Genomic DNA, 56,023 nt, shown 5'->3' with positions numbered 1-56,023 from the left:
ACCGGATCCAGACCTGGTCCACCGACCCCCGGTCCGGCACGCCGGGGCTGCCGGACCTGTCGCCGGGCGCACCGCTGCCGGTCTGCCTGCGCACCTCCGTCCGTGGTCGCGTCGTGCACGACACCGGAGCCCTCGCACCCTCGACCGCGGGCTGATCCCCGTGCGGGTGGGGGTCGTCGGCGCGGGAGGCATCGCGGTGCCGCACGTGCGGGCCTGGCACGAGCTCGGCGCCGAGGTGGTGGTGCACTCCCGACGCCCCCCGACCGAGTTCGCCGAGCGTCATCGCACCGCGGTCGCCGCCGACCTCACCGAGCTGCTCGCGACCAGCGACCTCGTGGACGTCTGCTCGCCGACCGACACCCACGACGAGGTCGTGCAGGCCGCCCTGGCGGCCGGCAGGCCCGTCGTCTGCGAGAAGCCGCTCGCCCGCACCTCACGTCGCGCCCAGTCCCTCGTGGACGCGGCCCGGCAGGCGGGGGTGCCGCTCCTGCCCGCCCACGTCGTGCGCTGGTTCCCCGCCCACGAGGCGCTGCACGCCCGGCTCGTGGCCGGCTCGCTGGGGGTCGTCGACCGGGCCCGATTCACGCGGCAGGTGCAGGCACCACCGGAGGGCAGCTGGTTCCACGACGTCGAGCGGTCCGGGGGAGTGGTGCTCGACCTGATGCTGCACGACCTCGACCAGGCCCTGTGGCACTTCGGGCCCGTCCGCGACGTGACGGCGAGGGCCCTCGGAACGGCGGGGCAGGCCGTGCGCGCCGTCCTGGCGCACGACTCCGGCACCACGTCCACCGTGGAGGCCACGTGGGGGCCGGCCGGGACGCCGTTCGCGACGACGTTCGAGGTCACCGGCTCCCGGGGCACCGCCCGCCACGACTCGATGGCCGGCCCAGCAGGCGGCGACGCAGCGGGTGGCGGCGAGGACCCCTACCTGCGCCAGGCCCGCGAGCTGCTCGACACCGTGCTGACCGGCGCGCCCGCCAGGGTCACCGCGGCCGACGGGGTCGCAGCCGTGGCCCTCGCCGAACGGGTCCTGCAGGCGCTCGGGACCTAGTCCTCCCGGGCCTGCGCGCTGGCCCGGTCGTTGGCCTTCTGCAGCGCGTCGACGAGCTCGGCCTTGGTCATCCGGGAGCGGCCCCGGACGTCGAGCCGGCGGGCGAGCTCGAGCAGGTGCTCCTTCGTCGCGTTGGCGTCGACGCCACCCGCCGTCGAGGCGGACGAGCCGTACCCCTGCTCCGCGTGGGCGTCGGACGGCCCGTACTCCTCCTTGGGCTCCCAGTGGTCGCCGACCTTCTCGTGCGTGTGCTTCAGGGCCGCGAACGCCGTGCGCTGGGCCCGCTCCTCGCTGTCGTACTGCTCTGCCGCAGAGTCGTACGTCTGCGCGTAGGTGTCCTTGGCCTTCTGGTCCGAGCGCTGCAGGGTGCTCGGCAGTTCGCTCTCCTTCGCCCGCCCGGACCTCGTCGTCTTCGGCACGACCGCCTCCCGTCCCGCCGCGCGATGCGGCGTCACGCCCAGCATCGCCGGGCTCGCCGGAACTGGCGACCCGGCGACCAGCACGACCAGAGGATTTGCGGCCTGCACCGCTGGTGACCGGAAATCCTGTGCTCCGCTGCTAGATTCGGCGTGTGTCCTCCCGCGTGAAGCCCCTCCTCGACCTCGACCCCGCCACAGTCCGGAAGGCCCGCGCGCTGGCCCGGAAGGCCGGCCGCCCCGTCGTCCGCATGGCCCAGGAGCACACCACCGTGTCGGTGGAGCGCGCCACCCTTCGCCTGGCGGGGCTCGCCGGCGCCGACCACGAGCGCGTGCCGTGGGTCAACCACCTCGTCGACCGCGTGCGCGCGGACGTCGGCCTCGAGCACGGCGTCACGACCCCCGTCTTCGACGCCCTCCGGCGCGGCGAGGCCGAGGACCTGCTGACGCTGGCCCAGAAGTCGGCCAGCGGCTCGGTCACGTTCCGCCTGCCCGAGGGGCGCGATGCCACCCGCGCGCAGAAGGCCGCCCGCTCGACCGTCGCACGCGGCATACGGACGATAGACCGGCAGCGGGCCGCGCGCGACCGGCTCATCAAACGGCACGGCGACCCCGCACAGCGGCCGTGGATCTACCTCATCGTCGCCACCGGCGACATCTACGAGGACATCCCGCAGGCGCAGGCGGCCGCCCGCGAGGGTGCCGACATCATCGCGGTGATCCGCTCCACCGGGCAGTCGCTGCTCGACTACGTGCCCGAGGGCGCGACCCGCGAGGGGTATGCCGGCACGTACGCCACGCAGGAGAACTTCCGCCTCATGCGGGCGGCCCTGGACGAGACGTCCAAGGAGCTCGGCCGCTACATCCGGCTGACCAACTACGCCTCCGGGCTGTGCATGCCGGAGATCGCGACGCTGGCTGGGCTCGAGCGGCTCGACATGATGCTCAACGACTCGATGTACGGGATCCTCTTCCGCGACATCAACCCGGTCCGCACGTTCGTCGACCAGCGGTTCAGCCGCCAGATCCACGCCCGGGCCGGGATCATCATCAACACCGGCGAGGACAACTACCTCACCACCGCCGACGCGGTCGAGGCCGCGCACACCGTCACGGTCAGCCAGCTGCTCAACGAGTACTTCGCCAAGGAGGCGGGGCTGCAGGACTGGCAGCTCGGCCTCGGGCACGCGTTCGAGATCAACCCGGACCTGCCCGACAGCTTCCGCATGGAGCTCGCGCACGCGCTGCTCGCCCGCCAGCTGTTCCCGGACGCCCCGCTGAAGTGGATGCCGCCGACCAAGCACATGACCGGCGACGTGTTCCGCGGCTACCTGCTCGACGGCTTCTTCAACCTCGTCGGCGCCATGACCGGGCAGGGCATCCTGCTCGTGGGGATGATGACGGAGGCCGTCGTGACGCCGTTCCTGTCCGACCGCGACCTGGCGCTGCAGAACGTGCGGTACGTGCTCAACGCCGCCGGCGGGCTCACAGAGGACTTCCACCCGCCCCGGGACGGCTTCATCCAGACACGCGCCCGCCAGGTGCTGGGGGAGGCCGTCGAGCTGCTCGACCAGATCGTCTCCGACAGCGACACGGCCGGTGACCCCCCGCTGCTGGCCGCGATCGCCGACGGCACGTTCGGGCTGATGAAGCGGCCCGCCACCGCGGGCAAGGGCCTCGACGGCGTGGTGCGCCGAGCGGACGGCTACGACAACCCGGCCGTCACCCTGCTCGAGACGGGGGAGACCAAGTGAGCGCCTCGACCACCGACAGCGCCATGCCGCTCGACCCGACCCCGGCCCGGCGCTCGCGGGCGGCGGACGAGGGGCAGGCCGGGGGAGCGGGCGCGGGGCGGCGGACGCCCGACATCGTCCGGCCCTACGGCGACACCACCGGTGACGGCATGGTGCAGGTGTCGTTCACCCTCCCCGTGCCGCACGACAAGCGGGCCGAGGGCGCCGCGCTGCAGCTCGCCGCGAAGATGGGCCTGGAGCCGGCGCTGCTCGTGCACGCCAAGTCCATGGGCCCGGACTTCACCTTCTTCGTCGTCTACGGATCCGTGAAGCACCTGGTCGACCTGCGCGAGGTCGAGGTGGTGGAGCGCGAGTTCCCCCTGCTGAGCCCCAAGGAGGTCAACGCGGCGATCAAGTCCCGGCTGCGGCGCAAGCTCGTCGTCGTCGGCGCCTGCATCGGCACCGACGCCCACACGGTCGGCATCGACGCCATCCTCAACATCAAGGGCTTCGCGGGGGAGAAGGGCCTGGAGTACTACCGCGAGATCAAGGTCGTGAACCTCGGCGCCCAGGTGCTCGTGCCCGAGCTCGTCGAGCGCGCCAGGGCCGAGAAGGCCGACGCCGTCATGGTGAGCCAGGTCGTCACCCAGAAGGACGCCCACATCCACAACACCACCGCCATGAGCGCCGCGTTCCGCGAGGCCTACCCGGCCGGGCAGGTGCCGCTGCTCGTGGTGGGCGGTCCCCGGTTCGAGGAGGGGTCGGCCCAGCGCCTCGGCGTGGACCGCATCTTCGGGCGCGGCACCACACCCGGCGAGGTGGCCAGCTACCTCGTCCACGCCCTCGCCCAGCCGAAGGAGAAGCGATGACCAGCCCCGAGGTCGGCACCACCGTCACGCACCGCCGCTACGTCCCCTACTCGCACGCGCACTACGCCGGCAACCTCGTCGACGGGGCGTACTCCCTGGCCGCGTTCGGGGACGTCGCCACCGAGATGTGCATCCGCACCGACGGCGACGAGGGCCTGTTCGCCAGCTACTCCGACGTCCAGTTCAAGGCGCCCGTCCGGGCGGGCGACGTCATCGAGATCGAGGCGCGTCTCGTCCGGGCCGGCACCCGCAGCCGCGAGATGGAGTTCGAGGTCCGGGTGGTGGGACGCGGGGCGCCCGAGCGGGGCGAGTCCGCGGCCGACGTGCTCGACCCGCCGGTCGTGGCCACGACCGCCCGCGGCGTCGTCGTGGTCCCTCCGCGGGCGGACTGACCACTCCTCGGACACCGCGGTCGGCGTGTCGCGAGTCGACACGCCGACCGTCCCACGAACCTCGCCAGAACCTCTGCAGCACAACGGATTCGGCGCGACGCCGTGGGCGGTCCCACGACGTGACGGGGTTCCGTCAGGCGGGTTGACAGCACACGTCGCGACGGTAAGTTGGCCCTCGGTTGTTTCACCGCAACGACCGCGACAGGGGGATCCAGCACCGGGCACGGGGACGTGATGCACGGTGACGAGCGCGCGCAGTCACCGCCCGCCAGCACCGCAGTCCCACCCGAGCTGACACCCCGCCTCGCCGCGGTGGTGGACGACGACACGGCCCGCGCGCTCAGTAGACAACAGCGTGGGGATGGCACCCAGCCAGCCCCCTGCTGGTCCCAACGGCGGCGCGGGTCGTGCCGTGTCCTACCGTGGTGGCGTGCCGTCGCCTGTCCGTCGCGCCCGCGCCCTGGCCCGGGTCCTCGCCGCCGTCCTCTCGGGCCTGCTCACGGCACAGGCGTTCCCGACCTCGAACCACTGGTGGCTCGCCCCCGTGGGGGTGGCCCTCCTGTCCGCTGCCGTGCTCGGGGCGCGCTGGCGCCTCGCCGCGCTCGTCGGCCTGGCCCACGGCCTCGGCTTCTTCCTGCCCACGCTGTCCTGGACCGGCGTCTACGTCGGCAACCTGCCCTGGGTCGCCCTGGCCGTCCTGGAGTCGCTCTACATCGCCGCGATGTGCCTGCTCGTCGCCGTCGTCCAGCGCCCGCTGCTGGGCACCCGCTGGCGACCGCTGGCATACGCCATGGTCCCCCTGGGGTGGGTCCTGCAGGAGTGGGCGCGCGGGACCACGCCGTTCGGCGGCTTCCCGTGGGCCAGGCTCGCGTTCAGCCAGGCGGACAGCCCGCTGGCTCCCTTCGCCCGGTATGCCGGGGCGCCCGGGCTGACGTTCGCCGTCGCCTGCGCCGGCGTGCTCCTGCACGTGCTCGGCCGCGAGCTGACCCACCGGGTGGGACGCCCCCGCCCCCGCGGCCCCCGGCCCAGCCGCGCCCTGGCGGCGGTCCTGGTGCTGGCTGCCGCGGCGCCCGCCGTGGCAGCCGTGGCCACGACGCCGCCCACCGACGGCCGGCGCGTCTCGGTGCTGTTCGTGCAGGGCAACGTCCCCAAGCCCGGCCTGGACTTCAACGCCGAGCGGCGCAAGGTGCTCGACAACCACGTGCAGGCGACCGTCCGGGCCACGGCCCACGAGTCGACGCCGCCGACGCTGGTCGTCTGGCCCGAGAACTCCTCCGACATCGACCCGCTGCAGAACCTCGACGCCGCCGCGGACATCCGGCTGGCCGTCGAGACGGCCAAGGCCCCCGTGCTCGTCGGGGCGGTGCTCGACGGCCCCGGCCGCTACGTCTCCAACGCCTCCCTCTTCTACCGGCCGGGCGGTGGCGCGCCGCAGCGGTACGTCAAGCAGCACCCGGTCCCGTTCGCCGAGTACATCCCGTACCGGTCCTTCTTCCGGAACTTCAGCGACAAGGTCGACCTCGTCGCCCGCGACTTCACCAGGGGTGACCGCCCGGGTGCCTTCGAGGTGCCGGTCCCCGGCAGCCGGCCGTACTGGATCGTCCCGACCATCTGCTTCGAGGTCGCCTACGACGGCCTGATGCGGGACTCGACGCTGCAGCCGGGCAAGCAGGACAGCGTCCTGGCCGTGCAGACGAACAACGCGACGTTCGGCTTCACCGCGGAGTCCGAGCAGCAGTTCGCGATCAGCCGGATCCGCGCGATCGAGCACGGCCGGTCCATCGTGCACGTCTCCACCGTGGGCGTGAGCGGCTTCATCGCCCCCGACGGAACGTACGTCGACAAGACCTCGTTGTTCACGCAGGCGGCCCGGTACGGCTCGCCGGTCGTGCGTACGGAGGTCACCCCCTCGGACCGCATCGGACCGCTGCCGGAGTATGCCGCGGGGTTCGCCACGCTGCTGCTGCTGGGGTTGGGACTGTGGCTGGGTCGCCGGAACGCTAGGGTCGGGCGCACTGCCGCCGGCCCGTCCGAGCCGGCCGACCACGAGAGGGAACGCGTCGTTGTCTGACCGCACGATCGAGCGGGTGCTGGTGTGCATCCCCACCTACAACGAGCGCGAGAACCTGCCGGTCGTGGTCCGGCGCCTGCGCGCCGCCGTCCCCTCCGCCGAGATCCTCGTCCTGGACGACAACTCGCCCGACGGGACCGGCCAGGTGGCCGACGACCTCGCGGCGGCCGACCCGCTCGTGCACGTGCTGCACCGGGCCGGCAAGGAGGGCCTGGGACGGGCCTACCTGGCCGGCTTCGCCTGGGCGCTCGAGCACGGCTACGACGCCGTGGTGGAGATGGACGCCGACGGCTCGCACCAGCCCGAGCAGCTGCCGGCCCTCCTCGCCGCCGTCTCAGACGGCGCCGACCTCGTCATCGGGTCCCGGTGGGTGCGTGGTGGGTCCGTCGTGAACTGGCCGCTGCACCGCAAGGCGCTGTCCGTGGGCGGCAACCTCTACATCCGGGTCCTGCTCGGCATGCCCGTCAACGACGCGACGGCGGGCTACCGCGTGTACACGGCCGACGCCCTGCGCCGGATCGGCCTGCACGACGTGGCGTCCCAGGGCTACTCGTTCCAGACCGACCTGACCCGCCGGGCCGTCGCCCTCGGGATGCGGGTCGTCGAGGTGCCGATCACCTTCGTCGAGCGCGAGGTGGGCGACTCCAAGATGAGCGGCGACATCATGCGCGAGTCGCTGCAGCGCATCACCGTGTGGGGCGTCCACCACCGGGCCGACCAGCTGCGCCGGCTGCGCCGCAGGGAGGCCACGTGGCACCAGCTGTAGGACCCGCCCCGCGCGCCCGCCGTCGCCGCCCGCGGTGGCTGGCCGTGGTGTTCGTCCTGCTGCTGGTCGTGCCCATCCTGGAGATCGCCACGATCATCGCGGTCGGCAAGGTCATCGGGGGATGGCAGACCCTCGTCCTGCTCCTGCTGGAGTCGGCGCTGGGCGCGTGGCTGGTCCGTCGCGAGGGCGCCCGCGCGTGGCGGGCCCTGGTCACCGCGCTGAACACCGGCCAGATGCCCAGCCGCCAGCTGTCCGACGCGGCCCTCGTGCTGGTCGGGGGCACGCTGCTGCTGTCGCCGGGGTTCCTCACCGACGTCGTCGGCTTCGTCCTGATCCTCCCGGTGACCCGCCCGCTCGCCCGGCGGGCGCTGGAGGCCGTCGTGGCGCGACGGCTGCTGCGCGGCTTCTTCGGTGGCCGTGGGCCCGGCGGAGGGCCGCCGGACGTCATCGAGGGCCAGGTGCTCTGAGGTCCGGCGCGACGAAGCCCACGCAGGCACGACGAAGGCCGCGCCCCGGTGGGAACGCGGCCTTCGTGGTTGTCGCAGGTCAGGCGGTGCGCTTGCGGCGCGGCTTCTCGCCGCGCGACTCACGCAGCAGGGTCAGCCGCTCCTCGAGGAGCTCCTCGAGCTCGGGGATGCTGCGGCGCTCCAGGAGCATGTCCCAGTGCGTGCGCTGGTGCTTGACCGGCTTGTGCTCGGGCTCCGGGCCGTCGACCAGCCGGGCCTCCTCGCCGCACCGGCACTCCCAGGTGGGCGGGATCTCGGCCTCGATCGAGAAGGGGAGCTCGGTGCGGTGCCCCTGGGGGCACACGTACGCGGTGATCTGCCGTTCGCTCGGCACGACGTGCTCGTCGGTCTCCAGGCTGTGCGAGACCATCCGGCTGCCGCGGAGGGTGCGTTCTGCCATGAGGGGTTCTCCCAACGTATGGTGTCCCTGCCCGCTCGGATTCGGTCGGGGCTCCCGGGATTCGTTGTCGTCAACGCCGCGGATCGGCCGAATGTTCCGGCGTCGTCTACCCCTGGGGACGGTCCGGGACGCCTGCACGTTGGCTGTTGTGACGCAGATCACACCACCTGCGGCACCTCGTTGCCCGCGTCGAGGATGCCCTGGCGCACGTCGACCCGGCGCAGCAGCACGAAGCCCGCCACGAAGAAGACGATGAGCGCCACGATCGCCGGCCGGTAGGAGCCGGTGACCTGGTGGACGAGGCCGAACAGCAGCGTCCCGAACCACGACGTCCCGCGCTCCATCGCCTGGTAGAAGGCGAAGAACTCGGCCTCGCGCGCCTTGGGCACCAGCTGGCTGAACAGGGAGCGGCTCAGCGCCTGGCTGCCGCCCAGGACGATGCCGATGAGCACGCCGAGGGCGATGAAGGGGACGAACGCCTTGGCGGGGAGGAAGAACGCGGCCACCACGATGACCGACCAGGCGACGAGCGACCCCAGGACGGTCCGCCACGCGCCGTAGCGGCGCGCCAGCCGCCCGAAGAGCAGGGCCCCGCCGAACGCGACGAACTGCACGAGCAGGATGAGGGCGATCAGCTGGCTCTGCTCGAACTTGAGCTGCTCGGCGCCGTACAGGCTGCTCGAGGTGATGACGGTCTGGATCCCGTCGTTGAAGAAGAGGTAGGCCGCCAGGAACAGCAGCGTCTGCGGGAAGGCCCGCATGTCGCGGAACGTGTGGCCGAGCTGCACCCAGCTGCCGCGGACGATGCCCGCCGCCGGCGCGTCGTTCCCGCGGATCCCGGCACCGCGCAGGTCCCACAGGCCCTTGACCGGGATGATCGTGAACAGGCCCCACCACAGGCCCGCGGACAGCAGGCTGATCCGCACGGCGGTGCCCTTGTCCACGCCGATGAGACCGGGTGCGGAGACGATGAGCAGGTTCAGGGCGAGCAGCAGGCCGCCGCCGAGGTAGCCCAAGGCCCACCCCTTGGAGGAGACCGTGTCACGGTCGTCCGGGCTCGCGATGCGGCACAGGATCGCGTCGTAGACGACGAGCGAGGACCCGAGGGCGATCGTCGCCAGGATCATCATGCCGGCGCCGAAGCGCCAGTTCTGGCCGTTGAGGAAGAACAGCAGCGAGGCGGCCAGCGCGCCGGTCCAGGCGAACCCGCCGAGGAGCCGCGCGGGGCGGGGCGTCCGGTCGGCGATGGCGCCGACGAGGACCAGCAGGACGGCGGACAGGATGGTCGACAGGGTCACGGTGTAGGAGGCCACCGAGCCCGGGTCGAGCGGTGCGGTGAGCACCAGGAGCACCGCTCCGAGCCCGGCAGCCCCGAGGGGGACGCCGAACGGCAGGGGAGCGGGGCGGTCCCGGACGAGCTGCACGACACCGGCGACCAGGAGTAGCAGGCCCAGGACCGTCAGGACCAGCGCCCCGCGCCAGACCCAGCCCGGCAGGCCGGCGGCGCCGGGGACCACGTGGAGGTCGACCGCGCACCGCAGGTCGGTGTCCTGGTCGGGGCACGCGGCCTTCTTCGCGACGGTGGTCAGGTAGGGCCCGAACAGCACCGTGCCGACGGTCGTGACGAACGCGGAGTTGGCCCAGTCGTACCAGTACCACGGGCGCTTGTACCGGTCGGTGTCCGCGTAGAGCGCGTCCGGGGCGGACGCCTGTGTCGTCATGCGTGAAGGGTGGCACAGCGGGTCGGCGCCACCATGCGTATTGGTACCCAGACCCCGCGGGCGCGTCGCCCCGGGTCGGTCAGCCGGCGAACTCCCAGTGCCACGGCTCGGGCAGAGCGCCCTGCGGCTCGGCCCAGTCGGGGTGGAACCAGCCGTACAGGGGGGCGTTCTGCACCATCCACAGGTGGGCCGGGTTGCCGAAGTCCTCGACCCCGCCGCACAGGTCCACGGCGTGGCCCAGACCGTGCTCGCTCGTGCCCGGCTCGGCCGCCCACTTCCCACGGCTCGCCTTGACCGCCACCTGCTCGGCGTACGAGCGGTAGGAGTCGGTGATGCACAGCGGCTTCCCCGTGTCCTTCTGGTACGCCAGGCTCATCTCGTTGAACGCGGCGGCCGCGCTCGGGCGCAGGCTCTGGCTGGGATCGCCCACGAGCGGGCACAGCCCGGCGGCGGGGATCTGGCCGTTGGGGTAGTCGTTCTCGTTGGTGCTGCACGGCTTGACCGACCCGTCCGCCGACACCCCGGGGACGACGAGGGCCTTGCGCAGCCGCTTGAACGCGTCGACCGCGGCGGGGTCGCCGCTGCCGAGCAGCAGCCCGGCGACGGGGCCCGCCTTGGACACCTGCGCGGCGTGCAGGGCGCGGGTCGTCTCGAGCTGGGACTTCTGCTCGGCGATGACGACGTCGAGCTGGTCCTTGGCGGCCTTGGCTGCCGCAGCGGCCTCCGTGGCCCGCGTGCTGGCCTCGACCGCGCGGACGGCGACCGAGCGTTGCAGCTCGGTCTGATTCTGCACGCGCGCGAACGCGCCCGCCCTGAGGTCGCTCAGGTAGGACAGCTGGGCCGCGCTGTCGCTGGCCTCGGCCGCCGGCTTGCCCAGGGTGTCGAGCAGTGCGCCCACGTCCGTGATGGTGCCGCCGGTACCGGCATACGCGAGGTAGGCCCACTGCGCGAGTGCCCGGCGGTCCTGTCCCATCTGGCTGCTCAGCCGCTGGTACAGCGCGACGTCGCGGGCGGCCTCGTCGCGCGCAGCGCGCTCCTGCGTGCTGGCCTCGGAGTACTGCTGGAGCAGGGCGTTGGCCTGCACGGCCAGGCGTGACAGCTTCTCGGCCGCGGCCGCGATCCCGGCGTTGGTGCGGCCGAGGTCCGCGGTGAGCGCGTCGGCCTTGGCGATCTGGGCGGCGACGTCCGCCGGGCTCAGGGTCCGCTCACCGCCGGCACCGGGTGTGGCGGTCGCCTTGCCGGTGACGTCGCCCGTGCCCGACGTCGCACCCGAGCCCGGCGACGCGGCCGTGCCGGTCGGGCCGGGCGTCGGGCCGGTCGCGCTGGTGGGAGGTGTGACGGGTGTGACGGAGGGGGCGGATGGGGAGGCTGTCGCGGCGTGTGCGGGTGCTGCCCCTGCCAGCGCCACGGCCGCGAGTACTGCTGCCGCGAGGCCGGCGCGTCCACCCAACCGCGCCACGTCTCGTCCTGTCTCCACCCCTGCCGCCGGACCCGCCGGCGGACGAACTGCCATCCTGCACGACCCTAACCCGACCCGCACGGATGGCGTCTCCTGCGTTTGGTCGAGACCGGGTCGACCGGTCGGCCACCCATCGGCCGGCCATGTCACCGGCGCGGTGGGGGGACCGGGCTCAGCCCCGGTCGAGCTCCTTGACCATCAGCGCGACCTGGTGCCCCTGTGGCCCGAGCGTGCCGACCTCCACGAAGCCGCGCGCCCGGTGGAACGCCAGGGACGGCTCGTTCGGAGGATCGACGTTGACCTCCAAGGCCAGCCGTCCCGCCCCGGCGGCGCGCGCCTCGACGAGCTCGTAGACGTGCGAGGCCAGGCCGCGACGGCGGAACCGGTCGTCGACGACGATGCGGTCGAGGTAGAGGAAGCCGGTGCCGTACCGCTGAGCGAACCAGCGGTAGTTCTCCGAGTCGTAGTCGCTGCCCGGGCCGAAGGTGAGGACGAAGCCGGCCACCTGCTCGTCGGCGGTGATGACGTCGGCTCGCTCGCTCCACGCGACCAGCCGCTGCAGCCGCTCCTCGTCGAGCGGTGACAACAGCTCGACGTGGGTGGCGTTGAGGTGCAGCACGGCCGGGACGTCGGCCTCCGTGAGGGGGCGCAGGATGCCGTCGACGGGGGAGGGGAGCGGGGGAGCGGGTGCCATGGGAGCGAGTGTGCCACCCATGACAAATGTCACTTCCGCCCACGTCAGCGGGTTGCGTAGCCTCCGCCGGTCACCCCTACCGCGCGACCGTCAGGAGCTCGTCACATGAGTCGACCCACCCAGCACGAAGGGGTCGGCTCGACCGCCCCCCGCACCCGGCGAGCGGCGGTGGTCGCCGGGTTGGCGACCCTGTCCCTGGCCGCAGCCGCCGTCTCGGTCGCGGCCCCCGCGAGCGCCCACGGCACCGACGACCACCATGGTCGGCAGGACCGGCGCGACCAGCGGCTCGCGCCCCGCACCCACTTCACGATGAAGGACGACGGGTCCAGCGGCTACACGGCCAGCGGCGAGGGCATCCCCAACATCGACTCGGTCAAGAAGACCATCTACGCCTACTACGGAGACCCCAAGGGCACGGGCGCCGCCAACCCGACCGACTCGCCGTACGTCCGCGAGATGGCCGGGATCCTGGCCCGGGAGCGCCAGCAGCTGCCGCGCCTGCTCGCCGACGCCAGGCGCCACCACGAGAAGCCGGCCATCGTCTTCGACGCCGACGACACGACGCTGTGGACCTACCAGATGGAGGTGGGGGACATGAAGTTCGTGTTCACCCCCCAGGCGCAGGCGCCGTGGATCGACGGGGAGAAGATGCCCGCCGTGCCCGGAATGGTCGACTTCGTCAACGACGCCCAGGCCATGGGCTTCACCGTGTTCGGACTCACCGGCCGCAGCGACAGCCAGAAGGCGCACACGCTCGGCAACCTCGCGAAGGTCGGCTACACGGCATTCACCGCGGACCGCTACTTCACGAAGTTCAACTCCGGGACCACGCCGCCGGCATACCTCACCTGCGCGGCGGTCACGACGTGCACGACGGTCGAGTACAAGGCGGGCACGCGCAAGCACATCGAGCAGGACCTCGGCTACGACATCGCCCTCAACGTCGGCGACCAGTTCTCCGACCTCCAGGGCGGGTACGCCGACCACTGGCTCAAGCTGCCCAACCCGACGTACTACCTGCCGTCGCCGAACCTGCCCGGCGTGAAGGAGCCGTGGCTCGCGCCGCGGACGCACTTCACCATGGAGCCGGACGGCTCGAGCGGCCTGACCCAGGGTGGCGAGGGGATCCCTAACATCGACTCGGTGAAGAAGACCATCTACGCCTACTACGGCGACCCCAAGGGCACCGGCACCGCGGCCACGACCTCCTCGCGCTACATCTCCGAGATGGCCACGATCGAGAAGCAGCAGCGCACGCGGCTGCTGCAGACCTGCGCCACCGAGGCCCAGGAGGGCCGCAAGCCGGCGGTCGTGCTCGACGCCGACGACACCACCCTCTGGGGCTACAACATGGAGGTCGGTGACATGAAGTTCGTCTTCACCCCGGCCGCGCAGGCGCCCTGGGTGAACGAGGGCAAGTTCCCGGCGACGCCCGGCATGGTCGACCTCGTCAACGCGGCCGCGCAGGCCGGCTGCACCCTCGTCGGCCTCACCGGACGCAACGACACCCAGAAGGACGCGACGCTGGCCAACCTCGCCAAGGTCGGGTACCAGGGCTTCACGCCGGAGACCTACTTCACGAAGTGGGTCAGCGGCTCGACCCCGCCGTCGTACGTGACGGCGTCGGACTGCGTCGCGTACCCGAGCTGCACCACCATCGAGTACAAGTCGACCGTGCGCAAGCACGTCGAGGAGGACCTCGGCTACGACGTGGTGGCCAACTTCGGCGACCAGTTCAGCGACCTCATCGGCGGCCACGCCGACCGCGCGGTCAAGCTGCCGAACCCCATGTACTACCTGCCCTGACCGGCAGCCGACTGCCGTGAGGCAGTCGTCCACAGGCCCAGCCGCGGCCGGCACCCGTCCACAGGGGTACCGGCCGCGGCTGGTGTCGTCCCGGCCCCCGAAGCACCATCGAACACATGATCGAGACAGGGGAGTGGGCCAACGAGGTGCGCCTCGTGGGCAGGGTGAGCGGCAGCGGCCAGGAGCGCGAGCTGCCCAGCGGGGACGAGGTGGTGTCGCTGCGCATCGTCGTCCCGAGGACGGGCCGGCGGGCGCGGAAGTCGGCGGCCAGCGTCGACACGATCGACGTCGCGTGCTGGACGACGCGGGTGCGCCGGACCGCGCTGAGCCTGGCCGACGGCGACGTGGTGCAGGTCGAGGGCGCGCTGCGGCGCCGGTTCTTCCGTGCCAGGTCGGGCGCCGCCAGCCGGTACGAGGTGGAGGCGACCACGGTGCGACGGGTGCGCACCTGACTATTGCGCCGATAATCGACATTATGTCATTACTGCGTTTCGGAGAGCGGGTTGCCCGGCGACGCACGGGACCGCCGCTACCCTGCTCCGGTGCAGTGCGACTACTTCGATGCCGGCGTGTGCCGCTCGTGCACGTTCATGGGAGTGCCGTATGCCGTGCAGCTCGCCGACAAGGACACATCGGTCCGGTCCGCACTCGCCGCGCACGTCGACGAAGCCGTCTGGCTCGCGCCGTTCTCCGGCCCGGAGTCCGGGTTCCGCAACAAGGCCAAGCTGGTGGTCGGCGGACGCCGCGGCGCCACCGTCCTGGGCATCCTCGACGGTGGTGGTGGCGTCGCGGACCTGACGGGGTGCGGCCTCTACGAGCCGGCCCTGGCCGACGCGGTGCGGGCCTTGCCGGGCCTGGTCTCACGGAGCGGCCTGACGCCCTACGACGTCGGACAGCGCTCGGGCGAGCTCAAGAACATCCTGGTGACCGCCTCCCCCGACGGCGAGCTCATGCTCCGGTTCGTGCTGCGCTCACCCGGCCAGCTGCCCCGTCTGCGCGAGGCGCTCGACGACCTCCGGACGACGCTCCCTGCCGCCACGGTCGTCACGGCGAACCTGCTGCCGGAGCACAAGGCCGTGCTCGAGGGTGCCGAGGAGGTCGTCCTCACCGAGGCCGACTCCCTGACGATGCGCGTGGACGACGTGGCGCTGCACCTGCGTCCGCAGAGCTTCTTCCAGACGAACACAGCGGTCGCCACCGGCCTCTACCGACAGGCGACCGAGTGGATGTCCACCCTGGACCCGAGGGTCCTGCTGGACCTCTACTGCGGGGTGGGTGGCTTCGCCCTGCACGCCCTGCGCGCCGGCGCCGTGCGGGCCGTCCGGGGTGTCGAGGTCTCCCCCGCCGCCGTCGACAGCGCCAACCGCACGGCCACCGAGATGGGCGCCACGCCCGGGACCGCCGTCTTCGAAGCGGGTGATGCCACCCAGGGCCTCGGGCCGGCCCGGGACGCGGACGCGTCCAGCGAGCCGGCGGGAACCACACCGGGCTCCCCCGAGGTCCTCGTCGTCAACCCCCCACGCCGTGGCATCGGGGCCGACCTCGCGTGGCGCATCGAGCACTCGCCCGAGCTGCGCCACGTCATCTACTCCAGCTGCAACGTCACGTCACTCTCGCGCGACCTTGCCGCCATGCCGTCGCTGCGCGTGCGCTCGGCACGGCTCTTCGACATGTTCCCGCAGAGCGCCCACCACGAGGTGGCGGTCCTGCTCGAGCGGGTGTGAACCGTGGCCGGACCCTCAGACAGCAGCCTGGCGACGGACCATGACCTCGCGCTCCTCCGGCGTGGTCCCGCCCCAGACGCCGTACGGCTCGCGCACCTTGAGCGCGTGTGCCAGGCAGGCCTGCACGACCGGGCACGTGGCGCACAGCGCCTTGGCCGCAGCCTCGCGCGCCATCCGGCGCTTGCCGCGCTCGGCCTCACCGAAGAAGAACTGGTCCGGGCTGCTGCTCCGGCACGCCCCCTCCAGCTGCCAGTCGTAGTTGTCCATGAGGGGCTTCGGCAGCCGCTTGATGTTGCCCACGTCCATTGGGTGTCCCGTCCTGTTCGCTGGTGGAGAACTTCGTCGGTGCAAAAAAATCTTGGCACAACCTGTTCAGGTGTGTGTCAGCAACTTATGCAAAACCGCTTCACTATGCAAGACCCTCGAATAAGTTCTAGAGTGGGAGGTGCCCGGACGACCGTGGTGGCGGTGACAGGAACCCGTCGACAAGGACCCCGGGCGCTAACTGTGAGGAGTGGTACCGCGTGACCTCCGGAACCGACCGCAACCCGGACGCTGCCGTGCGCCCGGTGTCGGAACCGACCCCCAGCACCGCGGACCCTGCCGACCTCGACTGGTCGGTGGGCCGCGTCGCAGACCGTCTGGGCATACCGACGGCGACGCTGCGCACGTGGGACCGGCGCTACGGCGTGGGTCCTTCCCAGCGCACCGCCGGCGGGCACCGGCGCTACTCCGAGGAGGACATCCGCCGGGTCCGGGTCATGTCCCGCTTCATCGACAAGGGCGTCCCCGCCCAGTCTGCTGCGCGGGTCGCGTCCGCGATGGACACCACCCGCCTGCAGATCGAGACGGCCGAGGACCACCCGGTCAACATCGCGGGCGACCGTGGGCGGGTCGCCGCCATCACGAGCGCAGCGCTGGCGCTCGACCCCGAGTCCCTGGCGCGCCTGTACCAGACCACCCTGCGCGAGCGGGACCTGGTGAGTGCGTGGACCGACGTCTTCGCGCCGGCCATGCGCGAGATCGGCGAGCAGTGGGGCACCGGCACGCTCGGCGTGGAGTCCGAGCACCTCGCCAGCGAGATGCTCGTGACCGAGCTGCGCGCCGTGGTCTCCGCCAGCCGACCGCAACGGGTCCACTCGGACGTCATCCTGGCCAGCGCGGACGAGGAGCAGCACTACCTGCCGCTCCTGGCGCTCCAGGCGGAGCTGGCCCGACAGGGCCTGGGCGTGTCCTACCTCGGGCCGCGCATGCCCACCCACGCGCTGAGCACGGTCATGCGCACCCGGCGCCCCGACCGGGTGTTCCTGTGGGCCTCACTGTCGCGGGCCAGCAACGAGCCCATCTGGCAGACGCTCAACGTGATCGACCACCCGATGCTCCTCGTCATCGGCGGCCCGGGCTGGCCCGACACCACTCCCCCGGTCTCGCCGCACGTCACGGTCGCCCGCGCCCACGACCTCGCCACGGCGGCGAACCTGCTCATGCACCCTCCCGAGTCGCGCGCCTGAGCCGTCCTCGTACGGTGTGTCCATGGCGACCCAGGACCTCACCTACCGGCTCAACGACGGCACCTCGGTGCCCTTCATCGGCTTCGGCACGTACCCGCTGCGCGGCGAGGAGGGCATCGCGGCGATGACGAGCGCGCTCGAGGAGGGCTACCGCTACCTCGACACCGCGGTCAACTACGAGAACGAGCACGAGGTCGGCGAGGCCCTGCGCCGCAGCGGCATCCCACGTGGCGAGGTCAGGCTGGCCACCAAGGTCCCCGGGCGGTTCCACGAGAAGGACCTGGCGCGGCGCTCCCTCGCCGACTCCGCCGAGCGCCTGGGGATCGAGCAGATCGACGTCGCCCTGATCCACTGGCCCAACCCCAGCCGGGACCTCTACCCGCAGGCGTGGCAGGCGCTGGTCCAGGCGCAGCGGGACGGCCTGGTCCGCACCATCGGCGTCAGCAACTTCACCCGCGAGCACCTCGAGCGGATCATCGACGACACCGGCGTCACCCCGGCCCTGAACCAGGTCGAGCTGCACCCCTACTTCCCCCAGGAGCGGCTGCGGGAGACCCACGAGGAGCTGGGGATCCGCACGCAGGCGTGGAGCCCGCTGGGCAAGAACCCCACCCCGTTCCACGAGCCGGCCGTGGCCGACGCGGCGCAGGCGCACGGGGTCAGCCCGGCACAGGTGGTGCTGCGCTGGCACGTCCAGCTCGGGTCCATGCCGCTGCCGAAGTCCGGCACGCGGGCCCGCCAGGCGGAGAACCTCGACGTCCTCGGGTTCGAGCTCTCCGAGGCCGAGATGGGCGCGATCAGCGCCCTCGAGCGGGCCGACGGGCGGCGCTTCGGCGGCGACCCGGACACGCACGAGGAGATGTAGCGCCGGTGGACCGGCAGGGTCAGGCCTGGGTGGGGACGTCCGGGTGGCTGTACCCGCGGTGGCGCGGCGACTTCTACCCCAAGGGCCTGCGCCAGCGGGACGAGCTCGCGTACCTCGCCGGCCGCGTCACCTCGATCGAGGTGAACGCCTCGTTCTACTCGCTGCGCCGCCCCAGCACGTATGCCGGGTGGCGCAGCGCGGTGCCCGAGGGCTACCCCTTGGCGGTCAAGGGAGGCCGCTTCATCACCCACCTCAAGCGGCTGCGTGGGGTGGAGACGGGCCTGGCGAACTTCTTCGCCTCGGGGCCGCTGGCGCTCGGTCCGAGCCTCGGCCCGGTGCTGTGGCAGCTGCCGGAACGGGTCGAGTTCGACGCGGCGGTCGTGCGGGACTTCCTCGACCTGCTCCCCCGCACCACGACGGCCATGGCCGCCCTCGCCCGCCGGCATGACGACAAGCTGGCCGACGACCGGGTCCTGACCAAGCCGGGGACGCACCGTCCCGTGCGGCACGCACTCGAGCCACGGCACGCCTCCTTCGACACCGATGAGGCCCGGGCCCTGCTGCGGGAAAAGGACGTGGCCATGGTGCACGCCGACACCGCCGGCCGGTTCCCGACGATGGGCGACGGCACGGCCTCGTTCCACTACGTGCGGCTCCACGGCGAGCAACGGCTCTACGGCGGCGGCTACTCGGACGCGACCCTCTCGTCCTGGGCCGAGCAGCTCCAGCGGTGGACGGCCGCGGGCGAGGACGCGTACATCTACTTCGACAACGACGCCGACGGCCGCGCGCCGTACGACGCCGTGCGCCTCATCGGCCTGCTGGGCGTGGGGGACGCGGACGCCCCGGGCACCTAGAGAGCCGGCGGCCCGGGCACCTAGGGAGCCGGCGGCCCGGCCGCGCCGGCGGCCTGACGCAGCAGGTCGACCACCTCCTCGTCCACCTCGCCGGGCCCCGCCAGCTCCAGGTGGTGCATCCAGGTCCCGGGCGAGGGGTGGGCCACCTCCTTCACGCGGGGGCTGCGGACCTCGCGGGGCAGCGCGACGGAGAGCACCGCGGGAACGGTGCCCCCGACGTACTGCCCGGGCCGCCACACGTACGCGAAGCCGCGGTGCCGCGACCACGCCACCTGGCTGCGTGTGACCCGCTCGCGCGCGCCGCCGAGGTCGTCGACCACGCGGCGCACGGCCCGGTACACCTCGAGCGACTCCGGGTGTCCCGCGAACAGCTCCTCCGCCCCTCCGGGAAGCTCCTGCCCGCGCGCCGCCACGACCGCCTCACTCGAACGGGGTGGGGTCCCCTGCGCCGACCCGGGTGACGACCGGCGTCCCGTCGGAGTAGTCGACGACGGTCGTCGGCTCGGTGCCGCACTCCCCCGAGTCGATGACCGCGTCGACGAGGTGGTCCAGCTCGTCCTTGACGACCCAGCCCTCGGTCATCGGCTCCTCGTGCCCGGGCAGGATCAGGGTGCTGGACAGCAGCGGCTCCCCCAGCTCGTCGAGGAGCGCCTGCACGACGCGCGAGTCGGGGATGCGCACGCCGACCGTCTTCTTCTTCGGGTGCAGCAGCCTGCGGGGCACCTCCTTGGTGCCGGGCAGGATGAACGTGTACGGCCCCGGTGTCGCGGCCTTGACCGCCCGGAACACCGCGTTGTCGATGTGCGCGAGCTGTCCCAGCTGGGCGAAGTCACGGCACACGAGCGTGAAGTGGTGCCGGTCGTCGAGGTGCCGGATGCGCAGGATCCGCTCCTTGCCCTCCTGGTTGCCCAGGGCGCAGCCGAGCGCGTAGCCGGAGTCCGTCGGGTAGGCAACGAGGCCACCCTCGCGGATGAGGGCGACCGCCTGGCCGATGGCCCGGGGCTGGGGGTCGACCGGGTGGACGTCGAGGTAGCGGGCCATGGCCGAACTGTATGCCGCGGTGCCGGGCACCGCGGCATACAGGAGCTCCCGCGGGGGTCACTAGGGTGGGCGCGTGCGCGCACTCGTGAAGACCCATGCGGGTCCTGGTCTGGAGCTGTTGGACGTCCCTGAGCCGGTGGTGGGGCCGATGGACGTGAAGATCAGGGTGTTGCGGGCGGGGTTGTGCGGGACGGACCTGCACCTGGAGGCGTGGGATGACTGGGCGGCCTCCACGGTGAAGGCGCCGATGACGATCGGGCACGAGTTCTACGGCGAGGTCGTGGAGGTCGGTGAGGACGTCACGTCGGTGCGGGTGGGTCAGCGCGCCTCCGGTGAGGGGCACATCGTGTGCGGCACGTGCCGCAACTGCCGGGCCGGGCGCCGGCACATGTGCATCCACACGCAGGGGGTGGGGGTGAACCGGGACGGCGCGTTCGCGGACTTCGTGGTGATCCCGGCCTCGAACGTGTGGGTGCAGCCTGATGACCTGGACCCGGACCTGGGGGCGGTGTTCGACCCGTTCGGCAACGCGGTGCACACGGCGCTGCAGTTCCCGATGGCCGGTGAGGACGTGGTGATCACCGGGGCGGGCCCGATCGGGGTCATGGCGGCGGCGCTGGCCCGGCACGTGGGGGCCCGGCACGTGGTCGTGACCGATGTGAGCGACTACCGGCTGGGGCTGGCCCGGGACGCCGGCGCCGACCTGGTCGTCAACGCCGCCAGCAGCAATCTGCGCGAGGCGATGGGCGAGCTCGGTATGCGCGAGGGGTTCGACGTGGGCCTGGAGATGTCCGGGGTGCCCAGCGCGGTGGAGGACATGCTGGCGAACATGAACCACGGCGGGCGGGTGGCGATGCTGGGGCTGCCGAAGGACCCGTTCGCGATCGACTGGGGCCGGGTGATCACGCACATGATCACGATCAAGGGCATCTACGGCCGGGAGATGTACGACACCTGGTACGCGATGAGCTCGATGCTGGGCAGCAGCCAGGTCCTGCGCGAGCGGGTGGCGTCGGTCATCACGCACCGCTTCCCCGCCGAGGCGTGGGCGGACGCGTTCGCCGCAGCCCGATCCGGGCAGTGCGGCAAGGTCATCATGGACTGGAGCTGAAAGGAACCCCCGTGTACGGCACCGTCAAGGAGCAGCTGGCCGCAACCCTGGCCGAGATCGAGCAGGCCGGCCTGTACAAGCACGAGCGGCAGCTGGCCTCACCCCAGTCCGCCCACATCCGCACCCAGACCGGCACGACCGGCGCCGGGGAGGGCGCGCAGGCGGAGGCGTTGAACTTCTGCGCGAACAACTACCTCGGCCTGGCCGACAACCCCGACGTCGAGGACGCCGCCGCCGCTGCGCTGCGCGAGTGGGGGTTCGGGATGGCCAGCGTCCGGTTCATCTGCGGCACCCAGGTGCTGCACAAGCAGCTCGAGGCGGCGCTGTCGGACTTCCTGGGCACCGACGACACGATCCTGTACTCCTCCTGCTTCGACGCCAACGGGGGCGTGTTCGAGGTGCTGTTCGGCCCCGAGGACGCGATCGTGTCCGACGAGCTCAACCACGCCTCGATCATCGACGGGATCCGGCTGTCCAAGGCCCGCCGGTACCGGTACAAGAACGCCGACATGGCCGACCTGCGCACCCAGCTGGAAGCCGCCCAAGAGGCCGGCGCCCGCCGCACCGTGGTCGTCACCGACGGGGTGTTCTCCATGGACGGGTACCTCGCCCCGCTGGACCGCATCTGCGACCTCGCCGAGGAGTTCGGCGCGATGGTCCTGGTCGATGACTCCCACGCCGTGGGGTTCATCGGCGACGGTGGACGCGGCACCCCCGAACGCTTCGGCGTCATGGACCGGGTCGACATCCTCACCGGCACCCTGGGCAAGGCCCTGGGCGGCGCCTCGGGCGGGTACGTCGCCGCGCACCAGGAGATCGTCGACCTGCTGCGCCAACGCTCCCGCCCCTACCTGTTCTCCAACGCCGTCGCCCCCTCCATCGCCGCCGGGTCCCTCAAGGCCCTGCAGCTCGCCGCCGCCTCCACCGACGCCCGCCAGCGCCTGCGCGACAACACCACGCTGTTCCGCGAGCTCATGACCGACGCCGGGTTCGACCTGCTGCCCGGCGAGCACCCCATCACCCCCGTCATGTTCCCCGGCGAGGACGGCGCCCGCCGCGCCGCCCGCATCGCCGACACCATGCTCGCCCACGGCGTCTACGTCACCGCCTTCTCCTACCCCGTCGTCCCCCAGGGCAAGGCCCGCATCCGCGTCCAGCTCTCCGCCGCCCACACCCAGGACGACATCCGCACCTGCTTCCACGCCTTCACCACCGCCCGCGACCAGGTCGACGGGAAGGGCTGAGGCAGCGCGCCATGGGCCGCCTGGTCTTCACCGCCATCTGCTCGCTCGACGGCTACGTCGTCGACGCCGACGGCAGCTTCGACTGGGCGGCGCCGGACGCCGAGGTGCACGCGCACGTCAACGACGGGGCGGCGAGCATCGGCACGTACCTGCTGGGCCGGAGGATGTGGGAGGTCCTGCGGTACTGGGACGGCCACGACGAGGACGACCGCGAGCCGGTCACCCGGGACTACCGACGGCTGTGGCAGGGCGCGGACAAGGTGGTGTACTCCACGACGGTCGACGGTCAATCCCACACGGCGCCCCGCACGCGTTTCGAGGCGACCTTCGACGTCGGGGCGGTACGCCGGCTCCTGGACGAGTCACCGGCAGACGTGAGCGTGGGCGGACCGACCCTCGCGGCCCGCGCGTTCGCCGCGGGGCTGGTCGACGAGGTGGGGCTGTACCGCCACCCGGTCTGCGTGGGTGGTGGCACAGCCGCCCTGCCCGCCGGGCAGCGGCTCGACCTCGAGCTCGCGGAGGTGCGCACCTTCTCCAGCGGCGTCGTCTTCACCCGCCACTGGGTGCGGCACTGACCAGCGCACCGGCCGGCCCCCGGCCAGCCGGATACCGACCAGCTAGGAGTCTGCCAGACCGGCGTCGATGGGCGTGCCGTGCGCGACGGTGCGGCTGACCGTGCACAACCGCTCCTCGGACATCTGGATCGCCTTGGGCAGCATCTCGCGGGCCCGGTCTCCGTCCGGCCCCTCGGGGAACGTCACGGAGAAGCGGACCGTCAGGCCCTCCATCCGGTTGGTCCCCTGCTCGTCGCGGATCTTGTCTCCCTCGGACGTCACGGTGAAGGTGACGGGCTCGGCCCGCTTGGCCGTGATGAAGTCGACGTCGACGGCCGAGCAGCCGGCGATCGCGGTCAGGAGCAGCTCGACCGGTGTGAAGTCCGCGGTGTCGCCACCACCGATCCGCATCGTGCCGCCGCGCACGTTGGTCACGTCGAACACGCCCTTGGACACGCGCTCCATGCTCACGCTGCGGTGGCCCAGACCGGTGCCGCCGGTCTTCTCACTCGTCTCCTGCGCCATCAGGCACCCCATTTCTCAGCGATCGCCCGCACCACGGTCATGTTGCGGGCCGTTCCGTCCACTCCAGCGATCTTCTCCAGCAGGGCATTCCCGAGCCTGGCCTCGTGGAAGGGGCCACCGATCTCGAGCAGCACCTCCTTGCCGAGGACGAACGCACGCTCCTTGCTCTCGTCCCACTCCTCCAGCCGCCTGCGCGCCGCAGCGGCAGGGGCGTCGGCGAGGAAGGAGACATAGCGCGACGACCCCTCCCACACCGCCGGTATGCCGTCGACCTCCTCGACGAGGGCGCGGACCTGCGTGCGGGTGCGCGCCATCGACACGATGTCAAAGCCGGCGTGGGCGCTGAGGCACGTGCTGACCGCGGCCTCCACCTTGGCCGCGCTGCGCATGTTCGTCCCGAGCAGGAAGTTGCCGGTCTGGATGTGCGACTCGACGTCCGCGAACCCGCTGTCGGACAACGCGTCCCGGGCCTCCGCCATGGTGAGCTTGCGCTTGCCGACGTTGACGGCGCGCAGGAAGACGACGAACTCGGGCATCAGAGGACCACCTCTCCCCCGCCGACCTCGTGCACCAGCCCTCCGACACGCACCGTGCCGACCTCGTCGACGCCCAGCCGCAGAGTGGAGGGACGGGACACCTGCTCGCCCTGGCTGACCTCCCACGACCCCGTGGTGCCCTGGGCGGCGAACCAGGCCCCGAGGTTGGAGCACGCCGACCCCGTCGCGGGATCCTCCGCCAGCGAGGAGCCGTCGCTGAGCAGCGCCCGGGCGAGGATCGTCCCCGGGCCGGTCCGCGCCCACACGTAGACGAGGGCCTCCCCGCTGCGGCCCATCCCGGCATACCTGGGGAACGCGGTGGGGACCACCCGCGCACGCCGCACGGCGTCCGCGTCGGCGACGGGGGCGATGACCTGGGTCGTGCCCACCGACACCTGCTGCGCCGGCGCGACCAGGTCCCCGGGTTCGAGCGACAGCGCAGCGGCGAGGTCGGCGAGGTCGAGGTCGGCCTCGACCCGGCCGGGGTTGGCCGTCAGCGTCCAGGTGTCGCCGGACGCCTGGACGGGGATGACGCCGGCCGGCATCGACAGACCGAGGCGGTCGCCGCCGAGGCCCAGCGCCCGGGCCACGTGCGCCGTGCCGAGCGTCGGGTGCCCGGCGAAGGGCATCTCGTAGGCCGTGGTGAAGATCCGCACCCCCGCGTCGGCACCGTCGGCAGGCGGCACGACGAAGGTCGTCTCCGAGAGGTTGAACTGGCGGGCCAGGGCGAGCATCTGGTCGTCCGACAGCCCGGATCCGTCCTCGAAGACGCACAGCGGGTTGCCCGAGAACGGGTCTCCCTCCCGGGCGAACACGTTGAGCAGGCGGTACCGCAGTCGCATGGGGCCACTGTGTCAGAGAGACTGCGCGGTGTGACCACGCGACCGTTGAACCCGCCGACTCCCGAGGGCCGGCTCGTCCTGCTGCGCCACGGGGAGACCGAGTGGTCGAGGTCCGGCCAGCACACCGGGCGCACCGACATCCCCCTGACGGGGCACGGTGAGGAGCTGGCGCAGGCCTCGGGGCGGCTGCTGACCGGCTACCGGTTCGTGCTCGCCCTGAGCTCGCCGCTGGAGCGGGCGCGCCGGACGGCGGAGCTCGCCGGCCTGAGCCCCGAGGTCGACGACGACCTGCTCGAGTGGGACTACGGGGCCTACGAGGGCCTCACCACGCCTCAGATCCGCGAGCAGCTCGGCTACGACTGGAGCATCTTCGAGGACGGCGTGGTGAGCGGGGACACCCCGGGCGAGACGGTCGAGGAGGTCGCCGCCCGCGCCTCGCGCGTCGTCCGGCGCGCCGTCGGAGCCCTGCACGAGGGCGACGTCGCGCTCGTCGGGCACGGCCACTGCCTGCGGGTCCTCGCCACGGTGTTCCTGCGGCGCGAGCCCCGGATGGGGGCCCAGCTGCTGCTCGACGCGGGGTCGGTCAGCGTCCTGGAGTACGAGCGCGAGCAGCCGGCGATCCGGGTCTGGAACCACGGACCGGCCGTCCGGGCTCAGCACCCGTCCTGACCGCGTTAGTCGTCAGCCTGGCCAAGCCGCGTCGTGCGGGTCCTGGGCGGCCGCACCACGGTGAGGTCCGCCAGCCGTGGCGGGGCCAGCGACACGGGCACCCCCTCGACCGCGACGGCCTGCACCGGCGCGGGGTCGACCGGCCGGTCGGCGGCGCCGGCCGGACCGAACAGCCCCACCGCGCTCGCCTCCCCGGGCGTGAACCTCGGCCCGTAGGCCACCCCGCCCAGGCCCGCGTCGTCGAACGCTCGCGCCCACGCCTGGGGCACGGCATACGGGACCATGCTCTCGAGCTCGCGGGTGACCCCGAAGTCGCCGGCCTCGCGGGACTGCACGTCGGCGACCTCGGTCGGCGCGGGGACGTGCAGGGTCGACACGAGCACCTCCTCGAGCAGCGACGCCGGCACCTCCCGCCGACCGCCGAGGACGGGGCCGAGCCGCTCGCGCACGGCGCTGCAGGGGTCGAGCGCGAGGTAGCAGGTGCCGCGCGGGGCGGTCAGGTCGAACCGCCCTCCCCCGTCGTTGCCGAACCACCACGGACCGCGGTCGGCCCGGTGGGCGCGGAAGAGGTCCGTCGCCCGCGTCAGGCGCCGGGTGGGGAAGCCGTCGAGCGATCCCGACGGGCGTCCCTGGGCCGATCGCTGCCGGTCCGCCACGTCAGGCGGCCCACCGGGCGGCGTCCGCGGCCGCCGCGGAGGCGACCCGCGCGACCGCTGCGGCGGACGACCGGTGGACCACCAGGTAGTCGACTGCGCTCTCGCCGTCGAACACCTCGCTCGGGGTGGTGAGCCACGTGCCGGTCACCCAGCCGTCGAGCCCCGCCCTGGTGAAGGCTCCGACCGCCTCCTGCACCCCCGGTCGCACCTGGCCGGTGCGGCCGAACTGCAACGAGGGGTAGACGAGGTGACCGTCGGCGGTGCGGCAGGCGAGCACGGTGCCGCGGCGCACGCGGTCGAAGAGCGCCTGCCGCGAGATGCCGAGCCACGAGACGAGCCCCGTCGTGTCGTAGAACGGCGCGAGCGGCTGGTCCAGGGGGTGCACCGTCGGCAGTGCCGCGACCATGCGGTCGGCGAGGTCCTCGACCTGGGCGAGGTCCAGGCGGCGTCCCTGCGCGACGAGGCCACGGGCCCGCTCCTCCACCCGGCGGCGCACCTCGGCGAGGAGCACGTCGACGGAGTCGGCGTCGACGGCCTCCCCCGCCGTCGCGGGCGTGGGCTGGTCCGTCGACGCCGTGGTCGGGGCCGCCGCCGGGCCCGAGGTCGATCGGGTGGTCGTCCTGGCCATGTGTGCCTCACCTCGTGCGTCAAGGGTGTCAAGGTATGAGGTCAAGCCTACCCCGCCGCTCCGACGTCGCTAGCATGGCGCCCGTGGGGATCGAGGGGGAACAGGACCCGGGTGCGCCCACGCGCCCGGACCGGTGGGGTGCGGCACGTCGGTGGCTGGCGACGGTGACGGTCCGGCAGTGGCTGCTCGGCGCCTTCCTCGTGGTCCTGCTCGCCTCCACCCCGTTCGGGGGGCTGCGGGCCCAGCGGGCCGAGGCCACCCCCGCGCTGGAGCTCGGGAAGGCGGCGGCCGTCGAGCCCTTCCGCTTCACGGTGACCAAGGTCCGCGAGGGGAACGACCTCGGCGTGGCCCAGGCCCCGAAGATCGACGGGCGCTACCTCGTCGTCTTCGCGACCGTCTCGAGCACCGACGGCGAGCGCTCGGTGCCCCAGTTCTCCGCCCTGCGCGAGCTGCTGCGGATCGAGGGTGTCCCGGGCGTGACGCGCGCCTACGGCTCCCGGCCCGAGGCCGTGAGCGACGACCTCGAGCCCGACACGATCCTCGTCGCCGACGACGCCCAGCCCATGGGCGACCTGGCCCCCGGCCTCACGTACCGGCTGGCGTTCGTGTGGCGCCAGGCCCCCGGGCAGCCGCTCCCCGCCACGCTGCGGGTCGCGGCCTACCGCCACACCTACCGCCAGGCCTCGATCGACGACACGGTCGACTGGCGCGACCCCACCCGTGCCGCCGTGGGCACCTTCCCGGTCCTGCCGTACCAGAAGGCGGCGTCATGAGGCTGCCCCGCCCGAGCAGGGCCCAGCTGGGCGCCGGCGCCCTCGTCCTCGCCGCGCTGTCCCTGGGACGCGTCGTCACCGAGTGGCTCCCGGAGGGCCCGTCCCCGGTGCGACCGTTCGAGCGCGCCACCACCGTGGGTCACCCCGCCCACCTGCGGTATGCCGACGTCGTCGTCTCGCGCGTCGACGGCGGTCGGCAGCTGTCCACCACGACCGAGGCGATGCTCTCCCCCGACCTCTGGGTGACGGTCGAGGCGGAGGTGACCCCGACCCTGGACAACACGGCGTTCGGCTGGGCCGAGCTGCGGGACGGCCGCGGCCGCGTCGTCAGCCTCGGCACCCGCAACGTGCTGCGCTGCGAGCTGACCAACCCCGGCATACCCGGCCACTGCATCACCGCGTTCGAGGTGGACCACGACGCGCTGCCCGGGTCACACCTGGTCCTCGGCCGCTCCGCGGACGACCAGCGCGGCGACGACCAGGCGGTGGTCGACCTCGGCATCACGCGTGCGGACGTGGCGCAGTGGCGGGCCCGCACCACCCCCGTCGAGCTCGCCCTGCCCGAGGAGGACGCCCGATGAGCCGCCTGGCGCCCCGCCGGCGCACGGTCCTCACCGTCGCAGCCATCCCGGTCGCCCTCGTGGCCGCCCTCGGCGCCACCAGCCAGCGGGCGGTGGACCGCTGGTGGCCGAGCTTCCCGCACGAGCGCCTCCCCGCGGCCGCCGACGGCTCGGTCCACCTGCGGGACACCCTGACCGACGCCAAGGGGGCGCACCCGCGTGAGGTGACCATGCGGCTGGTGTCGCTCGAACCGGTGACGGACTACCGCGAGGGCCCGGGCGCGAAGTCCCAGCCCGTCACCCTGCCGCCAGGTCAGCAGATGTGGCGCCTGTCGGTGCACTTCGCGGCCGACCCCGACACGGTCCTGGGCGCCTGCTTCGTCAGGGTCCGGGACGGCGCCGGACGCGAGTACGTCCCCGGCGTCGCACGCGCGGTCAAGGACGTGCTGGCGTACACCAGCTGCACGCCGCCGGGCGCCCCCGGGCCGATGCCGGCGCTGTCCAGGGACGAGCCCGCCACACCGGCGGACCCGGCCCGGCCGGCCGAGTACGACCGCTGGTACCCGGTGATCATGCCCTCGGGCGTGCGCCCCACCGCGGTGCGCGTGTGGTTCGACACGCCGCGCTACGCCGAGTTCCCCGTCACCGGCTCCTGAGCCACGCCGGCCGGCGCGGTCGTCGCCGGCGGCGCCGCTGGATCGACCTCCTGCTCGTCCTCGAGGTGGCCGAGGATGCGGTCCACGGCGGCACCGAGGAGCACGACGAGGACGACCGTGTACGCCCCCCGGCTCACCACCGAGAGGTATGGCGACAGGGTGAGGGCGTCCCGGAAGTCACGGGGTCCCACGACGAGGCGCAGCAGCTCGGCGACCCCGACCTCGACCTGGCGGCTCAGCAGGAAGACGAGGCAGAACAGCAGCATCGGCGCCAGGCCGGCCAGGGCCAGCAGCCGGATCCCGTTGGTGAGGGCGGAGAAACGTCCCCGGAAGTTCGCAGTCGCCTCGCGGCCGGCCCGCCGCACGGGCGCGGGGAGCCGCTGCACGCCGCGCTGCCACGGTCGGGGTGCACCTGGCGCGACCGGTGTCGCCGAGGAGCCCGCGGGGCCCGAGCCGGCCGCGGGCACGGTCGGCGCCGCGACCGGCTTCCTCCTGTCCAGGGACCGGCCGTAGACCACCGCGCCGACGGTGAGCCAGGCGATCGGCACGACGATGATGGCGTCGGCCTTGCCGAGGGCGCCCCAGAGCCACTGCGCCGTCGCGTCCACGGGGTGGCCCACCGGTCCCAGTGCCGCGACGAGGTCGGCCCACCGGTCGAGCAGCCAGCCGGTGAGGGCGCGCGTGCGCACCCACTCCTCGACGCCGCTGGTGAAGTTGCCCAGCCGCTTGGCGAGCAGCCAGACCCAGAGGACCTCGACGTAGGCGGCGAACAGTCCCCAGCCGACAGCCTTCTGCGGAAGGTCGAACCGGTCGAGCAGCCAGCGCACGAGCAGTGCCCCCGCCACGATCCCCGCCAGGGCCGCGCCGCTGGCGATGTTGGTGCGGTCGACGTTGAAGGCGGCCCCGCCCAGGCCTCCGGCCCGCTCGAGCAGCTCGTCGCTCGTCGCCGCGTTGAGGAAGGCGCGGGTGTCCTCCGCGAGGTACTGCTGGGACACGTAGACGGTGAGGAAGGGCACCAGGGTGCTCGCGAGCAGTGTCAGCCGACCCATCCGCGGCGGCTGGATGTGCGCCAGCGACGGGGTGAGCGAGCGCAGCATGAGGATGAGTGCGGTGAGGGTGGCCAGCGGGACCAGCGGCAGCACGAACGCGGCACTGGTCGAGTGCTTCTCGCTCAGCCAGACGCAGAACCACAGGATGCCGTTGTGCGCCGCCGCACCGAGCAGGTAGGTCAGGACGAGCACCGGCCAGTGCCGTGCGAGCAGCACCGCGGCGCGGACCAGGACGGCGCCGGTGTCCCCGAGCGCCCCTGCGAGTCTCCCCCTCACGGCGCACGATCCTAGGGGCACGAACCCCCGAGCGGGGACCGACGGGTCGGGGCAGCGGACACGCCACGAGGTGCCAGGGCGTCGGCCGCTGCCCTGAGGCCTCAAGGCAACGGCCGGCCCCGAGGTCTCAGGGCAGCGGCCAGGTGTGGACCGGGTCGTTGCTGTGCATGTGCCCGGCATACACCCGCAGCATCTCGGCGAGCGCGCTCTGGCGGTCCATCCCCCGCTCCTGCAGGCGCGCCACGGCGTCGGTCTGCCATGTGGCGCCGTTGGTCGAGGTCGTGCACCGGCCCTCGATGACCGACAGGTACCGGTCGCGGACCTTCTGCGAGACCCCCCACTCGGCGAGCCCCTCGTGGGCCATCGGCAGCAGGTGGCGCAGGACGAGCTCCTCGGCGCGGACCTCGCCGAACCCCGGCCAGTAGAGCCGGGACTCGATGCCGTCACGGGCGGCGCTGTGGAAGTTCTGCTCTGCAGCGGCGAAGCTCATCTTCGTCCACACCGGGCGGTCGTCCGAGGCGAGCTTGCGCATCACGCCGTAGTAGAAAGCCGCGTTCGCGAGGACGTCGACGAGGGTCGGACCGGCCGGCAGCACGCGGTTCTCGACCCGCAGGTGCGGCGTGCCGTCGACGATGTCGTAGATCGGGCGGTTCCAGCGGTAGACCGTGCCGTTGTGCAGCCGCAGCTCGGCCAGCGCGGGCGCCTCCCCCGCCTCGAGCTTGGCGACCGGGTCCTCGTCGGAGACCTCCGCCAGCAGCGCCGGGAAGTACCGCACGTTCTCCTCGAACAGGTCGAAGATCGAGGTGATCCAGCGCTCGCCGAAGAAGACCCGAGGCCGCACACCCTGGTTCTTCAGCTCGATGCTGCGCGTGTCGGTGGCCTGGCTGAACAGCTCGATGCGGGTCTCGGCGTGCAGCCGCTGCCCGAAGAAGAACGGGCTGTTCGCGGCGAGGGCGATCTGCGGGGCGACGAGCGCCTGCGCGGCGTTCCAGTGCGCGGCGAAGTCCTGCGGCGAGACCTGGAGGTGCAGCTGCACGCTGGTGCACGCGGACTCCGGCGCGATCGAGTCGCAGTAGGTCGCGACCCGCTCCCCCGTCGGCCCCTCGATGTCGAGGTAGATGTCCTCGCCCCGGGCGTAGAAGATCGAGTCGTTCAGCGCGGTGTAGCGGTTGTTGGCGCTGATCCACTCGCCCTCGAAGTGCTCGGGCATGATCGTCGGCAAGATGCCGACGGCGACGATGTGCGCCCCGCGCTTCTCCGCGGCCGCGCTGGCGGCGTTGAGCGAGGACCGCATCTCCTCCTCGAGCTCGATGGCCGAGTCGCCGGGCAGCGGGCGGGGCGGGACGTTGAGCTCGATGTTGTAGCGCGCGAGCTCGGTCTGGTAGCCCGGGTCGGCGATCTCCTCGAGGACCTCGGCGTTGGCGAACTTGGGCCGGTAGTCGCCGTCGACGAGGTTGAGCTCGATCTCCATGCCGGTCATCGGGCGCTCGAACTCGAAGACGCTCTGCGCGAGCATCCGCTCGAACACATCGAGGTTCTGGCGAACCTTCTCGCGGTAGCGCTGGCGCTGCTCGCGGCTGTAGCTCTGCGCCGTCACCTCTTCGCCCACTGCTGACCTCCTGTGCGGTGCGGCACGCGGTGCGTGCGGATGCGGCGTGTCGCCCTCTGCTGACACGACCCAACCACAGGCGGAGCGGCCCTGCCACCACCGCCTCACGATCCCCGGGCGAGGCACGCCGAGGCACCTCACCGACGGTGTCGGCGCGCCCTCCTACCCTGCTGGTGTGCGGTTCCTCCACACCTCCGACTGGCACCTGGGGCGCTCGTTCCACCAGGTGGGGCTGCTCGACGCCCAGGCGGGGTTCGTCGACTCCCTCGTCGAGGTCGTGCGCACCGAGTCCGTCGACGCGGTGCTCGTCTCGGGCGACGTGTACGACCGCGCCATGCCCTCCCCCGACACGGTGCGCCTGCTGTCCGAGGCAGTCACCCGCCTCGTCGACGCCGGCGCCCAGGTGGTGCTGTCGAGCGGCAACCACGACTCCGCGATCCGCCTCGGCTTCGCCAGCGACCTGCTCGCGCGCGCCGGGCTGCACATCGGCTCCTCGCTGGCGTCGGTCGGCACCCCCGTGGTCGTCGACGGCGTCGCGGTCTACCCGCTCCCCTACCTCGAGCCGTCCGTCGCGGCAGAGCCGCTGGGCGCGTCCGACCGCACCCACGCGGGGGTGCTCGGGTCGGCGATGGCCCGGGTCCGTGCCGACCTCGAGTCCCGTGGGCTGCCGGGTGTGGTGATGGCGCACGCGTTCGTCAGCGGCGGCGCGACCAGCGACTCCGAGCGCGACATCTCCGTGGGCGGCGTCAGCGCAGTGCCGCCGTCCGTCTTCGACGGTGCCGCGTATGCCGCGCTGGGTCACCTCCACGGACGCCAGCAGGTGGCCGAGACCGTCCGGTACAGCGGCTCGCCGGTGGCGCTGTCGTTCAGCGAGTGGCGGCACGCCAAGGGTTCGTGGCTCGTCGACCTCGACACGGCCACGGGTGCCGTCGAGGTCGAGCACGTGGAGGCACCCGTCCACCGCGAGCTGGCCGTGCTGCGCGGCGACCTCGACGAGCTGCTGCTCGACCCGCGCCTCACCCCCGCCGAGCGTGCCTGGTGCCAGGTGACGCTCACCGACCCGGTGCGGCCCCTCGGCGCGATGGAGCAGCTGCGCCGCCGGTTCCCGCACACCCTGGTCCTGCAGTTCGACCCGCAGGGCGCGGCGGTTCCGGTCCGCAGCTACACCGAGCGCACCGCCGCCGAGGACCCCGTCGACGTGTGCTGCGACTTCCTCGGCCACGTCCGTGCCGGGGCGGCCGCGAGCGAGGACGAGCGGGCGCTGCTGCTCGAGGCGGTCGAGGCCGTCCGCCTCGACCGGGGCCTGCGCGAGGACGAGGGCCGCGCCGACGTCGGTGCTGAGCGGTCGGCCGAGGGACCCGCCGGCCGCCGGGCGGGGGCGGCATGAGGCTGCACCGCCTGTCGGTCACGGCGTTCGGCCCCTTCGCGGGCACCGTCGAGGTCGACCTGGACGCCGTGTCCGAGGGCGGCCTGTTCCTGATCCGCGGGGCCACCGGTGCAGGCAAGACCAGCCTTCTCGACGCCATCGCCTTCGCGCTGTATGCCGACGTGCCGGGGGCCCGGACGAAGAAGGGGCTGCACAGCGACCACGCCGAGCGGGGCGCCGTGCCGCTCGTCTCGCTCGAGCTGACGGCGGGCGGCCGACGCCTGCGCATCGAGCGCTCGCCGGAGTTCCGCCGGCCGAAGGCCCGTGGCCGGGGTGAGGTCTCGGTGCCGGCCAAGGCGACCCTGCACGAGCTGCGCGACGGCTCCTGGGAGGCGCTCAGCTCCCGCCACGACGAGATCGCCGAGGTCGTGGCGGACGTGCTGGGCATGGGGCTGGAGCAGTTCAGCAAGGTCGTGCTGCTCCCCCAGGGCGACTTCGCCGCCTTCCTGCGCGCCTCCCCGGAGGAGCGTCGCGCGCTGCTGGAGCGGCTGTTCGACGTCACCGGGTACGTCGGCATCGAGGACTGGTTCGCCGACCAGCGCAAGGCTGCTGCCGGCACCGTCGAGACAGCACGGTCCGCCCTCTCGGCCGCGCTGACCGTGCTGGGCGAGCACCTCGTCGGCGCGCCGTCCGACATCACGGCCGACCTCCCGGACTGGGGTGCGCTGTCACCGCGCGAGCTGGAGGAGGCCCTGCAGGCGCTCGAGGCGGCGGTCGAGGGGTGGGTGGCCGCCTCGATGGCCGACCTCGACGCCGCACGCATCGCCGGCTCCCGAGCCGTGGCGGCGCACACCTCGGCCCAGGACCTGGCCAGGCTGCAGCAGCGTGGCGAGGCGGCGCGGTGCGAGCTCGCCGCCCTCGAGGACGAGGCAGGCGCCCACGACCGGGACACCGTTGCCCTCGACCGTGCCCTGCGTGCGCGGGCGGTGTCCGGCGACCTCACCGCCCTGGCCCGAGCGGCCGCGACAGTCGCCGACGCGCGTGCCGTGCTGGACACGACCGCGGTGCCGGTGGCAGCGCTCGGGCTTGCCGACCGGTCGGAGGACGCCCTGCGGCGCGCGCTGGAGCAGCTCGGGACCTGCGGCGACCACCTGGTCGACGCTATGCACCTCGCGGACGACCTTGAGCAGGCCCGGTCCGAGCGCGCCGAGGTCGACTCGCGGCTCCAGCGCAGTACGGCACGACTGGCCGAGCTGGCCGGGAAGCGCGCCCGCCTCGCCACGGGTGTGGCCACGGCGCGCGAACGCGTCACAGAGCTCGAGCAGGCGCGCGAGGACCTCGGCCCGGCGCGGGCGGTGCTCGACGCCGCCGGGGACGCCCTGCGCCGCCGCAGGGCGTGCGACGCCGCCACCACGCAGCTCACCGCCCTCCAAGACGACCTGCGCGCAGCACGCGACCACGAGCAGGCGCTGCGCGACACCTACCAGCAGCGGCGTGAGGCGCGGCTCGACGGCATGGCGGCCGAGCTCGCCGCCCGCCTCGCCGACGGGGCTCGCTGTCCGGTCTGCGGGTCCGTGGAGCACCCCGCCCCGGCCAGGTCGGCGGACCCGGTCAGTGCCGACGACGTCGAGACGGCCGAGTCCCGCTGGCGAGAGGCGCAGCAGGCGTCCACGGCCCTCCAGGTCCGGATCGCGTCGGTGGAGGCCGTCGTGGCCCAGCACACCGAGGCACTCGCGGGGCACCCCGGCACGGCCGAGGAGCTCGCTGCGGAGGCGGACCGCGCCGCGGAGGCGGTGTCCGTCCTGCAGGCCCGCGCGGCCGAGCTCGAGGGCGCCCGGCAGCAGGTCATGACGCTCGAGGAGGAGGGCACCGCGCTGGCCGACCAGGAGGGGTGGCTGCGCGAGACGGTGTCCGCGGCGAAGGCCTCCCTCACCGACCTCGACCGACGGCTGTCCGAGGGCCTCACCCGCTACCTCGAGGCTGTTGGCGGCCACGACCAGCTCTGCCCGTGCGCGACACCGGTCGGGAGCGACGGCTCGGCGACCCCGGGCCCGGACCGCGCGGCCCTCACCGCCACCGCGACGGCGCACCGTCGAGCGGTCGACGACCTCGTGGCCCACGTCGACGCGGCGGCACGGTTGCACGAGCGGGCCGCCGAGCACTCGGAGGTCACCGCGTCCACGGCGGCAGCGCTCTCGGAGCACGGCTTCGCCGATGCCGCCGAGGCAAGGGGCGCCCTGCTCGACGCGGGCACGGTGGCCGAGCTCACGCAGGCAACCCGCACCCACGAGCGCCGGCTCGCGGTCGCCACCGCCACGCTGGCCGAGCCCGAGGTCGCTGCCGCGCTGGAGCAGCCCGCACCCGACCTCGTGGCCCTCGAAGAGGCCCGGACGGCGGCCGCGGAGGCCCTGTCGGCGGCCACGTCGGCCGACACCCTGGCCCGTGCCATGCTGGCGAACGTGCGTCGGGCCCGAGCCACCGTGACCGCGCACAGCGAGCAGCTCGGTGAGGCCGTGGTCCGTCACGACGTGCTGCGCGACCTCGCCGACACCGTGGCCGGACTCGGGCCCAACAACGCCCTGCGGATGCGCCTGTCCGCCTTCGTCCTGGCCGCCCGCCTCGAGAAGGTCGCCGCGCTGGCCAACGAGCGACTGCGTTCCATGGGTGACGGCCGCTACCTCCTGCGGCACACCGACGGGCTGGCCGCCAGGGGTGCTCGCAGCGGCCTCGGCCTGGAGGTCCTCGACCAGTGGACCGGCCAGGCCCGGGCCACCACCTCGCTGTCGGGCGGCGAGTCCTTCATGGCCTCGCTCGCGCTGGCCCTGGGGCTCGCCGACGCCGTGCGCGAGGAGTCCGGCGGGTTCGAGCTCCAGACGCTGTTCGTCGACGAGGGTTTCGGGACGCTGGACGACGACAGCCTCGAGCAGGTCATGGACGTGCTCGACGGCCTGCGCGAGGGCGGCCGTGCGGTCGGGGTCGTGAGCCACGTGGCCGAGCTGCGCACCCGCATCGCCAGCCAGGTGGAGGTCGTCAAGACCGAGCGCGGGTCGACCGTGCGGCTGCGCGGCACGGCCGACTCCGCCGCCGTCGCCTGACAACGCTGTGCCGACGCCACAGCGTGGCGTCGGCACAGCAGGCGCGTCAGGCAGTCAGCCAGCCCGTCAGGCAGCCAGACCGTCAGCCCTCGAAGGCCTCCGGCGGCGGGCAGCTGCAGACCAGGTGGCGGTCGCCGTAGGCCCCGTCGATCCGGGCGACCGGCGGCCAGTACTTGTCCGCGGGCTCGACCCCGACCGGGAAGGCGGCGTCGGAGCGCTCGTACGGGTACTCCCACTTGCCCGCCAGGGCCTTCGCCGTGTGCGGGGCGTTGCGCAGCATGCTGTCGGCCACGGCCACCTCGCCGGACTCGACCGCGGCGATCTCGTGCCGGATGGCGATCATCGCGTCGCAGAAGCGGTCGATCTCGTACCGGTCCTCGCTCTCGGTCGGCTCCACCATGAGGGTGCCGGCCACCGGGAACGACATCGTCGGGGCGTGGAAGCCGTAGTCGATGAGGCGCTTGGCCACGTCATCGACGGTGACTCCGCTGCGCTTGGTCAGGTCGCGCAGGTCGAGGATGCACTCGTGCGCGACGATCCCGTCGTGCCCGGCATACAGCACCGGGTAGTGCTCGCGCAGCCGCGCCGCGATGTAGTTGGCGTTGAGCACGGCGACCTGGGTCGCGCGCGTCAGGCCGGCCCCACCCATGAGGCGGACGTACGCCCACGAGATCGGCAGGATGCTCGCCGAGCCGTACGGCGCGGCCGAGATCGGGCCGACGCCCGACTCCGGGCCCGCCTCGGGCGCGAGCGGGTGGTTGGGCAGGTGCGGCGCCAGGTGCGACCGCACCGCCACCGGCCCCACGCCCGGGCCGCCGCCGCCGTGCGGGATGCAGAAGGTCTTGTGCAGGTTGAGGTGCGACACGTCGGCCCCGAACTTGCCCGGCTTGGCCAGCCCGACGAGCGCGTTGAGGTTGGCGCCGTCGACGTACACCTGGCCGCCGGCGTCGTGGACCAGCCCGCACAGCTCGGTGATGGTGTCCTCGAACACCCCGTGCGTCGAGGGGTAGGTCACCATGATCGCCGCGAGGTCGTCACGGTGCTGGTCGACCTTGGCGCGCAGGTCGTCCATGTCGATGTCGCCACCCGCGGCGGTCTTGACCACGACCACCTTCATGCCGGCCATGACCGCGCTTGCCGCGTTGGTGCCGTGGGCGCTGGCCGGGATGAGGCAGATCCGGCGCTGCGACTGCCCGTTCGCCTCGTGGAAGGCGGAGATGGCCAGCAGCCCGGCGAACTCCCCCTGCGATCCGGCGTTCGGCTGCAGCGAGACCGCGTCGTACCCGGTGATCTCGCACAGCCAGGCCGACAGGTCGGAGATGAGCTCGCGGATGCCGGTCGTCTGGGCGGCCGGGGCGAACGGGTGCAGGTCGGAGAACTCGGGCCAGGTCACGGCCACCATCTCGGTGGTGGCGTTGAGCTTCATCGTGCAGGACCCCAGCGGGATCATGCCGCGGTCGAGCGCGAAGTCGCGGTCGGAGAGCCGGCGCAGGTAGCGCAGCATCGACGTCTCGCTGTGGTGGGTGTTGAAGACGGGGTGCTCCAGGTAGCCGCTCTCGCGGACCAGGGCCGCCGGCCACTGCGGCGCGGCCACCTCCACCGCCGACGACCCGGTCACGCCGAAGGCGCCCCACACGGCCTCGAGGTCGCGCAGGTCGGTCGTCTCGTCAACGCTCACGGACACGTGGTCGTCGTCGACGAGCCACAGGTTCACGCCACGCTGGGCGGCCTCCTGCACCACCTCGTCGGCACGACCGGGAACGGCCACCGTCACCGTGTCGAAGTACGCGCCGGTGACGACCTCGATCCCACCGGCCGCCAGGCCCTCGACGAGGGTGCGGGCGTGGGAGTGCACGCGGGTCGCGATCGCGGCCAGGCCCTGCGGGCCGTGGTACACGGCATACATCGAGGCCATCACGGCCAGCAGCACCTGGGCGGTGCAGATGTTCGAGGTCGCCTTCTCGCGGCGGATGTGCTGCTCGCGCGTCTGCAGCGCGAGCCGGTATGCCGGTGCCCCCTCGGTGTCGACGCTGACGCCGACGAGCCGGCCCGGCAGCGACCGCTCGAGCCCGGCGCGCACGGACATGTAGCCGGCATGCGGGCCACCGAAGCCCATGGGGACGCCGAACCGCTGGCTGGTGCCGACGGCGACGTCGGCGCCCCACTCCCCCGGCGCCGTGGCCAAGGTCAGGGCGAGCAGGTCCGCGGCGGCGGTGACGAGGGCACCGGCCTCGTGCGCGGCCCCGGCCAGGGCGGCCCAGTCGCGCAGCTCGCCGTCGGCGCCCGGGTACTGCACGAGCACGCCGAACACGTCGCGGTCACCAGCAGCGGCCCGCAGCGCCTCGACGGAGTCGACCCCGCCCAGGTCGGCCACGACGAGGTCGATGCCGAGCGGCGTCGCCCGGGTCTGCATCACGGCGATCGTCTGGGGGAAGGCGTGCCGGTCCACCAGCAGCACGGCGTCGGCGGCCGCCTTGCTGGAGCGGCGCATCAGCGTCATGGCCTCCGCCGCGGCGGTGCCCTCGTCGAGCAGCGACGCCCCCGACGTGGTGAGCCCGGTGAGGTCGCTCACCACCGTCTGGAAGTTGAGCAAAGCCTCGAGCCGGCCCTGGGAGATCTCCGGCTGGTAGGGGGTGTAGGCGGTGTACCAAGCGGGGTTCTCCAGCACGTTGCGCTGGATGACCGCGGGCGTGATGGTGCCGTAGTAGCCCAGGCCGATCATCGAGGTCAGCACGTGGTTGCGCCGGGCCAGGGCGCGCAGCTCCTCGACGACCGCGGCCTCGGACTCGGCGGCGTCGACGCGCAGCGCCCCCTGCGACCGGATGGCACCGGGGATGGCGGCGTCGACCAGCGAGTCGAGCGAGTCGTGGCCGACCGTCGCCAGCATGGCGGCGACGTCGTCGGACGAGGGACCGATGTGGCGGCCGGCGAAGGCGGGCAGGTCGGCGGCGGGCTGGGCGGACATGAGGCTCCTGAACGGGTGGGTGCTCGGATCGCCTCCCCTTCTGTCACGGCGATGCCGCTCCAGAGGTGCCTGTCCCGCGCGGTCCTGGCGCCTGAGAGGTTCCGGGGAGTTTGCCCCTTCGGCGCCCCGCCGCACACCGACCGGTGCACGCGGGGACTCTCCCACGCGGGATGTTCAGCAGCCCCAATCTAACACCGCGGCCCGCCTCCCCGAAGGGACGACGGGCCGGTGGACGGTGGAGCCGTGGTGGCGCGGCTCAGGCCAGGCGGGCAGCGCGACGGGCGCTCAGCTCGTCGTCCGGGTGGGCCGCGGGGGCCTCGTCCTCGGTGCGCTCGCTGGGCAGCTCGGCGAGGGTGCCCTCGACCTCGCGCCACACGCGCCCGACGGCGATGCCGAAGACGCCCTGGCCGCCCTGGACGAGGTCGATGACCTCGTCGGCGGAGGTGCACTCGTAGACGGAGGCGCCGTCGCTCATCAGCGTGATCTGGGCGAGGTCCTCGACCCCGCGCTCACGCAGGTGCTGGATGGCGACCCGGATCTGCTGCAGCGAGACACCGGTGTCGAGCAGTCGCTTGACCACCTTGAGCACGAGGATGTCGCGGAAGCCGTACAGCCGCTGCGTGCCCGAGCCGGTCGCACCACGGACCGAGGGCTCCACGAGCCCGGTGCGGGCCCAGTAGTCGAGCTGGCGGTAGGTGATGCCGGCGGCCTTGCAGGCCGTCGGGCCGCGGTAGCCGATGTCCTCGCTGAGCTCCGGGAGGTCGTCCGTGAACAGCAGCCCCTGGGCCACAGCGGGCACGCTCCTGTGGCCGTGCTGAGCCTCTTCGCTCGGGGTCACAGCGCTCACCTCCCGGGTGTAACTACATCGGTCGCATTACAGGTCTTGACCTGACGGTACGGCGGGGCGTAAGGGCAGGTCAACAACCACTGGACCTTCGCGCGTCGGCGTGTCGCGCCGCGAGGGCCATGTCTCGATGTGTAGTTGAGGGTCAGGGTCGGGCGCTAAGCCTCGGTGCCGCTCTCCCCCGGCTTGGTCTCGAAGTCCTCCGCGGACACGTGGTCGAGGAACTCCTTGAACCGCTCGACCTCGTCGTCCTTGTCCTCCTCGGCCGACATGGACACGCCGGCCTCCTCGAGCAGGGTCTCCCCGGTCACGATCGTGGTCCCCGTGCGCAGGGCCAGGGCGATCGCGTCGGAGGACCGGGAGGAGATCTCGACCGTGCCGTCGAAGACCAGCGCGGCGTGGAACACGCCGTCCTTGATCTCGACGATGCGGACCTCGGTGAGCCGGTGCCCGAGCCCCTCGATGACGTTCTTCATCAGGTCGTGGGTCAGCGGGCGCGGCGGCTCGATGCCCTGCTGGGCGTACGCGATCGCCGTCGCCTCCGCGGCACCGATCCAGATCGGCAGGTAGCGGTCGCCGTCGCGCTCACGCAGCAGCACGATCGGGTGGTTGGTGGGCATCTCCACCCGCACGCCCAGGACATCGAGGACCTTCACGATCCCACCGTACCCCCGCGCCCCACCGTGGGGTCAGGCCCGTCCCAGCCCGTCCTTCACGAGTGCCGTGTGCAGGGCGATGCACAGGCGCAGTACCTCGCCGGTGGAGTCGTCGGCGCGACCCGAGGCGACCGCCTGGACCAGGCCCACCTCACGGTCGGCGGCGGTCCGGAACGGCCGCAGGTGCCGGGCCTCGATGCCGTATGCCGCGAGCCCGGCGGCGGTCGTCGCCACCGACAGCGCTGCGTCGCCGTAGTGGCCCTCGCCGTCGGGACGCACCAGCCCGAAGGTCTCGAGGTCGCGGAGCAGGGGCTCGTCGGCGCCGCTGGCCGAGAGCAGCTCGGACCGGGTCAGGCGCAGCGTCGGGGCGGCGGTGAGCTCCTCGGCCGTCGGCACGTCCGGGTCGGCGCCGGCGGCCGGCACCACCGGCCGCGGCATACCCGGCTGGTCCCCGCGCGGCGGGGTCAGGCCCCGGTCGAGCGCGTCGAGCGCCTCACGGATCACCTTCAGCGGCCAGAAGTGGTCGCGCTGGGCGGTCAGCACGTAGTGCAGCCGCTGCACGTCGGTGTCCGAGTAGGTGCGGTAGCCCGAGGCCGTCCGGGCTGGCGTCACGAGTCCCTCGGCCTCGAGGAAGCGGATCTTGGAGATCGTGACGTCCGGGAAGTCCTGCTGGAGCGTCGCGAGCACGGCGCCGATCGTCATGGACCGGCGTGGCGGGCGGGCGGACACCGGGCCGGGTCAGGCCTTGCCGGCGTAGAAGACGAGCCGGAACTTGCCGATCTGCACCTCGTCGCCGGTGTGCAGCGCCACCTCGTCGATGCGCTCGCGGTTGACGTAGGTGCCGTTGAGGGAGCCGACGTCGCGCACCACGAAGGTGTCACCCTCGCGGCGGAACGTGGCGTGCTTGCGCGATACCGTGACGTCGTCCAGGAAGATGTCGCTGTCGGGGTGGCGCCCCGAGTGGACCTCGTCGTCGTCGAGCAGGAAGCGCGCCCCGGTGTTGGGGCCGCGCAGGACGACGAGCAGGGCCGTCCCCGGGCGCAGGGCGTCGACGGTGGCTTGGTCGGCTTTGCTGAGTGCGACCTCCGGCTCGGCCGTCGTGTCGACCTGCTCGAGGTCGTGAATGCCGGGCAGCCGCATGGTCGTCGGCTCCTGCGGCCGCGACGCCTGGTCGTCCCTCTCGCTGCCGTTCATGACTGCGCGCTCCCTCGTCGTGTTCGACTGTCCCGGCCCTAGCAAAGCACACACCCTAGGCGACGCCGCCGACACGGTGCAGCGGAATCGCCCGGAGGCGGTGGCGGGTCAGCCCAGCTGGTCCTTGTAGGCGGCCTGGTCCATCAGTGCGTCGAGGGCACCCTCGTCGGACGGCCGCAGCTCGTACATCCAGCCCTCGCCGTACGGGTCGGTGTTGACGAGCTCGGGGGTGGCGTCGAGCGCGGAGTTGACGGCCGTGACCTCACCGGCGAGCGGCGCGTACAGGTCGCTCACGGACTTGGTCGACTCGACCTCGCCGCACGCGTCGCCGGCCGCGACGGTGTCACCGACACCCGGGAGGCTCACGTACACGACGTCGCCGAGGGAGTCCTGGGCGAAGGAGGTGATGCCGATCCGGACGGTCCCGTCGTCCCCGGCGCGCACCCACTCGTGCTCAGCGGTGTAGCGCAGGTCCTCGGGGTACTCCAGCTCGCTCATGCTGCTCCTTGCTCGGGTGTGCGGAGGTCGACGGGGCGCCGCGGTGGCACGCGGGGTGTCACTTGGAGGGCGCCGGGACGGGCCGAGCGTAACGAGGCTCCGTCAGGCTGTGCAATGCGGTCACCTCGACCGTGTCGGCCTGGCGCACGGTCGACGTCGCGCCGTCGCGCCGGACCGACTCGGTGACGCCGCCGGGGATGTCCATCGCGGAGGCCATGGTGGCGCTGTCACCGATGGCCCGGATGGTGTACGGCGGCTGGATCTGGTGGCCGCTGACCTCCACGGCGCCGTCGCTGTCGGTGAACCAGGTGTCGGCCACGACGCGCACGTCGTTGATCTGCACCGCCTCCGCCCCGGCGTCCCGCAGCTCCTGCAGGGCGTCGAGGAGCCGGGCCGCGGTGACCTTGTGGTCGGGGTCGCTGATCGTGATGACGACACCGGGGCCGGTGGCCGGGGCCGTGCCGGTGAGGATGCCGAGGGTGTCCACCCGCTCCTGCGCCGACTTCAGGGCCTCCTCGCTGCCGTCGGCGCCGGAGAGCAGGCGGTCGCGGCGCAGCTCGAGCGTGCGGACGTCCGCGGAGAGGCGGTCCTGCTCCGAGCTGACGTCGTCGAGGATGCGGACCAGCTCGTCCTCGCGCAGCTGCTCCAGCCCGTTCTGGTTGGTCTGCTGCACCTGGGTGGCGATGGCGAAGCCGAGCCCGATCGCGAGGAGGGCCGCGAAGGCGTTGGCCCGGGTGGCGCGCGGCCGCGCCATGCGCAGCAGCCGGTGCCAGGCGCCGTCCTGCGGCGTGGACGGAGCCTGCGGCGACGTCGGAGCCTGCGGCGACGTCGGAGCCTGCGCCGGAGCCTGCGGCGTGGACGGGCTCGGACGGTCGGGACCGGTGGGCGGGGGCGTGCTGCTCATCGTCAGGCCTTGAACAGGTGCCGCCGGATCGAGGCGACGTTGGAGAAGATCCGCACGCCGAGGACGACGACGACACCGGTGGACAGCTGGGAGCCGACACCGAGCTGGTCGCCGAGGAAGACGATGAACGCGGCGACGACGACGTTGGCGAGGAACGAGACGACGAAGACCTTGTCGTTGAAGATCCCGTCGAGCACTGCCCGCACGGCCCCGAACACCGCGTCGAGGGCGGCGATGACGGCGATGGGCAGGTACGGCTGGAGGGCCACGGGCACGTCGGGGCCCCAGACGAGACCGATGACGACGCCGCCGATGAGGCCGAGCAGGGGGATCACGGTGAGGTCTCCGAGGGTGACGGGGTCGCGGTGGACGTGGCCTGGGTCGGGGCCGGGGAGTTCGTGCGCGAGCGGGTGGGGGTGGCCGTGGCGCCTGTCCTCGGTCGCGGGACGGTCGCCTCGGTGACCGTCAGCGACGCCGCGGCAGGCAGGGTCAGCGAGTCGGCGGTATCCATGGAAACACGGATGCCGTAGTTGTCGTGCAGGGCGCGCGCGTACGAGCCGCCGTCGTTCTCGGCGAAACCCGTCTGCAGCCCGCTGGGGTCGCCGATCGCGCTGATGCGGTACGGCCGGGTGAGCGGGCGGTAGTTGACGAGGATGGCCTCGCCCGCGAACCGGATGGCCGACCGGGACGTGAGCCGCTGCCCGTTGACCGCGATGGCCTCTGCCCCGGCCTCCCACAGACCGTTCACCACGATCTGCAGGTCCTTGGAGAAGACCTTCCCCTCGTCCGTGCCCGTGCCCGTCCGCGGGTTGCCGTCGGCGCTGTTGCTGTCGCTCCCGGCCGCGTTGTCGAGGGTGAGGACGACGCCCTTGCCCGTGACGGCCTCCGACCCGGACACCAGGCTCAGCGTGTCGAGCCGCGCCTGGAGCGCGGCCTGCTGGCCGCCCAGCGCCTCCTTCTGCAGCCGGTCGATGTCGGCCTGCCTCGAGCGCAGGGTGGCCTCCTGGCGGTCGGAGGCGGCCCGGCGCGTCTCGATCTGCGACACGAGGTCGGCCTTCGCCTTGGCCGCTGCGGTGGAGGGCGCGCGCAGCGCGAGGGCCCCGAACGTGAGCAGCAGTCCGACCACCGCTGACGCCACGACGACCACCGGGGTGCCGAACCCGGTGCTGGCGGGCAGCCCGGCCGCCACGCGACGTTCGGCCGCCGCGGCATACCCGGGGTCGAGCGGACGCTCCATCATCGAGGTGAGCAGCGTCATGGACTCGTCGACGCGCCGCCCCGTGGGGGTCGGCGGTGGCGCCTCCGAGCGGTGCGAGGTGGGGACCACGACGCCGCCCTACCGGGCCGGCACGGCGCGGTGCGCGACCGCCACCTGCCGCGCCTGGACGATGTACATGACGCCGGCCACCCAGTACAGGACGGTGCCCCACCAGGCGAACGCCCACCCGATCGGCTCGGCCCACCGGGCGAAGCCGCTCGTGCCCTGGCCGAGGAGCAGCAGCGGGAACGCGTAGAGCAGGTTGAACGTCGCGGCCTTGCCGACGAAGTGCACCGGCAGGCCGACCTGGCCGTAGCGGCGGATCCACCACAGGACCGCGGCGAGCAGCACCTCGCGGCCGACGAGCGCGCCGACCAGCCACCAGGGGATGATCTCGCGCCAGGCGAGCCCGAGCAGTGTCGTCGCGATGTAGAGGCGGTCGGCCAGCGGGTCGAGCAGCTCCCCCAGCCGGGAGACCAGCCCGAACCGCCGGGCGATCTTGCCGTCGAGGTAGTCGCTGACGCCGGACACCATCAGGGTGAGCAGGGCCACCGCGTCGTGCCGCGAGAGGATCGCCCAGAGGAACACCGGCACGCCCACGAGGCGCAGGGCCGACAGGGCGTTGGGGACGTTGAGCACCTGCCCGGAGGCGGCGACGGGTCGCGACGGCGCGTCGACAGCGCTCCCCCGCTCCGTTCGTCCGACCACGTCCGAAGCCTAACCGGCTGGTGCTGCGTAGAGTTCGCAGGCATGGACAACCCGCTGCTCGGACCGGGTCTGGAGCGGCTGCGCGAGCGGCGCAGCGTCAAGTGGCGGCTGTACGGGCCGGACGTGCTGCCGTTGTGGGTGGCCGAGATGGACGTCGTCCCGGCCGAGCCGGTGCGACGCGCCGTGCACGAGGCACTCGAGTCGGGCGACACCGGGTACCCGTGGCCCGAGGACTACGCCGAGGCGCTCGCGAGCTTTGCCGGCGAGCGGTGGGGGTGGCACCCGGACCCCGGTGACATGCAGATCGTCCCCGACGTGATGCTCGGGGTGGTGGAGGTGCTGAAGCTCCTCACCGGCGACGGCGACGCCGTCGTGGTCAACACCCCCGTCTACCCCCCGTTCTTCCAGTTCGTCGAGCACCTCGGGCGGCGGGTCGTCGAGGCACCGCTAGGCGACACCGGGCGGATCGACCTGGAGTCGCTCGAGCGCGCCCTCACTGAGGCCACGCGCGACGGCGGCCACGCGGCATACCTCCTGTGCAACCCGCAGAACCCGACCGGGACGGTGCACACGCCCGAGGAGCTGACCGCCGCGATCGAGCTCGCCGAGCAGCACGGCGCGCGGGTGGTCGCCGACGAGATCCACGCGCCCCTCGTGCCGCACGGCGCGACCTTCACGCCAGTGGCGTCGCTGCCGGCCGGGGCGCGGGCGGTCGCCCTGATGTCTGCGTCCAAGGCGTTCAACCTGGCCGGGCTCAAGGCCGCGCTCGCCGTGCCCGGACCCGAGGCCGCGGCCGAGCTCGCCCGCATCCCGGAGGAGGTCTCGCACGGCGCGAGCCACGTCGGGGTCATCGCCCACCGCGCCGCCTACCTGCACGGCGGGGCGTGGCTCGACGCCCTGCTCGCCGGCCTGGACGAGAACCGCCGGCTGCTCGCCGACCTCGTGGCCGAGCAGCTGCCGGGTGTCGGATACCGGGTGCCCGAGGGGACCTTCCTGGCATGGCTGGACTTCAGCGCCGTCGGGCTCGGCGACGACCCCAGCGCCGTGCTGCGCGAGCGCGCCAAGGTGGCCCTGCATCCCGGCCCCGGCTTCGGGACCGGCGGGAAGGGGCACGCACGGCTGAACTTCGGGACCTCGCCGGACATCCTGCGCGAGGCGGTCTCGCGGATCGCGGCTGCCCTCTAGGGCCGGGGCGCCGCAACGCGCCGGAGGCCTTCGCGGCGGCCGGCGCCGCCCGTTGCGTGGGAGCGGTCGGTGGGCGGTATGCCGGGGGCCCGGCCCGGGGGTCGCCGGGTGATGGGCCGAGGGGTCGCCGGGCGATGGGCGAGGGGTCAGTGACCCTTGCCGTGGCCCTTGCCGTGCTTGCCGCCCTTGCCCGTGGAGGAGTGGTCCGAGCCCCCGGACTTGCCGTGGCCCGTCGCGGAGCCCGAGGCGGTGGCGCTGGGCGTGCTGCCCTGGTCCTCGGTCGCCGAGGGCTGGGGCTGCGTGGCCGTCCCCAGGACAGTCGCGCAGTACGCGCCGACCTGGTCCTGGCCGCCCGCGGCGGTCGCGAGGGCGCGGAACGCGGTCGAGTCGGCGGACTTGCCGGTGGTGCGGCCCTGGTGGTGGATCCACGCGGTGCACAGGCCGCGGGCGGCCGGACCGGTGGCGTCGGGGCCCTTGGCGCCGGTCGCGGTGGGGTCGGCCGTCTCCGTCTCCGTCGGGTCCGCGGTCTCGGTCGGGTCGGCCGTCTCGGTCTCCGTGGGGTCCGCGGTCTCGGTCTCGGTCGGGTCGGCCGTCTCGGTCTCCGTGGGGTCGGCCGTCTCCGTCGCGGTGGGGTCGCTCGACGCGGTCGCGGACGACGTGGTGGTGTCGACCGGCGAGGACGTCAGCGCGTAGGCGACCGTGCCTCCTCCGGCGATCCCGAGGGCGATGACGAGGGCAGCGCCGAGCTTGACGCCGATGACCGTGGGACGCATGGGGGGTTCTCCTGCCGAAGCCGTGACCGACGGCCGAACTGTAGCGCTGCAGCAGACCACGTGGAGGGCGTTTGCGGGAATCCACCCCCCGCAGCGCGTCGCGGGGTCCGCCTTCGTCGGTTTGTGACCGTTTGCGGGACGGTGCGTTGCCGCCTGGTGGGTCCGGACCCGGGGGCGCCTCGGGTGGGCCATTGACGAGCGCTCGCAGGCGGCGGACGCTCGGGTCCGTGGGATTCGAGGTGACCGCGCAGGCGTACGGGCAGTTCATGGGCCGCTTCTCCGAGCCCCTCGGGGCGGTGTTCGCCGACGCGGCGGGCGTGGTGCCGGGCGGCGACCAGGCGGTGCTGGACGTGGGTTGCGGTCCGGGGGCGTTGACCTCGGTCCTGGTCGAACGGCTCGGGTCCGGGCAGGTGCACGCCTGCGACCCCTCGCAGTCGTTCGTGGAGGCGGCGCGAGGCCGGCTGCCCGGGGTCGACGTGGTCGCCGCGGCTGCGGAGGACCTGCCGTACGACGACGACCGCTTCGACGCGGCCCTGGCGCAGCTGGTCGTGCACTTCATGCGCGACCCGGTGGCCGGCCTGCGTGAGATGGCGCGGGTGACCCGGCCCGGTGGCGTCGTGGCGGCGTGCGTGTGGGACCACGCCGGACGGCAGGGGCCGGTGTCGGCGTTCTGGGACGTGGTCCGCGAGTTCGACCCCGGCGAGGAGGGTGAGGGCCTGCTCGCGGGGACGGAGCGGGGACAGCTCGGTGAGCTCCTCCGGGAGGCCGGGCTGGCCGACGTGCGAGAGTCATCCCTCGCGGTCACCACCCGCTTCGACTCCTTCGAGGACTGGTGGGAGCCGTACACCTTCGGGGTTGGCCCGGCCGGCGCCTACGTCACTGCGCTCGACGACGGGCGCCGGGAGGCCCTGCGCGCGCTGGCGCAGCAGCGCCTCCCGGCGGCCCCCTTCGAGGTCCACGCCGAGGCGTGGTGTGCCGTGGGCACCGCCTGACCCGTCAGTCCACCACGCCCGGGACGCGGCGCCCGTGCGGGCACTCGTGGACGGTGCTCCCCCGAACGGGTCAGGCGGGGACGCGCTCCGGCTCGCGCGAGCGTGCCTGTTCGGCCGCCGCCCTCCCGGCCTTGGCACCCGATCGCTGCTGGCCGACGACGATGCCGCCGAGGACCAGGACGATCCCGAGCACCTGCCACGCGGTCAGGTGCTCCCCCGCCACGAGCGCGCCGAGCAGCACGCCGGTCACCGGGTTCAGCAGGCCGATGACGCCGACCGTGCCGGCCGACAGGCGCCGCAGGCCGTCGTACCAGACGACGAAGGCCAGGGCAGTCCCGATGAGGCTGACGAAGGCCGCACCGGCAACCCCCTTGGCGTCGAGCGCGGGCGGGGCGCCCTCGGCCACAGCGGCCACCACGGTGAGGAGCACGCCGCCGAAGAGCATCTGCCACGCGGTCGTGGCGACGACGGGGGTGTCGTCCGACCAGCGCTTGGCCAGCACGAAACCGAACGAGGACATCGCCATCGCCGTGGCCGAGGCGGCGACGCCCCAGCCGGACACGGCGCCCGACCCGGCCGCCACGACGAGCAGGACGCCGAGGATGCCGACGACGGCGCCGGCCAGGACCCGGGCGGTGGGCCGTTCGGAGGCGAGCAGCCAGGCGAAGCCGGCCAGGACGAGCGGTGAGGCCGCCATGATCGAGGCCGCCACGCTGCTCGGCAGCATCTGGGCAGCGAGGTAGACGAGGAGGAAGAAGCCGCCGACTGTGAGCGTGCCGAGAACGGCCGAACGCCACCACCAGGCGCCGCGCGGCAGCCGGCGGGCGACCAGCAGCAGGACGAGCGCCGCCGGCAGGGCGCGCAGCGACGAGCCCCACAACGGGCTGTCGGCGGGCAGCGTGTGCCGGATGACGTAGTAGTTGGCGCCCCAGGCGATCGGGGCGAGGGCGGTCGTGAGGACCACGCGCAGGTTCGACTCCACGAGTCCCTCAATGCCTTCCGAGGAAGGTATATTCCGCGGATGGGCCAGCAGCAGTCCGGGGAGGGCACCGCAACCGACCGGGTCGCGCACATCCAGGAGCAGTGGCGGCGCGAGCGACCGGACCTCGACACCTCGCCCGTCGGCGTCATCGGTCGCCTGCACCGGCTCGCGGCCCACCTCACCGGCGAGCTCGTCCCCGTCTACCGGCGGTTCGGCCTGGGCGAGGGCGACTTCGACGTCCTGGCTTCCCTCCGGCGGGCGGGCCAGCCGTACGAGCTGGCCCCCGGCGATCTCGCCCGGCACACGATGGTGACGACCGGCGGCATGACCAAGCGGCTCGACCGCCTCGAGGAAGCCGGACTCGTGACGCGGCGCGCAGCGACCGGCGACCGCCGGGGCCGCGTCGTCGCCCTCACCGAACGCGGCCGCGCGCTCGTGGACGACGCGATCGCCGCGCACCTTGCCAACGAGCGGCGCATCCTGGAGGCGCTCTCCCCCGCCGACCGGGACGACCTCGAGCGCATCCTCACCGCCTGGCTCGCCCGCTACGAGGGCTGAGGGCCGGTATGCCGCGACATATGGCGCGGCGGCACCAGCGGAAGCGTCAACTGGCGTACGAATTCGGTCCGGCGGACCCCCGTTGCGGCGCCGGCCCGTGCTGTCGAGCGCGGTCGGCGCTACGGACGGGCTGTCGGAAGCGGCCCGAGCGGTACCTGGTGCCCGGTGGTCAGGTCGATGAGGACACGAGATCCGATGGGCTGAGCAAGCCGCAGGGTTATCCCGTCGCTGCATGACGGTGCCGCTGCCTGCCCCTGTGGCTGGGTCGTCGTGATCCTCACCTTGACGGCCACGGCGCTCTCGGTCGCGTGGACCTCGTAGGGCTGGCTGTTGCACGCCGCAACGTCGATCCTGAGGAGCCGGTGATCGGCACGGGTGACGGTCGCGCTCTGTAGGTGAACGTCGGTAGGCGACCCTGCGCCACAGCTCACCGCAGACACCGCAAGGAGGCCGAGCAAGGCCCCACGCGCTGCCGTGCCGTGGACTGGACGATCATGCGTGCTCGGACCGTCCGTCGGAGGGCGCAGGAGCCTGCTCGCGTCAGGGGGCATCCGCCCTGCCCTGCGTCGCTTCGAACCATCCCCCGGGGGGCGGAGGTGGTGGATCGGGCGGCTGGTACTCGCCGTACGGTTCCCACGGCCACAACTCGCGCGCACGACTGGATGCCACGCGGATTGCATCGGCATCCAACAAGGTCGCCGCCTCTTGCACGTTCCTACGCGGAGACGCGCAGAAGAGCTTCAGCTCCCCCGGCGAAGGTAGTGGCGTGAGGAACAGGCGCATCGAAGCGGACCGTTGCCCGCCTCCACCTCCACCCATGGCCAGGACGGCGTCATCGCTCGATGGTGGGGTCCGGCCGTGCACCATCGGGAGGTTGGTGGCGCGTCGTCCGTCGGAGAACTCGACACCGACAAGGACATCTTCACCGATGAACCCGTTGCTGCCGATGTTCTCGCGAGCTCGGATGTCGATCTCCAGGTCGACGCCGTTCCGGTAGACCTGCGCGGTGGCCAACGAGATGACCACGACCGGCGTCTCGGCCAGCACCACGTCGAGTACCAGGGATGCGGGCAACTCGTTGTGAGGTTTCATTCGACGACGCCACTCCTCCTGCGCGTCATCGTCACCGCCCCCCATGGCCCACATGCCCGAACTATGGCCCCGGTGGCGCGCCTCGGTAAAGGCTGTGGCACCACCTGGTGGCCCGGCACCCCGAAACCCAGGCCGTACTCGACGCCGGGACCGCGTTCTCGGCCTGGTGGTCCGGAACTGGTCCGGAGAAGCCTCGGCTGGGTGTCGTCAACGGCGGCCGGGGTGGGGCATGAAAACGGGGCCTGACCTGTGGTGACAGGTCAGGCCCCGGTTGGTCGGGCTGACAGGATTTGAACCTGCGACCCCTTGACCCCCAGTCAAGTGCGCTACCAAGCTGCGCCACAGCCCGTGGCATTCGCCCCTTGCGGAGCGAACGAAACCTTAGCGCACGGCATACCGCCGCTTGAAATCGGTGTGCCGCACGCGAGCCCGATGTCGCGGACCGCCCGCGCTACCGGCGCTTGCGCTTCTCGCGGACGCGCACGGACACCTCGATCGGCGTGCCCTCGAAGCCGAACTCCTCACGCAGCCGGCGCTCGACGAAGCGCCGGTAGCCGGCCTCGATGAACCCGGACGCGAACAGCACGAACCGCGGCGGGCGGGTCGAGGCCTGCGTCGCGAACAGGATGCGCGGCTGCTTGCCACCCCGCACCGGGTGCGGGTGGGCGGCCACGACCTCGCCGAGGAAGGCGTTGAGCCGTCCGGTGGGGACGCGGGTGTCCCAGGAGTCCAGCGCCTTCTCGATCGCCGGGACGAGCCGCTCGACGGCGCGGCCGGTCTTGGCGGAGATGTTGACCCGCGGTGCCCACGGGATCTGCACGAGCTCGCGCTCGATCTCGCGCTCGAGGTAGTAGCGGCGCTCCTCGTCGAGCAGGTCCCACTTGTTGTAGGCGACGACGAGGGCACGACCGGCGTCGATGACCTGCTGCACGACACGGATGTCCTGCTCGGCGATGCTCTGCTCGGCGTCGATGAGGACGACGGCGACCTCGGCCTTCTCCAGCGCCGTCTGGGTGCGCAGCGAGGCGTAGAAGTCGGCGCCGCGGGTCTGGTGCACGCGGCGGCGGATGCCGGCGGTGTCGACGAAGCGCCAGGTCTTGCCGCCGAGCTCGATCAGCTCGTCGACCGGGTCGCGGGTGGTGCCGGCGACGTTGTCGACGACGACCCGCTCGGACCCGGCCAGCTTGTTGAGCAGCGAGGACTTGCCCACGTTCGGGCGGCCGATGAGGGCCACGCGCCGCGGACCGCCGCGCTCGTACGCCCCGCCCACGCCCGAGACCGCCGGCAGCACCTCGAGGACCGCGTCGAGGGCGTCACCGCTCCCCCGCCCGTGCAGCGCGGACACCGGCCACGGCTGGCCGAGGCCGAGGTTCCACAGGGCGGCGGCGTCGGCCTCGGTGCGCTGGTCGTCGACCTTGTTGGCGACGAGGACGACGGGCTTGCCGGAGCGGCGCAGCAGCTTGACGACGGCCTCGTCGTCATCGGTGGCACCGACCGTGGCGTCGACGACGAACATGACGACGTCGGCCAGCTCGACCGCCACCTCGGCCTGCTCGGCGACCCGCAGGTGGATGCCGGTCGCGTCGATCTCCCAGCCGCCGGTGTCGACGAGGGTGAACCGGCGCCCGGCCCAGTCCGCGTCGTACGCGACGCGGTCACGGGTCACGCCGGGGACGTCCTCGACGACGGCTTCGCGGCGTCCGAGGATGCGGTTGACGAGGGTGGACTTGCCGACGTTCGGGCGGCCGACGACGGCGACGACCGGCCGCGGACCCTCCTCACGGGCATACCCGTCGTCGTCGAGCTCGCCGTCGACGAGGGCGCGGTCCTCGTCGCTCAGGTCGAACTCCTCCAGGCCGGCGCGCAGGGCGCGCTCGACGGTGGAGTCGTCGGTCAGGTGCTCGGTCACAGCAGGTCCTCGGGGAGTCGTGGTGGGGCCGCCGCGGCGCAGGTATGCCGTGGGGCCGGCGCCCATTGTCTCGCATCTCGGCGGGTGCCCCGGACAGGTCGGCCCGGGCGGGCGCAGGGACGGGCGGTCAGCCCTCGTCCCCGGGGAGGAACACCTGGTGCCTCGCCTGGGATTCCCGGACGTGCGTGGCGAGGGCGTCGCGCACCTGCTCGGTCGCGGCGACGAGCCGTTGGCGGCCGGTCAGGGACGGGTCCGCCGACAGCGTGACGGGATGGCCGAACTCGACCACGACCCTGCTGCGCAGCCGGGGAACCGAGTTCCTCGAGGCGCCAGCGACCCGGGTGCCGAGGAAGGCCACCGGCACGACGACCGCCCCGCCCTGCTGCGCCAGCCAGGCGGCGCCCTGCTGGACGGCGGCGACGTCACCGCGCCCGCGCGTCCCCTCGGGGAAGATGCCGACCGCACCGCCGGAGTGCAAGATCGCGACGGCCGCGCTCAGGGCCGCACGGTCGCCGGAGCCGCGGGTCACGGGGATGTGGCCGATGAATCTCAGGAAGCGCCCGAGCAGTCCTCGGAACATCTCCCGCTTGACGAGCACGCACGTCGGACGCGGCGCGAACCCCGGCAGCATCGGGCCGTCGAGGAAGCCCACGTGGTTGCCGACGAACACGACCGGCCCCTTGCGCGGCACGCGGTCGCGGCCGATGACCGACACCCGGTACAGCGCGTGGAACAGCGGCCAGCCGATCACCATGTTGACCCGGACCCGCCAGGGCGCGGGCACCTGCACCACCCCGGGTGCAGTGGCCGTGCGTGGCGCCTGCGTCACCCGCGCACCTTGGCCGGCGCCTCCGAGCGGACGAGGTCGACGAGGGCGTCAACGCTCTGCTGGAAGTCCAGGTCGGAGGTGTCGAGCAGGGTCACACCGTCCGCGGCCTCCATGAAGTCGGACACGGTCGAGTCGTCCTCGTCGCGGCGCACGATCTGGTCTCGGGTCGCTGCGACGGCCTCGGCGTCGTCACCACCGTGCAGCTCCCGGGAGCGGCGGCGCAGGCGCGCCTCGACGCTCGCGGTCAGCAGCACCCGGACGTCGGCGTCGGGAGCCACGACCGTGGTGATGTCGCGCCCCTCGGCGACGACTCCCCCGGTGCGCGTGGCGATCTCGTCCATGAGGTCGCGCTGCAGCTGCTGCAGGACGGGGCGCACCTGGGTGTTCGTGGCGACCTTCGAGACGGCCTCGGACACCCGGGTCGTGCGGATGTCGTCCTCGATCTCGCGGCCGCTGACCTGGACGCTGGCGTGCGAGGGGTCGGTCCCCATCACCAGCGGGATCTCGCGGGCTGCCTGTGCCACCGCGTCGCGGTCGTCGAGGTCGACGCCCTCCTCGAGGCACCACCACGTGACCGCCCGGTACATGGCACCGGTGTCGAGGTAGCCGACCCCCAGCCGGGTGGCCGCCGCACGCGAGACGCTCGACTTGCCCGAGCCGGACGGCCCGTCGACGGCCACGACGAGGTGCTCACTGCTCATGGCGGTCGAGCCTAGTGCCCGTCAGCCGTGCAGCCGCCAGCCGCGGACGCGCAGCTCCTCGCCGAGGCGCTCGACGACACCGGGCAGCACCGAGATCTCGGCGAGCCCGAACGGCTGGCCGAGGCCGTGCTCGAGGTGGAGGTCCTCGAGGTTGACGCCTGCGTCGCCGACGTCGTGCAGCAGCCGCGCGAGCTCGCCCGGCTGGTCCGGGACCAGCACGACCACGACGCCGTATGCCGTCGGCGCGGCGCCGTGCTTGCCGGGGATCCGCGCGTGGCCGGCGTTCCCGTGGGCGACGACCCGGGCCAGCACCTCGCGTGCGCCGACGGCGTCACCCTCGCTCAGCCGGGTCAGGGCGGTGACGACCTGGTCGAGCTCGTCCCGGAGGTCGACGAGCACGTGGCGGACCGCGGCCGCGTTGCCGGACAGGATCTGCGTCCAGAGCTGGGGGTCGCTGGCGGCGATCCGGGTGACGTCGCGGATGCCGGTGCCCGAGAGCGCGACGGCGGGCTCGCCGAGGTCGCGCAGCCGGCTCGCCACCAGGGAGGCGGCGACCTGAGGCACGTGCGACACCGCCGCGACGGCTGCGTCGTGCGCCTCGGGGTCCATGGTCGACACGGTGCCGCCGGCGGCGCGCGCCAGCTCCTGCACGGTCTGCACGGCCGCCGCCGATGACGCGGCGTGCGGCACCACGACCCAGGCCCGCCCGTCGAAGAGGTCGCCGCGGGCCGCCACGGCCCCCGACCGCTCGCGCCCCGCCATGGGGTGGGAGCCGACGTACCGTGTGACGTCCCCGCCCCGTGCACGGACGTCGTCGAGGACGGCGACCTTGACCGAGGCGACATCGGTGACCACGGCGTTCGGCCACGACGTGAGCTCCAGCGCGACCACGGCGCCCGCCACGTCCGGCGGCGCCGCGACCACGACCACGTCGGGGTCGGGTGCGTCTGCTCCTGCCACCGCTCCTGCGCCGAGGTCACGGGCCAGCGCCACGGCGGTCGGCGACGGGTCGGCCAGCGACACGGCATACCCGGCCCGGCTCAGGGCGATGCCCAGGCTGGTCCCGATGAGGCCGGTGCCGACGATCCGCACGGAGGGAGTCACGACGCGAAGGGTACCGACGCAGCCTCAGGGCGGCGCTGATGCGCCCACGGACGGAGGCCACCAACCCATTGAGCCCGTGCTACGTCACTGATCCAGATGGTGGTCAGTGACGTAGCACGCGCGACAGGTGTCCCACCGTCGACGGGGAACGCTCGGGGAGAGCCGCAGCGGCCCGTGGGTCAGAGGCCGGCGGCGGCGTAGAGCTTGCCGACCTCGTCGCTGTTGAGCTTGCGCATCTTGCCGGGCTTGGTGTCGCCGAGGTGGATCGGGCCGACCTGCGTGCGCACGAGCGAGAGCACCGGGTGACCGACGGCATCGAGCAGCCGGCGCACGATGTGCTTGCGCCCCTCGTGCAGCACCACCTCGACGAGCGCGCGGCCCGGCTGGGAGTCCACGACACGGAACGAGTCGACACTGGCGGGCCCGTCGTCGAGCTCGACACCCTCGCGCAGACGCCGGCCGAGGTCCCGCGGGACCGGCCCGGCGATCTGCGCCAGGTAGGTCTTGAGCACGCCGTACTGCGGGTGCTGCAGCCGGTGGGCGAGGTCGCCGTCGTTGGTCAGGATGAGCAGGCCCTCGGTGTCGGCGTCGAGCCGGCCCACGTGGAAGAGCCGCTGCTCGCGGTTGCCGACGTAGTCGCCGATGTTGATGCGGCCGAGCTCGTCGTTCATCGTCGTGACGACCCCGAGCGGCTTGTTGAACGCGAAGTACAGCCGGTTCTCGTCGAGCTGAACGCGCAGCCCGTCGACGTGGACCACCTGGTCGGGACGGATCCGCACCCCGAGCTCGGTCACGACCTGCCCGTCGACCTCGACGCGCCCCTCGGCGATGAGGTTCTCG

The 56,023-nt window shown here is 72.9% G+C and carries 59 protein-coding genes, 1 tRNA gene and 1 riboswitch (2 of these 61 cut by a window edge); of the genes, 26 read left to right on the top strand and 34 right to left on the bottom strand.

The features are described from left to right. Both RKE38_RS17880 and RKE38_RS17875 read left to right on the top strand, forming a co-directional pair. Positions 1-155, top strand: partial view of an amidohydrolase gene (locus RKE38_RS17880; protein ID WP_316008821.1) — the 3' end only. Its footprint begins 1,501 nt before the window's first position; only the last 155 of its 1,656 coding nucleotides appear in the window; its start codon lies off the left edge, out of view; the stop codon is at positions 153-155. 5 nt (positions 156-160) lie between these two features. Further along, positions 161-1,051: a Gfo/Idh/MocA family oxidoreductase gene (locus RKE38_RS17875; RefSeq protein ID WP_316008820.1), complete on the top strand. Its 891-nt coding sequence runs from the start codon at positions 161-163 to the stop codon at positions 1,049-1,051. Here RKE38_RS17875 and RKE38_RS17870 read toward each other — a convergent pair. Then, positions 1,048-1,470 (bottom strand): ChaB family protein, encoded by a 423-nt coding sequence (locus RKE38_RS17870; RefSeq protein ID WP_316008819.1) that lies wholly within the window; start codon positions 1,468-1,470, stop codon positions 1,048-1,050. The two genes, RKE38_RS17875 and RKE38_RS17870, sit on opposite strands and share 4 nt — an antisense overlap. A 152-nt stretch (positions 1,471-1,622) precedes the next feature. Between RKE38_RS17870 and RKE38_RS17865 the strand changes: the two genes are divergently transcribed. From RKE38_RS17865 to RKE38_RS17840, 6 genes are all read left to right on the top strand, one after another. Next, a complete protein-coding gene (locus tag RKE38_RS17865; protein ID WP_316008818.1) occupies positions 1,623-3,221 on the top strand; it encodes a lysine 5,6-aminomutase subunit alpha in 1,599 nt (532 codons plus the stop codon). Next, positions 3,218-4,069: an OAM dimerization domain-containing protein gene (locus RKE38_RS17860; RefSeq protein WP_316008817.1), complete on the top strand. Its 852-nt coding sequence runs from the start codon at positions 3,218-3,220 to the stop codon at positions 4,067-4,069. Before RKE38_RS17865 ends, RKE38_RS17860 begins: the two co-directional genes overlap by 4 nt. Beyond that, positions 4,066-4,461: a hotdog domain-containing protein gene (locus tag RKE38_RS17855; protein ID WP_316008816.1), complete on the top strand. Its 396-nt coding sequence runs from the start codon at positions 4,066-4,068 to the stop codon at positions 4,459-4,461. The genes RKE38_RS17860 and RKE38_RS17855 overlap by 4 nt, the downstream gene beginning before the upstream one ends. A gap of 430 nt (positions 4,462-4,891) precedes the next feature. Continuing rightward, positions 4,892-6,532 carry an apolipoprotein N-acyltransferase gene (gene lnt / locus RKE38_RS17850; RefSeq protein WP_316008815.1) on the top strand — a complete coding sequence of 547 codons (1,641 nt, stop codon included), beginning with the start codon at positions 4,892-4,894 and terminating at the stop codon, positions 6,530-6,532. Beyond that, a complete protein-coding gene (locus tag RKE38_RS17845; RefSeq protein ID WP_316008814.1) occupies positions 6,525-7,298 on the top strand; it encodes a polyprenol monophosphomannose synthase in 774 nt (257 codons plus the stop codon). Before lnt ends, RKE38_RS17845 begins: the two co-directional genes overlap by 8 nt. After that, positions 7,283-7,765 carry an FxsA family protein gene (locus tag RKE38_RS17840; protein WP_316008813.1) on the top strand — a complete coding sequence of 161 codons (483 nt, stop codon included), beginning with the start codon at positions 7,283-7,285 and terminating at the stop codon, positions 7,763-7,765. The genes RKE38_RS17845 and RKE38_RS17840 overlap by 16 nt, the downstream gene beginning before the upstream one ends. A 79-nt stretch (positions 7,766-7,844) precedes the next feature. Here the strand turns inward: RKE38_RS17840 and RKE38_RS17835 are convergent, their stop codons facing one another. The 4 genes from RKE38_RS17835 to RKE38_RS17820 form a co-directional block, all read right to left on the bottom strand. Further along, positions 7,845-8,204 (bottom strand): RNA polymerase-binding protein RbpA, encoded by a 360-nt coding sequence (locus RKE38_RS17835; protein WP_316008812.1) that lies wholly within the window; start codon positions 8,202-8,204, stop codon positions 7,845-7,847. Positions 8,205-8,362: 158 nt separating this feature from the next. Further along, a complete protein-coding gene (locus RKE38_RS17830; protein ID WP_316008811.1) occupies positions 8,363-9,925 on the bottom strand; it encodes an MFS transporter in 1,563 nt (520 codons plus the stop codon). Positions 9,926-10,004: 79 nt separating this feature from the next. Beyond that, positions 10,005-11,384: a D-alanyl-D-alanine carboxypeptidase family protein gene (locus tag RKE38_RS17825; RefSeq protein ID WP_316008810.1), complete on the bottom strand. Its 1,380-nt coding sequence runs from the start codon at positions 11,382-11,384 to the stop codon at positions 10,005-10,007. 172 nt (positions 11,385-11,556) lie between these two features. Further along, the gene (locus RKE38_RS17820) at positions 11,557-12,078 is read right to left on the bottom strand and encodes a GNAT family N-acetyltransferase (RefSeq protein WP_316008809.1); all 522 of its coding nucleotides are present in this window, start codon (positions 12,076-12,078) and stop codon (positions 11,557-11,559) included. A gap of 105 nt (positions 12,079-12,183) precedes the next feature. On the opposite strand from RKE38_RS17820, the gene RKE38_RS17815 reads away from it, so the two are divergent. From RKE38_RS17815 to RKE38_RS17805, 3 genes are all read left to right on the top strand, one after another. Beyond that, on the top strand, positions 12,184-13,884 hold the full coding sequence (locus RKE38_RS17815; RefSeq protein WP_316008808.1) for an HAD family acid phosphatase: 1,701 nt from the start codon (positions 12,184-12,186) through the stop codon (positions 13,882-13,884). A 116-nt stretch (positions 13,885-14,000) separates the two neighbouring features. Continuing rightward, positions 14,001-14,336 carry a single-stranded DNA-binding protein gene (locus tag RKE38_RS17810; protein ID WP_316008807.1) on the top strand — a complete coding sequence of 112 codons (336 nt, stop codon included), beginning with the start codon at positions 14,001-14,003 and terminating at the stop codon, positions 14,334-14,336. Positions 14,337-14,426: 90 nt separating this feature from the next. After that, positions 14,427-15,608 (top strand): methyltransferase domain-containing protein, encoded by a 1,182-nt coding sequence (locus tag RKE38_RS17805; RefSeq protein WP_316008806.1) that lies wholly within the window; start codon positions 14,427-14,429, stop codon positions 15,606-15,608. A gap of 15 nt (positions 15,609-15,623) precedes the next feature. Here RKE38_RS17805 and RKE38_RS17800 read toward each other — a convergent pair whose 3' ends face one another. Continuing rightward, positions 15,624-15,914, bottom strand: coding sequence for a WhiB family transcriptional regulator (locus RKE38_RS17800; RefSeq protein WP_316008805.1), 291 nt, complete (start codon positions 15,912-15,914; stop codon positions 15,624-15,626). A 218-nt stretch (positions 15,915-16,132) separates the two neighbouring features. Between RKE38_RS17800 and RKE38_RS17795 the strand changes: the two genes are divergently transcribed. From RKE38_RS17795 to RKE38_RS17785, 3 genes are read left to right on the top strand one after another with little or no spacing between them, the layout of a single operon-like run. Next, positions 16,133-17,119 (top strand): MerR family transcriptional regulator, encoded by a 987-nt coding sequence (locus tag RKE38_RS17795; RefSeq protein WP_316008804.1) that lies wholly within the window; start codon positions 16,133-16,135, stop codon positions 17,117-17,119. A 22-nt stretch (positions 17,120-17,141) separates the two neighbouring features. Further along, positions 17,142-17,984: an aldo/keto reductase gene (locus RKE38_RS17790; protein WP_316008803.1), complete on the top strand. Its 843-nt coding sequence runs from the start codon at positions 17,142-17,144 to the stop codon at positions 17,982-17,984. 5 nt (positions 17,985-17,989) lie between these two features. Next, on the top strand, positions 17,990-18,841 hold the full coding sequence (locus RKE38_RS17785) for a DUF72 domain-containing protein (RefSeq protein WP_316008802.1): 852 nt from the start codon (positions 17,990-17,992) through the stop codon (positions 18,839-18,841). A 20-nt stretch (positions 18,842-18,861) separates the two neighbouring features. Here RKE38_RS17785 and RKE38_RS17780 read toward each other — a convergent pair whose 3' ends face one another. Beyond that, positions 18,862-19,254, bottom strand: a complete 393-nt coding sequence (locus RKE38_RS17780) for a DUF5655 domain-containing protein (RefSeq protein ID WP_316008801.1) — start codon at positions 19,252-19,254, stop codon at positions 18,862-18,864. A gap of 7 nt (positions 19,255-19,261) precedes the next feature. Next, positions 19,262-19,882 carry an L-threonylcarbamoyladenylate synthase gene (locus RKE38_RS17775; protein WP_310156887.1) on the bottom strand — a complete coding sequence of 207 codons (621 nt, stop codon included), beginning with the start codon at positions 19,880-19,882 and terminating at the stop codon, positions 19,262-19,264. Between the two features lie 73 nt (positions 19,883-19,955). Between RKE38_RS17775 and tdh the strand changes: the two genes are divergently transcribed. From tdh to RKE38_RS17760, 3 genes are read left to right on the top strand one after another with little or no spacing between them, the layout of a single operon-like run. After that, positions 19,956-20,993 (top strand): L-threonine 3-dehydrogenase, encoded by a 1,038-nt coding sequence (gene tdh / locus RKE38_RS17770; protein ID WP_316008800.1) that lies wholly within the window; start codon positions 19,956-19,958, stop codon positions 20,991-20,993. 11 nt (positions 20,994-21,004) lie between these two features. Continuing rightward, positions 21,005-22,237, top strand: coding sequence for a glycine C-acetyltransferase (locus tag RKE38_RS17765; RefSeq protein WP_316008799.1), 1,233 nt, complete (start codon positions 21,005-21,007; stop codon positions 22,235-22,237). 11 nt (positions 22,238-22,248) lie between these two features. Further along, the gene (locus RKE38_RS17760) at positions 22,249-22,812 is read left to right on the top strand and encodes a dihydrofolate reductase family protein (protein ID WP_316008798.1); all 564 of its coding nucleotides are present in this window, start codon (positions 22,249-22,251) and stop codon (positions 22,810-22,812) included. Between the two features lie 42 nt (positions 22,813-22,854). Here the strand turns inward: RKE38_RS17760 and RKE38_RS17755 are convergent, their stop codons facing one another. The 3 genes from RKE38_RS17755 to RKE38_RS17745 are packed head-to-tail and all read right to left on the bottom strand — an operon-like array spanning position 22,855 to position 24,694. After that, on the bottom strand, positions 22,855-23,316 hold the full coding sequence (locus RKE38_RS17755) for an OsmC family protein (protein WP_316008797.1): 462 nt from the start codon (positions 23,314-23,316) through the stop codon (positions 22,855-22,857). After that, entirely contained in the window at positions 23,316-23,852 is a 537-nt protein-coding gene (locus tag RKE38_RS17750; RefSeq protein ID WP_316008796.1) for a DUF1697 domain-containing protein, read from the bottom strand. The genes RKE38_RS17755 and RKE38_RS17750 overlap by 1 nt, the downstream gene beginning before the upstream one ends. Next, a complete protein-coding gene (locus RKE38_RS17745) occupies positions 23,852-24,694 on the bottom strand; it encodes a PhzF family phenazine biosynthesis protein (RefSeq protein ID WP_316008795.1) in 843 nt (280 codons plus the stop codon). Before RKE38_RS17745 ends, RKE38_RS17750 begins: the two co-directional genes overlap by 1 nt. Before the next feature lie 30 nt (positions 24,695-24,724). On the opposite strand from RKE38_RS17745, the gene RKE38_RS17740 reads away from it, so the two are divergent. Beyond that, a complete protein-coding gene (locus RKE38_RS17740) occupies positions 24,725-25,363 on the top strand; it encodes a histidine phosphatase family protein (RefSeq protein WP_316008794.1) in 639 nt (212 codons plus the stop codon). Between the two features lie 5 nt (positions 25,364-25,368). Here the strand turns inward: RKE38_RS17740 and RKE38_RS17735 are convergent, their stop codons facing one another. Then, the gene (locus tag RKE38_RS17735; protein ID WP_316008793.1) at positions 25,369-26,019 is read right to left on the bottom strand and encodes an RES family NAD+ phosphorylase; all 651 of its coding nucleotides are present in this window, start codon (positions 26,017-26,019) and stop codon (positions 25,369-25,371) included. A gap of 1 nt (position 26,020) precedes the next feature. Next, complete coding sequence (locus RKE38_RS17730) at positions 26,021-26,647, bottom strand: hypothetical protein (RefSeq protein ID WP_316008792.1); 627 nt, start codon at positions 26,645-26,647, stop codon at positions 26,021-26,023. An 83-nt stretch (positions 26,648-26,730) separates the two neighbouring features. Between RKE38_RS17730 and RKE38_RS17725 the strand changes: the two genes are divergently transcribed. The 3 genes from RKE38_RS17725 to RKE38_RS17715 are packed head-to-tail and all read left to right on the top strand — an operon-like array spanning position 26,731 to position 28,636. Beyond that, entirely contained in the window at positions 26,731-27,420 is a 690-nt protein-coding gene (locus RKE38_RS17725; RefSeq protein ID WP_316008791.1) for a hypothetical protein, read from the top strand. After that, positions 27,417-28,001: a hypothetical protein gene (locus tag RKE38_RS17720; RefSeq protein ID WP_316008790.1), complete on the top strand. Its 585-nt coding sequence runs from the start codon at positions 27,417-27,419 to the stop codon at positions 27,999-28,001. The genes RKE38_RS17725 and RKE38_RS17720 overlap by 4 nt, the downstream gene beginning before the upstream one ends. Further along, the gene (locus RKE38_RS17715; RefSeq protein ID WP_316008789.1) at positions 27,998-28,636 is read left to right on the top strand and encodes a hypothetical protein; all 639 of its coding nucleotides are present in this window, start codon (positions 27,998-28,000) and stop codon (positions 28,634-28,636) included. Before RKE38_RS17720 ends, RKE38_RS17715 begins: the two co-directional genes overlap by 4 nt. On the opposite strand, the gene RKE38_RS17710 is transcribed toward RKE38_RS17715, so the two are convergent. Together RKE38_RS17710 and RKE38_RS17705 are read right to left on the bottom strand one after the other, a co-directional pair. After that, positions 28,606-29,961: a hypothetical protein gene (locus RKE38_RS17710; protein WP_316008788.1), complete on the bottom strand. Its 1,356-nt coding sequence runs from the start codon at positions 29,959-29,961 to the stop codon at positions 28,606-28,608. The genes RKE38_RS17715 and RKE38_RS17710 overlap by 31 nt on opposite strands. Positions 29,962-30,088: 127 nt before the next feature. Beyond that, positions 30,089-31,570 carry a glutamate-cysteine ligase family protein gene (locus tag RKE38_RS17705; protein WP_316008787.1) on the bottom strand — a complete coding sequence of 494 codons (1,482 nt, stop codon included), beginning with the start codon at positions 31,568-31,570 and terminating at the stop codon, positions 30,089-30,091. Positions 31,571-31,745: 175 nt separating this feature from the next. Here RKE38_RS17705 and RKE38_RS17700 point away from each other — a divergent pair, with 175 nt between their 5' ends. Then, positions 31,746-32,957 carry an exonuclease SbcCD subunit D gene (locus tag RKE38_RS17700; protein WP_316008786.1) on the top strand — a complete coding sequence of 404 codons (1,212 nt, stop codon included), beginning with the start codon at positions 31,746-31,748 and terminating at the stop codon, positions 32,955-32,957. After that, positions 32,954-36,031: an AAA family ATPase gene (locus RKE38_RS17695; RefSeq protein WP_316008785.1), complete on the top strand. Its 3,078-nt coding sequence runs from the start codon at positions 32,954-32,956 to the stop codon at positions 36,029-36,031. Before RKE38_RS17700 ends, RKE38_RS17695 begins: the two co-directional genes overlap by 4 nt. Before the next feature lie 82 nt (positions 36,032-36,113). On the opposite strand, the gene gcvP is transcribed toward RKE38_RS17695, so the two are convergent. From gcvP to RKE38_RS17645, 10 genes are all read right to left on the bottom strand, one after another. Further along, positions 36,114-38,996, bottom strand: coding sequence for an aminomethyl-transferring glycine dehydrogenase (gene gcvP, locus RKE38_RS17690; protein WP_316008784.1), 2,883 nt, complete (start codon positions 38,994-38,996; stop codon positions 36,114-36,116). A 69-nt stretch (positions 38,997-39,065) separates the two neighbouring features. Then, positions 39,066-39,170, bottom strand: a riboswitch (glycine riboswitch). An 82-nt stretch (positions 39,171-39,252) separates the two neighbouring features. Continuing rightward, a complete protein-coding gene (locus RKE38_RS17685) occupies positions 39,253-39,834 on the bottom strand; it encodes a MerR family transcriptional regulator (RefSeq protein ID WP_316008915.1) in 582 nt (193 codons plus the stop codon). A gap of 164 nt (positions 39,835-39,998) precedes the next feature. Beyond that, a complete protein-coding gene (locus RKE38_RS17680) occupies positions 39,999-40,496 on the bottom strand; it encodes a bifunctional nuclease family protein (protein ID WP_316008783.1) in 498 nt (165 codons plus the stop codon). Positions 40,497-40,529: 33 nt separating this feature from the next. Beyond that, on the bottom strand, positions 40,530-41,198 hold the full coding sequence (locus RKE38_RS17675) for a MerR family transcriptional regulator (RefSeq protein WP_316008782.1): 669 nt from the start codon (positions 41,196-41,198) through the stop codon (positions 40,530-40,532). Between the two features lie 36 nt (positions 41,199-41,234). Beyond that, positions 41,235-41,690: an FHA domain-containing protein gene (locus RKE38_RS17670; protein WP_310156852.1), complete on the bottom strand. Its 456-nt coding sequence runs from the start codon at positions 41,688-41,690 to the stop codon at positions 41,235-41,237. Positions 41,691-41,798: 108 nt separating this feature from the next. After that, positions 41,799-42,188 carry a glycine cleavage system protein GcvH gene (gcvH, locus tag RKE38_RS17665; RefSeq protein WP_316008781.1) on the bottom strand — a complete coding sequence of 130 codons (390 nt, stop codon included), beginning with the start codon at positions 42,186-42,188 and terminating at the stop codon, positions 41,799-41,801. Between the two features lie 58 nt (positions 42,189-42,246). Beyond that, positions 42,247-43,092 (bottom strand): DUF881 domain-containing protein, encoded by an 846-nt coding sequence (locus RKE38_RS17660; RefSeq protein WP_316008780.1) that lies wholly within the window; start codon positions 43,090-43,092, stop codon positions 42,247-42,249. A 2-nt stretch (positions 43,093-43,094) separates the two neighbouring features. Next, positions 43,095-43,427, bottom strand: coding sequence for a small basic family protein (locus RKE38_RS17655; protein WP_310156848.1), 333 nt, complete (start codon positions 43,425-43,427; stop codon positions 43,095-43,097). Further along, complete coding sequence (locus tag RKE38_RS17650) at positions 43,424-44,419, bottom strand: DUF881 domain-containing protein (RefSeq protein ID WP_316008779.1); 996 nt, start codon at positions 44,417-44,419, stop codon at positions 43,424-43,426. The genes RKE38_RS17655 and RKE38_RS17650 overlap by 4 nt, the downstream gene beginning before the upstream one ends. 9 nt (positions 44,420-44,428) lie before the next feature. Then, positions 44,429-45,058: a CDP-alcohol phosphatidyltransferase family protein gene (locus RKE38_RS17645; RefSeq protein WP_316008778.1), complete on the bottom strand. Its 630-nt coding sequence runs from the start codon at positions 45,056-45,058 to the stop codon at positions 44,429-44,431. A gap of 42 nt (positions 45,059-45,100) precedes the next feature. Here RKE38_RS17645 and RKE38_RS17640 point away from each other — a divergent pair, with 42 nt between their 5' ends. Next, the gene (locus RKE38_RS17640) at positions 45,101-46,243 is read left to right on the top strand and encodes a MalY/PatB family protein (protein ID WP_316008777.1); all 1,143 of its coding nucleotides are present in this window, start codon (positions 45,101-45,103) and stop codon (positions 46,241-46,243) included. Between the two features lie 146 nt (positions 46,244-46,389). Here RKE38_RS17640 and RKE38_RS17635 read toward each other — a convergent pair whose 3' ends face one another. Continuing rightward, positions 46,390-47,016: a hypothetical protein gene (locus RKE38_RS17635; protein WP_316008776.1), complete on the bottom strand. Its 627-nt coding sequence runs from the start codon at positions 47,014-47,016 to the stop codon at positions 46,390-46,392. 227 nt (positions 47,017-47,243) lie between these two features. Between RKE38_RS17635 and RKE38_RS17630 the strand changes: the two genes are divergently transcribed. Beyond that, a complete protein-coding gene (locus RKE38_RS17630) occupies positions 47,244-48,008 on the top strand; it encodes a class I SAM-dependent methyltransferase (RefSeq protein WP_316008775.1) in 765 nt (254 codons plus the stop codon). Between the two features lie 70 nt (positions 48,009-48,078). Here RKE38_RS17630 and RKE38_RS17625 read toward each other — a convergent pair whose 3' ends face one another. Then, complete coding sequence (locus RKE38_RS17625; RefSeq protein WP_316008774.1) at positions 48,079-48,990, bottom strand: DMT family transporter; 912 nt, start codon at positions 48,988-48,990, stop codon at positions 48,079-48,081. A 39-nt stretch (positions 48,991-49,029) separates the two neighbouring features. Between RKE38_RS17625 and RKE38_RS17620 the strand changes: the two genes are divergently transcribed. After that, complete coding sequence (locus RKE38_RS17620) at positions 49,030-49,548, top strand: MarR family transcriptional regulator (protein WP_316008773.1); 519 nt, start codon at positions 49,030-49,032, stop codon at positions 49,546-49,548. 540 nt (positions 49,549-50,088) lie between these two features. Here the strand turns inward: RKE38_RS17620 and RKE38_RS17615 are convergent. The 7 genes from RKE38_RS17615 to RKE38_RS17585 all read right to left on the bottom strand — a co-directional run. Continuing rightward, positions 50,089-50,694 (bottom strand): hypothetical protein, encoded by a 606-nt coding sequence (locus RKE38_RS17615; protein WP_316008772.1) that lies wholly within the window; start codon positions 50,692-50,694, stop codon positions 50,089-50,091. 218 nt (positions 50,695-50,912) lie between these two features. Beyond that, positions 50,913-50,989 (bottom strand) — tRNA-Pro (locus RKE38_RS17610). 102 nt (positions 50,990-51,091) lie between these two features. Beyond that, positions 51,092-52,615, bottom strand: a complete 1,524-nt coding sequence (gene der / locus RKE38_RS17605) for a ribosome biogenesis GTPase Der (protein WP_410055477.1) — start codon at positions 52,613-52,615, stop codon at positions 51,092-51,094. Positions 52,616-52,676: 61 nt separating this feature from the next. Next, complete coding sequence (locus RKE38_RS17600) at positions 52,677-53,378, bottom strand: lysophospholipid acyltransferase family protein (RefSeq protein ID WP_316008770.1); 702 nt, start codon at positions 53,376-53,378, stop codon at positions 52,677-52,679. Beyond that, positions 53,375-54,079 (bottom strand): (d)CMP kinase, encoded by a 705-nt coding sequence (gene cmk / locus RKE38_RS17595; protein WP_316008769.1) that lies wholly within the window; start codon positions 54,077-54,079, stop codon positions 53,375-53,377. Before cmk ends, RKE38_RS17600 begins: the two co-directional genes overlap by 4 nt. Positions 54,080-54,100: 21 nt before the next feature. Next, entirely contained in the window at positions 54,101-55,183 is a 1,083-nt protein-coding gene (locus tag RKE38_RS17590) for a prephenate dehydrogenase (RefSeq protein ID WP_316008768.1), read from the bottom strand. A 179-nt stretch (positions 55,184-55,362) separates the two neighbouring features. Further along, positions 55,363-56,023, bottom strand: the 3' portion of a protein-coding gene (locus RKE38_RS17585) for a pseudouridine synthase (RefSeq protein ID WP_316008767.1). It continues 338 nt past the right edge of the window; 661 of the gene's 999 nt are visible here — the last part of the coding sequence; its start codon lies off the right edge, out of view; it ends in the stop codon at positions 55,363-55,365.

This window comes from Phycicoccus sp. M110.8, from assembly GCF_032464895.1.
GTDB lineage: Bacteria > Actinomycetota > Actinomycetes > Actinomycetales > Dermatophilaceae > Pedococcus.
This window is presented reverse-complemented; position numbering and strand designations above follow the sequence as displayed.

Bases quoted from the DNA above. Each gene is read 5' to 3' on its own strand.
- RKE38_RS17835 (WP_316008812.1), bottom strand. From the start codon at position 8,204: ATGGCAGAACGCACCCTCCGCGGCAGCCGGATGGTCTCGCACAGCCTG.
- RKE38_RS17820 (WP_316008809.1), bottom strand. From the start codon at position 12,078: ATGGCACCCGCTCCCCCGCTCCCCTCCCCCGTCGACGGCATCCTGCGC.
- cmk (WP_316008769.1), bottom strand. From the start codon at position 54,079: ATGAGCAGTGAGCACCTCGTCGTGGCCGTCGACGGGCCGTCCGGCTCG.
- RKE38_RS17670 (WP_310156852.1), bottom strand. From the start codon at position 41,690: ATGAACGGCAGCGAGAGGGACGACCAGGCGTCGCGGCCGCAGGAGCCG.
- RKE38_RS17675 (WP_316008782.1), bottom strand. From the start codon at position 41,198: ATGACGATCGGCGCCGTGCTCGCGACGCTCCAGCAGGACTTCCCGGAC.
- RKE38_RS17790 (WP_316008803.1), top strand. From the start codon at position 17,142: ATGGCGACCCAGGACCTCACCTACCGGCTCAACGACGGCACCTCGGTG.
- RKE38_RS17715 (WP_316008789.1), top strand. From the start codon at position 27,998: ATGAGCCGCCTGGCGCCCCGCCGGCGCACGGTCCTCACCGTCGCAGCC.
- RKE38_RS17660 (WP_316008780.1), bottom strand. From the start codon at position 43,092: ATGAGCAGCACGCCCCCGCCCACCGGTCCCGACCGTCCGAGCCCGTCC.
- RKE38_RS17760 (WP_316008798.1), top strand. From the start codon at position 22,249: ATGGGCCGCCTGGTCTTCACCGCCATCTGCTCGCTCGACGGCTACGTC.
- RKE38_RS17815 (WP_316008808.1), top strand. From the start codon at position 12,184: ATGAGTCGACCCACCCAGCACGAAGGGGTCGGCTCGACCGCCCCCCGC.
- RKE38_RS17620 (WP_316008773.1), top strand. From the start codon at position 49,030: ATGGGCCAGCAGCAGTCCGGGGAGGGCACCGCAACCGACCGGGTCGCG.
- RKE38_RS17755 (WP_316008797.1), bottom strand. From the start codon at position 23,316: ATGGCGCAGGAGACGAGTGAGAAGACCGGCGGCACCGGTCTGGGCCAC.
- RKE38_RS17695 (WP_316008785.1), top strand. From the start codon at position 32,954: ATGAGGCTGCACCGCCTGTCGGTCACGGCGTTCGGCCCCTTCGCGGGC.
- gcvP (WP_316008784.1), bottom strand. From the start codon at position 38,996: ATGTCCGCCCAGCCCGCCGCCGACCTGCCCGCCTTCGCCGGCCGCCAC.
- RKE38_RS17615 (WP_316008772.1), bottom strand. From the start codon at position 50,694: ATGTGGGCCATGGGGGGCGGTGACGATGACGCGCAGGAGGAGTGGCGT.
- RKE38_RS17640 (WP_316008777.1), top strand. From the start codon at position 45,101: ATGGACAACCCGCTGCTCGGACCGGGTCTGGAGCGGCTGCGCGAGCGG.
- RKE38_RS17810 (WP_316008807.1), top strand. From the start codon at position 14,001: ATGATCGAGACAGGGGAGTGGGCCAACGAGGTGCGCCTCGTGGGCAGG.
- RKE38_RS17830 (WP_316008811.1), bottom strand. From the start codon at position 9,925: ATGACGACACAGGCGTCCGCCCCGGACGCGCTCTACGCGGACACCGAC.
- RKE38_RS17800 (WP_316008805.1), bottom strand. From the start codon at position 15,914: ATGGACGTGGGCAACATCAAGCGGCTGCCGAAGCCCCTCATGGACAAC.
- RKE38_RS17720 (WP_316008790.1), top strand. From the start codon at position 27,417: ATGAGGCTGCCCCGCCCGAGCAGGGCCCAGCTGGGCGCCGGCGCCCTC.
- RKE38_RS17745 (WP_316008795.1), bottom strand. From the start codon at position 24,694: ATGCGACTGCGGTACCGCCTGCTCAACGTGTTCGCCCGGGAGGGAGAC.
- gcvH (WP_316008781.1), bottom strand. From the start codon at position 42,188: ATGAGCGAGCTGGAGTACCCCGAGGACCTGCGCTACACCGCTGAGCAC.
- RKE38_RS17730 (WP_316008792.1), bottom strand. From the start codon at position 26,647: ATGGCCAGGACGACCACCCGATCGACCTCGGGCCCGGCGGCGGCCCCG.
- RKE38_RS17775 (WP_310156887.1), bottom strand. From the start codon at position 19,882: ATGGCCCGCTACCTCGACGTCCACCCGGTCGACCCCCAGCCCCGGGCC.
- der (WP_410055477.1), bottom strand. From the start codon at position 52,615: ATGGGCGCCGGCCCCACGGCATACCTGCGCCGCGGCGGCCCCACCACG.
- RKE38_RS17750 (WP_316008796.1), bottom strand. From the start codon at position 23,852: ATGCCCGAGTTCGTCGTCTTCCTGCGCGCCGTCAACGTCGGCAAGCGC.
- RKE38_RS17635 (WP_316008776.1), bottom strand. From the start codon at position 47,016: ATGCGTCCCACGGTCATCGGCGTCAAGCTCGGCGCTGCCCTCGTCATC.
- RKE38_RS17855 (WP_316008816.1), top strand. From the start codon at position 4,066: ATGACCAGCCCCGAGGTCGGCACCACCGTCACGCACCGCCGCTACGTC.